A 41,143-nucleotide genomic window follows, 5' to 3' on the forward strand; every position below is an offset into this window, starting at 1 on the left:
GCGGATCGCCTGCCGCAGGATCGCGAGTCGGTGTTCTACTTCAACCTGCGCGAAATTCCGCCGAAAAGCACCAAAACCAACGTGATGCAGCTGGCGCTGCAAACGCAGATCAAACTGTTCTACCGGCCGAAGGCCATCGTCGCGCCCAAGGGCCAGGTGTGGCAGGAAAAGCTGGTGTTCCGTAAAAGCGGCGGCGCCATCACCGTCGACAACCCGACGCCGTTTTACATCACCCTGACCGGCATGACGCGGCAGACGCAAAAACAGGGCGGCGGCGCGATCGGCGGTTTTCAGCCGCTGATGCTGAAGCCGAAATCCAGCGAAAGCCTCAAGCTGCACGACACCGGCATGAACAGCTTCGTCATCACCTACATCAACGACTACGGCGGCCACCCCGAACTGCGCTTCGCCTGCAACGGCAACGTTTGCACCGCCGTGCCCGAGAAAAAATAAGGAGGTCCAGCATGGCTGAATTCACCGATCGACTGCGCCCGCTGCTGCTCGGCGCACTGCTGTGCGGCGGCAGCGCGCTGGCGGCAACGCCGCTGGGCGTGATCGAAGGCACCACCGGCACCGTCAGCTTTCACGGCGGCCTGCTCAGCTCCCCCTGCAGCCTGACGCCGGACAGCCGGGATCAGTCCGTCGATCTGGGCGACGTCAGCGCACGCGACTTCCGCAACGCCGGCGATCGCAGCGCGCCGGTGCGTTTTCGCCTCTCGTTCCGCAACTGCCTGCTGGGCGCGCGCGCGTTGGCGGATAACCCGGCCGGCCCGCGCAACGGCGACGCCGGCCGCCTCTATCTGCAGGGAGAGCAGGCCGCGACGCTGGTGTTTCTCGGCGAAAGCGACGTCGACAACCCGTCGCTGCTGAAGTTGAACGGCGGCGTGCAGGGCATCGGCCTGCGGCTGCAAGACCAGCAGGGCCAGGCGCTGGAGCTGAATCAGCGCAGCCGCCCCTACATTCTGCAACCCGGCAGCAACACCCTGTGGTTCAGCGCCAGCGTGGAGTCCACCCAGCGGGCGGTGATGGCGGCCGGGTTCGCCGCCGTGGCGCACATTCAGGTGATTTACCTGTGAGGCTCGAGAACGCGATGAAAACTCAACTGACCAAACTCTGCCTGCCGCTGGCGATCGCCCTGGCGGCCCCCGCCGCCTGGGCCAACGGCTACGTCACGCCGGACGGCGGGCCGAAACAGTTCTATATCGATCTGAATCAAAGCAACATCACCAACCAGGTGGGGTTTACCAAACAGTTTCCCTATTCCTTAGGCGGTACCTATACCGGCAAGGCCTACTGCGATACGCCGATCCCCCGAAGCCCGCACTTTTACAAGTCGGATTCGGCGCTGCCCCCCTCGGACTACGGCAACGGCTTCTTGCAGTTGAACGACTTCCTGGATTTAAAAGCCGAAGTGTGGATTGCAGGTAATAAGAAGGCCTATGTCACGGTGCCTTTTTACAACGAATCCAACGAGTATCCCAATCACAGTTGCTCACCGCCCTATGTGCAGGTCAACAACTATGAAAGCGGTTCAAAAGGCCGCATCACCTTCCGGGTACGCAAAAAGATCATCAACGGCGTCGAGATTAACGATCGGCAGATCATCGAGATGTTCGGCCGCCTCGGCTCAACCGACGGCGGTTTCGGCCCCAATCCGATGGCGCAGGTGTTTATCCAGTCCGCGATCCTCTACGTGCCGGATAAATGCGTGGTGAACGAAGGCCAGTTGATCAACGTGGAGTTCGGCGAGATCGGCGGCAGCGATCTCAACGGCTCGAACTACCCGCAAAGCATTCCGGTGCGCTTCCAGTGCGAGGGCGGCAGCTTCGAGGACGGTACGCTGAACATCAAGCTGGCAGTGTCGGGCACGGCGGCCGCCTTCAGCAACGAGGTGTTCAAAACCGACAAGAACGATCTCGGCATCCGGCTGACGCACAATGGCCAGCTGGTTATCCCGAATGAGTTTTACCCGGTGCCGAACATCGGCAACGGCGGCTCCTGGAACCTGGTGGCGGCACCGTTCGCCAACGGCGGCGCAGAGATCGGCGAAGGGGAATTCAACGCATCGGCCACCATCGTGGCGGCATTCCAGTAACCGAGGGAGGAACGAAAATGCGTCTACGCGCTTTAGCGCTGCTGAGCTGCGTGCCCTGGTGGTTTACCGCCATGCCGGCGACGGCGAACACCGAGCTTATCGGCGCACCGGTGCAGTTCCACGGCACCGTGGTGAGCCGCCCGTGCAATATCGAACCGCAGTCCGCCGACCAACTGGTGGAGATGGGCACGGTGATCGTCAAAACCCTGTACCGCTACGGCCACACCACGCCGGTGCCGTTCAGCATCAAGCTGACCGACTGCAAGACTACGGTGTTCAAATCCGTCAGCGTGACCTTCAGCGGCACCGAAGACGGAGAGCTGCCGGGCAAGCTGGCGATCAACAACGGCGCGAACGGCGCCGCCATCGCCCTGTTCGATCATCAGGGTGCAGATATCGATCTGAATAAGGCCACCAGCGCCGTCGCGCTGCAAAACGGCCCCAACAGCCTGAACTTCACCGCCTATGTACAGGGGCGGCCGAGTGCGATTCAGAACCAAAGCATTACCGAAGGCGAATTCACATCCGTCGCCAATTTTGTGCTGGCGTACCAATAAGCCCGCACCGCCCCAGGGAAATCAGGAAAACGACCGGCGCGCGAACGCCGGCGATTGGCCGTCACCGTTCGCTCCGGCGCGGTGACGCGGCCTTTTAAGGAGCCACCCATGCCAGATATTCGCTTCACGCTGTTCGACAGCGATAACTTCTACCAGCAGGGGCTGCGTCTGCTGCTGCAGGACTATCTGCACTCCCTGAACGAATGCCAACGCCGGTATCCGCAGTTCTCACCGCTGGCGCTGCAGGCGTTGGATAACATCGAAATCGTGTTCCGCACGCCGGAAGAGCGCTGGGGCTGCGCCTGCTGTTATCAGAGCCCCTACGGCATCCCGCGCCAGCGGCAGCTGACCCTGCTGATCCTCGACGACACGACCCAGCAACAGGTGAAAAACCTGCCGCCGCTGTTCAGCATCCATCGGCGCGATTCGGCCTACGCCATCCGCCTCAAGCTGCAAATGGCGTTGGAAAAATTCATCCAGCATCCGTGGATGGCGGTGCATGCCGCCGGCATGTGGAAATGCCAGGCCTGCCGCATCGCCGCGCTCAGCCACTGCGAGAAAAAGGTGCTGGGATTGATGAGCAGCGGCATGTCCGCCTGCAGCATCGCCGGCCTGCTGCAGCGCAGCCAGAAAACCATCAGCGCCCACAAGCGTTCGGCGATGCGCAAGCTGAACGTGCGCAAAAACAGCGAGTTGAATAAGGTGCTGCTGAATCAGCGGGGGCTTGGCTGAGCGACAACAGGCTCGCGAGTGACGCCAGAGTGGTTTACTCTGAATGCTCATTTTCACTCTATCAAGCGAGCCGGAATACATGCCCAGAACAGCCAAAGTCGTTGACGTCCCCGCCATCGGCGAGCTCGATCGCCTGGCGGGCCAGCTTAGCCACCAGCTGGCGCAGGCCCTGCGCCAGGCCATCCATCGGGGCGATCTGAAAGCGGGCGATCTGCTGCCCTCGACGCGCCGGCTATCAGCGGCGCTGAATCTGGCACGCGGCACGGTATTGGAAGCATTCGCTCAGTTAACGGCGGAAGGCTTTCTCGAACCGCAGCCCGGCTCCGGCACCCGGGTCGCTCACTATCAGGCGCCGCGCCGCACGCCGCACGCCAACGTGCAGGCGAGTTCGGCGGTAGCGGTGCCGCTTTCTTCACAGGCGCAGCATCTGGCGCGCTTCGCCGCCCAGGCACGGGCGCTGCCGCCGGTGCCGTTCACCGTCTCGGTGCCGATCGGCGATACCGCGCCCGACGATGTCTGGCGGCGGCTCGGCAACCGCATCCGGGCACGTGGCCCGGGCGCCCCGTCGGGCTACGGCGATCCGCTGGGCGCGTTGCCGCTGCGCGAAGCCATCTGCGACTATGTGCGCCGTTCCCGCTCGGTAAACTGCACGCCGCAGCAAATCCTCATCACCTCCGGCACACAACAAGGGCTCTATTTGGCCGCCCAGATCCTGCTGGACGCCGGCGACAGCGCCTGGGTCGAAGATCCCGCCTACGCCGGCATTACCGCCATTTTCGACAGCCTGTTTCGCGATCGGCACATGATTAGGGTGCCCGTCGCCGACGACGGCATCGACGTTGCCGCCGGCGTGCGTCTGGCCGCCGACGCCCGCGCCGCCTTTGTCACGCCGTCGCATCAATATCCGCTGGGCATGCCGATGAGCATGGCGAAAAGAAGCGCCCTGCTGGCCTGGGCCAAAGAGCGGCAGGCCTGGATCGTGGAAGACGACTACGACAGCGAGATGCGCTACGCCGGTCACCCGTTCCCTTCGCTGCAGGGACTGGCGCCCGAACGGACGCTCTATCTCGGCACCTTCAGCAAGGTGCTGTTCCCTTCGCTGCGGCTGGGTTACGCCGTCGTGCCGCCGCCGCTGGTCGACGCCTTTTGCGGCGCCAGGATCCTGATGGATCGCCATCCACCCAGCGCGGATCAACACGTGCTGGCCGCCTTTATCGCCGAAGGGTATCTCGACCGCCATATCCGCAAAATGCGCGGCGTCTACGCCGAGAAACGCCGGGTGCTGATCGAGGCGATCAACACGCATATCCCCGCGGAGCTGGCGGTCGTGCAGCCCTGCGATCAGGGCATGCACATGGTGCTGTGGCTGAGGAAAGATCTCGATGACGTGCGGGTCGCCCAATGCGCCAACGAAGCCGGATTGGCGCTGCGGGCGGTGTCGCCGATGTATGCGCCCGGCCACGGTGAGCCGGGTCTGGTGCTGGGATTGGGCGGTTACGCCGACCGCCAGGTGCAACAGGCGGTGGAACGGCTCGGACAGGTGATCCTGGCCTGCGCCGGCAGCGGCGCCTAGCGGGAAAAACGTTTGGCGCCGAACACGCAAACCACCACGCCGGCCATCACGGCGATCATCATCGGCTGGACGGTCTCATGCAGCAGCCAGCCCGCCAGCGCCAGGCCTAAGAACGGCTGCAGCAGCTGCAACTGTCCGACGGCGGCGATGCCGCCCTGCGCCAGGCCGCGATACCAGAAAATAAACCCAATCCACATGCTGAACACCGAGACGTAAACCAGCGACAGCCAGGCGGCGCCGCTGATCGCAGGCCAACCGGCCGGCGCCGCCAGCCAGGTGGCCGCCAGCGTCAACGGCAACGCCACCACCAGCGCCCAGGAGATCACCTGCCAGCCGCCGATCCGGCGCGACAGCACCGCCCCTTCGGCATAGCCCAGGCCGCACAGCAACACCGCCCCGACCATCAGCGCATCCCCTTGCCAGGCACCGCCGCTCCCCTGGCTCAACGCGAAAGCGCCCACCAACACGGCGCCGACGCCTGAAAAAGCCCAAAAAGCGGGCTTGGGCCGTTCTCCGCCGCGCAAAACGCCAAAACCGGCGGTCGCCAGCGGCAGCAGGCCGATGTACACCAGCGAATGCGCCGACGTGGTGTGCTGCAGCGCCAGCGCCGTCAGCAGCGGAAAACCGATGACCACGCCGAGCGCCACAAACAGCAGCGGCGGCAAATCGGCCCGCGTCGGCCGCGCCTGCCGGGTGATCAGCAACGCACACAGGGCCAGCAAGGCGGCGATCGCCGCCCTGACCGCCGTCAGAAACAGCGGATCGAGCTCCAGCACCGCCACTCGCGTGGCGGGCAGCGAGCCGCTGAAGATCATCATGCCGAGGAAGCCGTTCATCCAGCCCTGGGCCGAATGCCCGGCGGCGGGATGTGCAGGGGAAACAACGAGAGTTTTTTCAGACTGACTGTCCATCATGTGAACGCTCCGCACGCCTGAGGCATACCGAAATCGGCAACCCGCGAGGCGATGTCATAGTGAAAGAGAACATCGTTCCCCGGCGTCGCTTGCCGGGGCCAGGTTCTATTTTTCAGATAAAGCGGTTCACAGACAGGTCCAGATAGCGAAATTTTCACTGTGCCGGTTAGCAAAGCGCGCCGCTAACGCCAAAGAAGGGCGTTTTTCGGGCTGTCCTTGGCCGTTTGGCGGCTCTGCCTGCGGGGTATCATGGACTTTTATGCGTTTTTGCAGAACAGGACAAGGTGCGGTGCCGTGGTGAAACCCTTCTTACGCAGTGGCAGTTTGGATGATGTGCTGGCTTTAGGCGAAAACGGGCAACCGGTCTACGCCTGCGCGCAGCAGCTGCGGGAAACCCTGCGTCTTCGCCGGCAGCAGCAGGCCGCCGACTGTCTGGCGATCCCCCAGCCGAACGAAAGCGGCACCCGCATCGACTGGTATGCACCCTTCCCCGGCAAGGTCACCTCCTGGCTGGCGGCGAGCGACGCCCAGCGCGCACAGGCGGTGCGCCACCTGGAACACTGCCTGACGACCTTCCGCAGCCTGACGGAACAGGCCCAGGCGACCGATCACCCCAGCCATCGCCTGTTCGGCGCGCTGCTGGCCAAAGCGATGCACATGCCCGATCCCAACCACGTTTATCTGGTGGACGACCGGCCGGTGCTGACCTTCTGGGGCTTTATCAAGCCGCAGGCGCAGAGCCCGGACGATCCGTTGGCCTGCCTGCGCCCGATCGAAGCAGAGGTGAAAGTCGAAGTGGAAAAACCGGCGCCGATCGCCGCCGCACCGCGTAAACCGGCCGTTGTCGAACCGGTAAAACCGGCCCCGGCCGCCGAACCCGAACCGGTGCCTGCCCCGGCAGCGCCTATCGAACCCCCTGCCGCCGTTCGCCCGCACCGGCGCTATGCTCTCTGGCTCTTGCCCATACTGTTGCTAGGCAGTGCGGCGCTGGCCGCCTGGCTGCACCGCTCGCCGCCGCCGCAACCGGCGATGCCGGCGGAGGTCCAGCATCCGGCCCCGCAGGAAAAAGCCGCCGCGCCGTTGCCCAAGCTGCGCTTGCCGCTGGCGCACGCGACGCTGTTGCCGCCGCCACCGGCGCCGGTCATCCCTCAGCCGGCGGACAAAAATGCGCTGGTGCTGCCGCCCGAGGCGGTGAAGGCCGGCTCCACCCGTTTCCTTAACGGCAAATGGCGTGCCACGGTGGCGCTGAAAGACCCGATCACCGGCAAACGCCCCGGCCTGCAATACCGTCTGAACGGCGGCAAAGGCAACGCCATCATCGCCTACGGCGACGGCGTCAGCTGCCGGGTGGCGGTCGAAGCCGGGCTGATGCAGTCCGGCAATCTGGTGATCAACAGCCGCACCAAGGCGCGCTGCAGCGACGGCAGCCGCTACCAGATCCCGGAGATCGTTTGCCGCCAGGGCGAAACCGGCGCGGCGGAGTGCACCGGCCGCTACGATGCGGACACCACCTATCCCATGACGTTCAAGCGCGAGAGTAAATGATGCTGGCACCCCTTACGGACTACAAACACGGCATTACGCTGATTCAGGACAGCGGCATTCAGTTTCTGGACTTTGCCCTGACGCCGCTGCTGGACGCCGAGTTTCCCGGCAAATTCGTGCGCAAGACCGCCAGCGGCCCGCTGCTGCGCCTGCAATGGGAGGCCGAGAGCGGCAAATACCAGCTGCCGGCCGTGGGCGACCAGGCCGCCGAAGTGGTGCGGCCGGAGTTCAGCTATCCGCTGCAGCAGTCGCTGCGCCTGCTGGATAAGCTCTGGCTGCCGCTGCCCTTCTTGCGCCACACCCCGGCGGGCCTGTTTTTGTCGGGCCCGGACAACTGGGCGCGCCTGCAGGTGGTGCAGCTGGATGAACCGGATCAGGACGGCAACCTGCTGCGCGTGGTGCTGGCCTTCGACACCCGCGCCGCCGCGCCCGGCCAGGAGACGCTGGCGCCGGGCGAAAGCGATCTCGGCACCGGGCTGAACTTCGCGCTGGCGCACCGCAACCACGAGCTGGGCGAGTTTCTCGATCTGACCTGGGTAGACGGCTGGCTGCGCGAAGCGTTCAGCCAGCGCGCCGCCGAGCGGGAGCAGCGTGCCGAAGTGGAGATCAACGCCGGGCTGAAAACCTTCGAGTATCAGGCGCACTACCTCAATCTGCTGCACATGCTCGGCCATCAGCTGGCGGTACCGCAGATAAAGATGGTGGCGGCGACGTTGCAGCAACCGGCGATCGACGTCGATCTGGTGCTGGACGTCGGCAACTCGCACACCTGCGGCGTGCTGGTCGAAGACCACCCGGAAGAGAGCAACGGCCTGAAGCAAACCTACGAGCTGCAGCTGCGTTCGCTGTCCGAACCGCACCGCGTCTACAACGAACTGTTCGAGAGCCGGGTGGAGTTTTCTCAGGCCAGCTTCGGCAAGCCGCATCTGTCGTTCCAGAGCGGGCGCGACGACGCCTTCCAGTGGCCCTCCATCACCCGCGTCGGCCGCGAAGCCGCGCAGCTGGCGCAGCGGCGAACGGGCCATGAAGGCACTACCGGCATTTCCAGCCCGCGCCGCTACCTGTGGGACGAGGAGCGCTATGCGCCCGGCTGGCGCTTCAACGAGCGGCACGAGCCGATGGCCGCCGCCGCGCCGTTGACCACCCTCATCAACGACGAAGGCGTGCCGCTGTCCGCCCTGCCGACGGCGCAACGGCTGCCAGTGTTCGCCGCCCATTACAGCCGCAGCGCGGTGATGACGCTGATGCTGAGCGAGCTGCTGGCGCAGGCGCTGATGCAGATCAACAGCATCGCCCAGCGCAGCCGCATGCCGAACGCCGCCGCGCCGCGCCGTTTGCGCGCCATCATTCTGACGCTGCCTTCGGCCATGCCGAAGCCGGAGCGCGAGATCTTCCGCCGCCGCATGCAGGAAGCGATCGGGCTGGTGTGGAAGTCCCTCGGCTGGCACCCGCAGGATGCGCCGTTCGACGGCGCGCACGTCCGCTTCCCGGTGCCTCAGGTGCAGATGGAGTGGGACGAGGCCACCTGCGGCCAGATGGTCTATCTGTACAATGAAACCCAGGTGAACTTCGCCGGCCGCACCGACGCCTTTTTCGCCGCCATGGCCCGGCCCGACCGGCCGCTGGCGCCGGGTGAGCAGGCGGGAAAAACGCTGCGCATCGCCTCCATCGACATCGGCGGCGGCACCACGGATCTGGCGATCACGCACTATTCGCTCGATGACGGCGTGGGCAACAACATCAAAATCAACCCGCGCCTGCTGTTCCGCGAGGGCTTTAAAGTCGCCGGCGACGATATCCTGCTGGACGCCATCCAGCAGTTTATCCTGCCCGCCGTGCAGCAGGCGTTCGAAGCCGCCGGCGTGAGCGCCGCCCCGGCGTTGATGGACAGGCTGTTCGGCAACGAAGGGCGCATGGACGGGCTTTCTACCCTGCGTCAGCAGGCGGCGCTGCAGATTTTCATGCCCGCCGGACGCGCGCTGCTCGGCGCCTATGAAGAATACGATCCGCTGGACAGCCGGGCGGAAATCGCCGCCAGCCTGGGCGATCTGCTGCCGCAGCCGCCGACGCCGCAGGTGCTGGCGTTTATCAACGGCGAGGTGCAGCGCGAAGCCGACAGCGACGCCTTCGATATTCTGCACACCCCGCTGGTGATCCGCCTGGCCGATCTGCACGCCGCCTTCTTGTCCGATCGCATCGGCATCGGCCGCTGCCTGCGCCTGCTGGCCGAGGTGGTGGCACTGTATACCTGCGACGTGCTGCTGTTGACCGGCCGCCCGGCGCGTTTCCCCGGCGTGCAGGCGCTGCTGCGCCATCTGCAGCCGTTGCCCGCCAGCCGCATTCTGCCGCTCGAGGGCTACCACACCCGCAGCTGGTACCCGTTCAACAAACGCGGCCGCATCGACAACCCGAAATCCACCGCCGCGGTAGGTGCCATGCTGTGCCTGTTGGCGATCGACCTGCGCCTGGAGAGCTTTTACTTCAACGTCGGCGATTTCCAGCCCTACTCCACCATTCGCCATCTGGGCATGCTGGACGGCAACAACATGCTGGCGGACGATAACGTCTATTACCGCGACATCGATCTGGATCGCGCCGACTTCGTGCTCGACCCCGCCGGCAGCTTCCAGCTGCGCGGCCCGCTGCGCCTGGGCTTCCGCCAACTGGACAACGAACGCTGGCCGGCCTCGCCGCTCTATACGCTGACCATCAATGATGCCCAGCTGGCGCGCAAACTGGCCGGCGATGCGGTGATCACCCTGCGGCTGGCCATTACCGCCAGCGCCGAACAGGGCGCAGAAAGCGTCAAGATCGCGCAGGCGTTGCTGGCCGACGGCAGCCCCGTCCCGGCGCACCACCTGCAACTGAAACTCAATACCCTGGCTGCCAGCGCCTCCGGCGCGACCCACTACTGGATAGACAGCGGGAGCATTTACCCACGATGAAAGCTATCACTACCGCCCAATCGGCCCCGAACCACGCACTCAGCACCGGCATTCTGCAGGCGATCGCCTGGGTGGACGCCGCGCGCCGGCAGTCCACCCGTTTGGAACAGGAGGCGGATCGCCTGACGCTGCGCCTGCGCCGTTGCCATAACCGCGCGCTGCTATTGGCGAATGCGCAACCTGAGCAGGTCGCTATCGGCCTGTACGGCCACAACGCCGCCGCCAAGGCCCACCTGCTGGCGGCGCTGGCCCCCGGCGCAGAAAGGCTGCACGCAGACGCCGCGCTGGCGGTGCGTTACGGCGCCGCCGCGCCGTCGCCGTGCGCCGAGTATCCTCTCGCCCTCGCGCTGCTCGATGAAGCGCAATGGCTGGCCATCACGCTCGATGCCGCCGCGATGGGCGGCTTCCGGCTGGACTGGGACGCCCGCGCGATCGCCGGCCATCTGCAAGCGTTGGCGCGCCACCGCCAAACCGTCGCCCTCGACGGCCTCAGCGACAGCGATGTGCTGACGCTGTGGGATAGCCAACGCCGCCACGGCGACAAGGGGCAACAGACGCTGGACAGGCATTTCTGGCCGCAGGCCGTGGCGCTGGCGCCGCAGTTGAGCATCGACGATCGCGCGCGCCTGTTTGCACCGCTGTGGGGAGAGGAAGCAACGCTGACGGCGCGTTATCGCCAGCTGGCACACACGCTGCATGCCCTCGGTGGCAGCCGACAGGTTCATGCTCCGCACCGCGCCTTGCCGCTGCTGGCCGCGAGCGCCGCAGCGGAAAACGCGACGATCGTCGTGATGGCCGAACACGGCGGGGAACGGGAGATCGCGCTGAGCGATCTGACCTGGCTGACCGCCGAAGTCACCACCGTTCTGCCGCAAACGGCGCAGGCGGACCTGCCCGCCGACGTGGCGCTGATCGACCTGCCCGGCAGCCGCGCTTGCCCGCAGGCGGAACCGACGCAGCGGCTGCAACAGGCGAAACGCGCCCATTTGCTGACCCGCTGCGCAGACGGCCTGCACGCCAACCTGCTGCTGGTAGCCGATGCGGCCGCCACGCCACAGGACGCCGCCCGCATCGGCCAGGCGCTCGCCAACTGGGTCAACCAGACTCAAGGGGAAACCCCGGCGCTGCGCCAGCGCCGCAAACCCGGCCTGATCTGGGCGATCACACCGTTCGATCAACGCGGGGAAGGCAAAACGCGCCCCGACGACGCCGTACAGCGCCAAGTCGGCGAGCCCGGCGACAGCTGGGCCACGCTGCTGGCGCTGGATGAACAGGATTGCCGCCGCATGGTGAGCTACCTGACCGCTCAGGCGCGCCCGGCCCAGAAACAAGCGCGCCTGCTCGAGCAGCGCGAAGAGTTGCAGCGCGAGCTGACGGAAAGCCTGCTCGGCAACTGGCTCACCGCCGCCGATCCACACGCGGCGCAGCAACGCGGCCAGCAGCTGCTGCGAGCGCTGCAGGCACAGGCCGGCCGCCACGGCGAACTGCTGGAACGGCTGTTGCCGCAGCGCGATACGTTGCGCCAGCTTTATCAGCAACAGCAGCACGCCGCGCCGGCCCCGACAGCGACGCCAGCGCCGTTCGGGCTCGATATCGATCTGTTCGGCGCACCGGAAACCCCGGCGCCCGGCGAGCCCCCCGCGTCATCCTTTGCCGCGCGGGTATTCGCGGATTGGATCAACCATCTGCGTAGCCTGCCGGACAGCCGTCGGTTGCTGGAGCTGCTCGGCGTCGAAAAGCCGCACCTGGAACTGCTGGTTGATGCGCTGATCGGCGCCGCCTGCCGCCTGCGGCTCGATGATGAGCTGGAGAACGCGCTGTGCGCCGGGGGCCTGCCGGAACAGAGCGAAGATCGGCAAATCAGCCAGGCGCTGGCGATACTGGGCGACTTTGTCGCCTGGCTCGGTTTCCAGCGGCGCGATGCGGCAACGCGCCCCGAGAGCCGCGTCAATCCCGGCCAGCCGATCTTTACCCCACCGCCGCAGCCGGCGGTGGACTGGAGCCGCCAGCAGCGGTTAACCCGGCTGGCGCCGACGCCGACCAAAAACACCGCGTTTTATATCTATGACTGGCTGATCGGCCTGCAAACCCTGCTGGCGGAGAATGCGGCGACGGAGAGCGCACTCGGCGAGGCGCAGCGCGCGGCGTTGGAAGAGATCGTGGCGACTCTGCGCTAAGCGGCGGCTCTGGCTGCAATAGGGGGAGAAAACAGGATAAATCGGGCGTTGCCGATTATGCTGATGAGTAACGCCGCGATTCTGGGAGAAAATCATGCCCCCTTTCAGCCTGAAGACTATCGACCATGTGGTTCTGCGCGTGCGCGATATGCAGAAAAGCCTGCATTTTTATACCCAGATCGTCGGCTGTGATATCGCCAAACGGCGGCCGGATTTGGGGCTGATGCACCTGCGCGCCGGGGCGGCCATGATTGATCTGGTCGACGTTAACGGCCAGCTTGGAAAAAAAGGCGGCGATGCGCCCGATCCTCACCGGCAAAATGTCGATCACCTCTGCCTGCGCATCGATCCTTTCAACGAAGACGAACTGCTGGCCTATCTGCGATCGCAAGGGATCGCCGTCGATCCCGCTGAAACGCGCTACGGCGCGGAAGGCGACGGGCCGTCGATTTATTTCAGCGATCCGGACGGCAATCGCATCGAGCTTAAGGGGCCGGCGATCGGCTAGATCCTGGCGCTCCCGTGGATGTCGGCCAGCCGTTGGCTATCCACCACCCGTAGCGATTTGTTTTTAAACTGAATAATACCGTCCGCCGCGAGCTGCGCCAGCGCGCGGCTCAGCTGCCTGACGGAGATCCCCAATCTGCCCGCCAGCAACTCCCTGTTTTCGAGCTGAATCTGCACGCCTTCCTGCTTTATTTTAAATAACAAAAATTTGCGCAGCTTATATTCTGCCGTTAAGCCGCCGCTCGCATGCAGCAATGAAGCGTTAAGCAGCTTGTCGCTCAACTGCCGGCACATAAAGGCGAGGAAAACAGGATCGTGCATGGCCCGCTCTTTGATGGCCTCGATAGGCAGCGTGAAGAGCAGCGCGTCCGTCACCGCCTGAACGGTGCTGAACACCGCCCGCTGCGCCTGGGAGAACAGCTCCAGATCGCCTATCACGGAGAAATCCGTTTCGAAGGAAAAGACGATGTGCATGCCGTTCACATCGTAATTCTCAACCTGCAATTTTCCCTGCACGAGAAAAAACAGGTGGGTCAACCGATCGCTTTGCGTCACCAGGTATTCACCGGCCTCGACCCTGACCAGGCGCAGGGCGGCCAGCAGCGGGGGCGAAAGCGCCGTTCGCAGATCGTGAGCTTCGATAAACGCTTCTTTCAGCTTGCTGTCACCGACAGTTTTCACGGCGATTCACTCCCAGGGTTTATCCGTTAACGTCTTGCATCCTATCTTTTCGGCTGCGCCCAGAATAGCCGGCGCGCTTCAGAACGAAACAGGACATCTGACCTTTTTTGCCTCGGGCCGTCTGGGTATTTTCTCCGCAGACCCCACCCAAGGAGAGTGCCATGCGACATATTTTGATAGATACCGATACCGCCTCCGACGATGCCGTCGCCCTGCTGATGGCGTTGCGCGAACCTGGCGTGAAAGTGGAAGCGATCACCACGGTCGCAGGCAACTGCCCGCTTGAACAATGCGTCAAAAATGCGCTTATCTGCGTGGAAAAAGCGGGAACCTATGCCCCTCCGGTATACGCCGGCATGGCGAAACCGCTGTTCCGCACGCGCTATCACTCGCACCACATTCACGGCGAAGACGGCATGGGCGACATGGCCTTGCCCGATCCGCAGCTGACCGCCGACCCCATGCATGCCGTGGACGCCATCATCGACTGCGCCGCACGACGCCCTGGCGAGTTGGAGATCGTCACTCTCGGGCCGCTGACCAATCTCGCGATGGCGGTGCTAAAAGCGCCCGCGCTGGCCGAACAAGTGAAAAGGGTTTATGTCATGGGCGGTTCCGGGCTGACGCCGGGCAATATTACCCCGCTGGCCGAATTTAACTTCTACGCCGACGCCGAGGCCGCCCATCTGGTGCTGAATGCCGGGCTGCCCCTCACCCTCGTCGGTTGGGAGATCGGGATGGGGGAAGCGTTTATTGGCGAGGACGATATTGAACGATTGCATCATCTCGGCGAACTGGGGCGCTTTGCCGTGCGCTGTAATCGCACGCTGATGGCATTCAACGCCGGGCGCACAGAGCGTAAAGGCTTTGATTTGCCCGATCCGACCACCATGGCGGTGGCGCTCTACCCGGACATCGTCGAGACCAGTCTGGAGGCGTATTCCTGGGTTGAATATAAAAGTGAACGGTCTTACGGCCATTACGTCATTGATTCCACCCACCTGACCGGCAAACCGGCCAATGCGCGCGTGATTACCCGCATTAAACCCGGCCTGTTTAAAGAAAAACTGTTTTCGTTGTTATCTCAGTCGTTAATGAAATAAGTGGCCCGTATGAAATTCGATCCAAGAAAATTGAAGAAAGTGGAATTACACGTCCATTTGGATACCTGTTTAAGCTACCACTATGTCAAAAAGATCGACCCGCAAATAACCAGAGCGGCCTTTAATCGGCAATTTATCGCGCCGAAACGATGCGCCGATCTCGGAGACTTTTTAAACAAGATCGCACCGCAAATAGACCTCCTGCAGACGCGCCAGGCGATAGCGCTGGCCGTCGATGACTTGTTCGCGCAGCTGGCGGCGGATAACGTCATTTATGCGGAAGTGCGCTTTGCCCCGCTGCTGCATACCCGGATGGGGTTAAGCGGTGAAGCGGTGGTCGAGACGGTGCTCGCCGCGATGCGTGACGCCGCGCAAACTTACGGCGTCGCCGCCGGGCTGATCCTGTGCACGCTACGGCATTTCGATGCGGCCGCCAGCCTGCAAACCGCCGGGCTCGTGGTTAACTTTCTGGGCCGCGGCGTGGTCGCGCTGGATTTGGCCGCCGACGAAGCGCGTTACCCGCTGGCCAATCACGTAGCGGCCTTTCGGGCGGTGCGCGAAGCCGGCGGCAACGTCATCGCCCACGCCGGTGAGGCGAAGGGCGCCGACAGCGTACGGGAAACGCTGGATAGGCTGCAGGTGTCGCGCATCGGCCACGGCGTCAGGAGCATCGAGGATGCTGCGCTTATCGAGCGCCTGGTAGCCACCGGTGTCCTGCTCGAGATCTGCCCCAGCTGCAATCTCGTCTGCAATCTGTTCGACAGCATCGACAGTCACCCGATAGACCGGCTGAAAAGGATGGGAGTGCGGCTGAACGTGAATACCGATGCGCGCACCGTCGCCGATACCACGCTGAACAAAGAGTACCAGCTGTTGCATGACGCCTTCGGCTGGCAGGATGACGATTTTAACCGCAGCAACCGACAGGCGTTGGAAGCGAGTTTTCTCGACGGCGATACTAAAATTAAATTAATGAATCAGCTCAAGGCCGGGCCAATGTGACCCGGTACGTTTCAAGGCTGAGCGGGTTTTAACGCTCCTGCGCCGCCAACGCCTGGGCGCACGCCCAGGCAGAGCTCCAGGCCCACTGGAAGTTGTAGCCGCCCAACCACCCGGTCACGTCCACCACTTCGCCGATAAAATAGAGCCCCGGCGCCTTGTGGGCTTCCATCGTCTTGGAGGAAAGTTCGTTGGTGTCGACGCCGCCGAGCGTCACTTCCGCCGTGCGATAGCCTTCGGTGCCGTTCGGCTGCACGCGCCAGTTCTGCAACAGATCCACCAGCGCCGCCTGCTGCGGCGCATTCAGCTGCTTCAGCGTGGCCTCCGGCAGTTGTCCCAACGTTTGCAAGCATTCCACCAGCCGCTTCGGCAAGTGCAACGCCAGGGTGTTTTTCAGGCTTTGGTTCGGGTGCTGGCGGCGCTGGTCATCCAGGAAGGCCGCCAGATCCAGCTCAGGAAGTAAGTTAACGCTCACATACTCACCCGGTTGCCAGTAGCTGGACAGCTGCAGCACCGCCGGGCCGGACAGGCCGCGATGGGTGAACAGGATGCTTTCACGGAAGCTGACGCCGTTCTCGGCGGTGATCACTGCCGGCACCGAGACGCCGGACAGCGTCTGCACATGCTCCAGCAGCGGCTTATGCAGGGTAAAAGGCACCAGCCCGGCGCGCGTCGGCAGCACCTTGAGGCCGAACTGCTCCGCCAGCTTGTAACCGAACGGCGAAGCGCCCAGCCCCGGCATGGACAAACCGCCGCTGGCCACCACAAGTGAGCGAGCACTTACTTTTTCACCATTCAGCGCCAGCGTGTAGCCATGTTCGGTTTTCTCCACGCCCAGCACTTCGCTGCGCAGGCGCATCGTCACCTGGCCCAGCTCGCACTCTTTGACCAACAGATCCACCACCTGCTGCGCCGAGTCGTCGCAGAACAGCTGCCCCAGCGTTTTTTCATGGTAGGCGATGCCGTAGCGGTTGATCAGATCGATGAAGTCCCACTGGGTGTAGCGCGCCAACGCCGACTTGCAGAAGTGCGGGTTGTTCGACAGATAGGCCGCCGGCTCGGCGTACATATTGGTGAAGTTGCAGCGCCCGCCGCCGGACATCAGGATCTTGCGGCCCGGTTTTTTGCCGTTGTCGAGCAGCAACACGCGGCAACCGAGTTGCCCCGCCTGCGCGGCGCAAAACATGCCGGCGGCGCCCGCCCCAATCACTACGACATCAAACTGTTCCACCTGAGCCTCACTTATCAAAACCACAATCGCGACAAAAGAGCGCCATATTACGCCGTTTCGCCGCCGGTCACCGCCAAATTCACGGCGGCAGATTGTAAAGCCCCGGCGCCGCCAACGCCATAGTAAGAAAATATTACAGAGGTCAGAGGAGAATAACGCGTTGATATTCCATATTTTTGTTATAGACACGCCCTCATTTCGTCATGTCCAAATCAAAAAAACGTCATATTTTCCTTTTCCCCGGCCCCGGTTGTCACTGATAATGCGCGGCGTTCATGTCCACAAACTGGCGTAACGCTTATGCTGCATTTGTTCGCTGGCCTGGATTTCCATACCGGCCTGATGTTAATTCTCGCATTGTTGTTCGTGTTGTTTTATGAAGCCATCAACGGTTTTCATGATACGGCCAATGCGGTCGCTACAGTTATTTATACCCGCGCCATGCGCTCGCAACTTGCGGTCGTGATGGCAGGTTTGTTCAACTTTCTTGGCGTAATGCTCGGCGGTTTGAGTGTTGCTTACGCCATCGTCCATTTGCTGCCTACCGATCTGTTGTTGAACGTCAGTTCAGCACACGGATTAGCCATGGTCTTCTCCATGCTGTTGGCGGCAATCATCTGGAACCTCGGCACCTGGTATTTCGGTCTGCCGGCCTCCAGTTCCCATACGCTGATAGGCGCAATCATCGGTGTCGGTTTAACCAACGCCCTGATGACCCACACTTCGGTGGTGGATGCGCTTAACGTCCCGAAAATGATTGGTATTTTCCTTTCTCTGCTGTTCTCGCCGCTGGTCGGCATGATGGTGGCGGGAGTGATGGTGTTCGCCTTGCGCCGCTATTGGAGTGGCACCAAGAAACGCCAGCGTATCCACATGACCCCTGCGGAACGTGAAAAGGTCGACGGCAAACGCAAGCCGCCGTTCTGGACCCGTATCGCGCTGATCCTGTCGGCGATTGGCGTCAGCTTCTCGCACGGCGCCAACGACGGCCAGAAAGGCATCGGCCTTATCATGCTGGTGCTGATCGGCGTTGCGCCGGCCGGCTTCGTGGTCAATATGAATGCAACCGGCTATGACATCACCCGTACGCGTGATGCCGTGACCCACCTGCAGCAATATTACCAGCAGCACGGCGACGCGCTGTCGCATGCGGTGTCGCTGACGCCGCTGGTGCCAAGCCCGGATGATGAAGCTGCGCCGAACAAGCCGGCCGAGTTCCACTGCGACAGTTCGCGCGCCATGCCGGCGATCGAGCTGGCTCAGGGCATGCTGACCAACCTGCAAAGCTACGATCAGCTGACGGTTGAGCAGCGCAGCCACCTGCGCCGCCTGCTGATGTGCGTGACCGACACGGCGGATAAAGTCGCCAAGCTGCCGGAAACCTCATCCGCCGACCAGCGCTTCCTGAAGAACCTGCGTCAGGATCTGCTGCAGACCGTCGAGTACGCGCCGATGTGGATCATCGTCGCCGTCGCGCTGGCACTGTCGCTCGGCACCATGGTGGGCTGGAAACGCGTGGCCACCACCATCGGCGAGAAGATCGGCAAGAAAGGCATGACCTACGCCCAGGGCGTGTCGGCCCAGATGACCGCAGCGCTGTCGATCGGCGTGGCGAGTTATACCGGCATGCCGGTCTCCACCACCCACGTCCTCTCTTCGGCGGTTGCCGGGACGATGATCGTGGACGGCGGCGGCGTGCAGAGCAAAACCGTGAAGAACATCCTGTTGGCCTGGGTACTGACCCTGCCAATCTCGATTCTGCTTTCCGGTGCGCTGTATTGGGTCGCGTTGAAGCTGATCTAAGCGATAAGCATCATGAGAAAGGCGGCCGAAAGGCCGCCTTTTTTTGCCTGCATCAAGGGAAACAGGAAGGCATTAATACCAAATCATCAGCGCTATCAGGCTGATGATCACCAGACCGCACAGGGCCGAGGTCAGCATAAACTGCCCGCGCACCCGCTCGCAGCGGCGAATAAACTCCGGATCGTGGTGCTCGACATAGCGTTGCGCAAAGATATAGCGCACCAGCCTCAGCTGCTTGCTGGGTTGCCCGTGGGCGGTGAAGAAACCGCCGCCGTCAACGTATTGGTACAGCAGCGGGTCACAGCCGCGCAATACCACCAGCAGCGCGCGCAGAGAAGAGTAATACCGCACCATGTTTACCACACACACCACACATAAGGCCCAAAACAGCGCGACGGTACTGATCATGATTGCCCCCTCAAGGCGTTGTTATCCGCGGCCATCCGCCGGGTCCAACCGCCCTACCTCATTACCCGATACTCTGCTGGAGCTTACCGCTCTCATCCCCTTTTTTGCCTGCACGGGCCACGCCCATAACCCACCGCCTCCGGAGACGTTACCGCACCGCACAGAGAGATTTGCACAGCGTGGTTCCACTCAGAGGGGAAATGATGAGGCCCATATCCATCATTGTAGGTTAATGAAACGCAAACTGGCCTGATCAGTGGATAAAATTTACCGCCCCGCGCCGAAACGCCCTTCGCCGGGGCGGGCTAACGGCTGTGATTGGTCGGTTTTTCTGGATAGTCTATCCCGCCCCACGCCGCTGATCTTTCCCCCCACGCTGGCTAGACTCAGGTTTCCGTTACGTTCATCCAAGGAAACTGTTATGGCAAACCATTCAATCAAGGGAAAAACCGTCCTCATCGCCGGCGGCGCCAAAAACCTCGGCGGGCTGATCGCACGCGATTTGGCTGAACAAGGCGCCAAAGCGGTGGTGATCCACTACAACAGCGCCGCTTCCCAAGCCGAAGCGGAAAAAACCGTCGCCGCCATTCAGGCCGCCGGGGCGCAAGGCGTCGCGCTGCAGGCCGATCTCACCACCGCGAGCGCGGTCGAAAAGCTGTTCGCCGATGCGGTCGCCGCCGTCGGCAAGCCGGATATCGCCATCAATACCGTCGGCAAAGTGCTGAAAAAGCCGATGGTCGACATCAGCGAAGCCGAGTACGACGAGATGACGGCGGTCAACGCCAAAACCGCGTTCTTCTTCCTGAAAGAGGCGGGCAAACACCTCAACGATAACGGTAAAATCTGCACGCTGGTCACCTCGCTGCTCGGCGCCTTCACGCCGTTTTACGCCGCTTACGCCGGCACCAAAGCGCCGGTGGAACACTTCACCCGCGCCGCCGCCAAGGAGTTTGGCGAACGCGGTATCTCCGTGACGGCGGTCGGCCCCGGCCCGATGGACACCCCGTTCTTCTACCCGGCGGAGGGTGCGGACGCCGTGGCCTACCACAAGACGGCGGCGGCGCTGTCGCCGTTCAGCAAAACCGGCCTGACCGATATCGAAGACGTGGTGCCGTTCATCCGCCACCTGGTCAGCGACGGCTGGTGGGTAACCGGCCAAACCATCCTGATCAACGGCGGCTACACCACCAAATAAGTTCGACGGGGGCACAGATGCCCCCGCACCTGCTCGCGCGCAACCGCGCCATGCGGCTACACTCTCTGTCAGAAACGGCGCCAAGGAACAGCAGGTCAACGAGATGGACAGATTCAATCAATACCGCGTATTCGTACAGGTGGCGGAAATGGGCAGCTTTATCCGGGCGGCCCATGCGCTGGAGGTGCCGCGCGCCTCGGTGTCCGCCGCCGTGCAACAGCTGGAAACGCAGCTGGGCGTGCGCCTGCTGCACCGCACCACGCGGCAGGTGCGGCTGACCGCCGACGGCGAACAGCTGCTCGAGCGGCTGCGCCCGCTGCTGGCCGAGGTGGAAGACATCGATCAGTCGTTTCAGGCCAGCCAGCGCCAGGCCTCCGGCCGGCTCAGCGTCGACGTGCCGAGCCGCATCGCCCGCCGGCTGATCGCGCCAGCGCTGCCCGGCCTGCTGCGGCGCCACCCTCATCTGCAGCTGGTGCTCGGCTCCGCCGATCGCGCCATCGATCTGGTGCAGGAAGGGGTCGACTGCGCGGTGCGCGTCGGCGATCTGCACGACAGCAGCCTGGTGATGCGCCCGCTCGGCCATATCGCGCTGATCAACTGCGCCAGCCCCGCTTACCTGGGCGAATTCGGCCATCCGCGCCAGCCCGGCGATCTCGTCGAGGGACACTGGAGCATCGGCTACGCCTCGCCCAAAACCGGCCGCGAATCCCCCTGGGAATACCAGGCCGACGACGGCCATACGCAACGGCTCGAACTGCCCAGCCGGGTGGTGGTCAACAACGCCGAAAGCTATATCGCCTGCTGCCGCGCCGGGCTGGGGCTGATGCAGATCCCGCGCTACGACGTGCAACACCTGCTCGACGCCGGTGAACTGGTTGAAGTCCTGCCCGGTTACCGCGCCGCCTCCATGCCGATCGCCCTGATCTACCCCCACCGCCGCCAGCGATCGCGCCGCCTGGCGGTGTTTCATGAGTGGTTTGAAAGCCTACTGCAGCCACATCTGGAGCGCTGATTGCACATTTAGCGCTATACTTTGTTTAATAACGCTTATAATTCAAGCGGTCAGACCGTCAGCATCCGCATAATTCATAGGCTTTTACGCCGCGCGGGTGTACAACGAAAGGTATCGGGCGGAGAGATTTTCGATGCGGCGCAGTGTGATCGCCCCAACATATCATTGCGTTATCCGAATGATACTATGGAACCAAAAGCGCCAGGCGGGTAAACGGAACGCCTGCTAACCCTTTTTAATCGGCATGTTTATGGAAGGAGTATTCTTATGGCTTACAAACACATACTGATCGCGGTGGACCTATCCCCGGAAAGCAAAATCCTGGTAGAAAAAGCCGTCTCGATGGCGCGGCCGTACAACGCTAAAGTTTCTCTGATCCACGTCGATGTCAACTATTCCGACCTCTATACCGGCCTTATCGACGTCAATCTCGGCGACATGCAAAAACGCATCTCCGAGGAAACCCATCAGGCGCTGACCGAGCTGTCGCAGAACGCCGGCTACCCGATCACCGAGACCCTGAGCGGCAGCGGCGATCTGGCGCAGGTATTGGTCGATGCCATCAAGAAATACGACATGGACCTGGTGTTGTGCGGCCACCACCAGGACTTCTGGAGCAAGCTGATGTCTTCCGCACGCCAGCTGATCAATACCGTGCACATCGATATGCTGATCGTGCCGCTGCGCGATGAAGAAGACGAATAAAGTAAGCACTTGCTAACTTAACTGCCCAACGCCCGCGCCCTGCGGGCGTTTTTCATGCCGCCACGCCGATTAATCGCTTGATAATCAACCGCCCTCCGATGATATAGTCGCTAAAGACACAACATCCTCCCCCGGGCATCGCCTATACCCATATCTATAAGAAATAGCGGGGGAAATTTAATGCGAAAAGGAGTTATCCATGGAATATGCCGTATCGGTAGAGTCTTTCCTGTCCTCGTTACAACGCCATAACCCCCACCAGCCGGAATATTTGCAGGCGGTGCGCGAAGTATTCACCTCGCTGTGGCCGTTTATCGAACGTAATCCGCGCTATCGCGAACAGGCGCTGTTGGAGCGCCTGGTGGAGCCCGAGCGCGTCATTCAGTTCCGCGTCAGCTGGGTGGACGATCGCGGCCAGGTGCAGGTCAACCGCGCCTTCCGCGTACAGTTCAACTCGGCTATCGGTCCCTACAAGGGTGGCATGCGCTTCCACCCGTCGGTGAACCTGTCGATCCTGAAGTTCCTCGGTTTTGAGCAGACCTTCAAGAACGCGTTGACCACCCTGCCGATGGGCGGCGGCAAAGGCGGCTCCGATTTCGATCCGAAGGGCAAAAGCCAGGGCGAGATCATGCGCTTCTGCCAGGCGTTGATGACCGAGCTATATCGCCATCTGGGCCCGGACACCGACGTGCCGGCCGGCGATATCGGCGTCGGCGGCCGCGAAGTCGGCTTTATGGCCGGCATGATGAAAAAACTGTCCAACAATACCGCCTGCGTATTTACCGGCAAGGGCCTCTCCTTCGGCGGCAGCCTGATCCGCCCCGAGGCGACCGGCTATGGCCTGGTGTACTTCACCGACGCCATGCTGCAGCGCCACGGCCTGGGCTTTGAGGGCATGCGGGTGGCGGTATCCGGCTCCGGCAACGTGGCGCAGTACACCATCGAGAAAGCGCTGGAACTGGATGCGCGCGTGATCACCGTGTCGGATTCCGGCGGCACCCTGGTGGACGAAGACGGCTTCACCACCGAGAAGCTGGCGCACCTGGCGGAGATCAAAAACCAGCGTTATGGCCGGGTGGCGGACTATGCCCGCGAACGCGGCCTGACCTATCTGGCCGGCCAGCAGCCGTGGAACGTGCCGGTGGATATCGCCCTGCCGTGCGCCACCCAGAACGAACTGGATCTCGAGGCGGCGCAAACGCTGATCCGCAACGGAGTGAAGGCGGTCGCGGAAGGTGCCAACATGCCGACCACCATCCAGGCCACCGACGCCTTCCTCGACGCCGGCGTGCTGTTCGCGCCTGGCAAGGCGGCCAACGCCGGCGGCGTCGCCACCTCGGGACTGGAGATGGCGCAAAACGCCGCGCGCATCGGCTGGCGGGCAGAGAAAGTGGATGTACGTTTACAACATATCATGGCCGATATTCACCACGCCTGCGTGGAATACGGCGGCGAAGGCAAGCAAACCCACTACGTGCACGGCGCGAATATCGCCGGTTTCGTCAAGGTCGCGGACGCCATGCTGGCGCAGGGCGTGCTGTAATCCGCCTTAAAGGTGATCTTGTTCACACATCGATTAAATGCTTCAATGCCGGCCTCTGCGCCGGCATTTTTTTATGCTTTCACGCCATCCAGATGATATCAATACGTTAAATAAAAGTTAATAAAAGGTTATTTATTGCTTCATGATCGGTAGTAAATTTACCACCGCCAAATAATTAAACATTTATTTAACATTAAATACGCCATTATTTTACTTAAATGTGCGCAGATCACATTTCATTAACTTCAGCTACGCCCCCTCTTCCATTCCTTTGTAATCTGCAGCGGTGGAAAAACCGCCACCCCTACAGATAAAAAAAGGTACAGCTAATGAAATTTAACCTCGCATTATTAAATGCATGTGTGGTTTCTGCGTGCATGTTATCAACAACACCTGTGTTCGCCGCTGATAAGTATGAGATTGCCGTGGTCGCTAAAGTGACCGGCATTCCGTGGTTCAACCGCATGGAAGTGGGCGTCAACGAAGCGGCGAAAAAACTCGACGTCAACGCCTACCAGACCGGCCCTTCTACGCCGGATCCGGCTGCGCAGGTCAAGGTGATTGAGGATCTGATCGCCAAGAACGTCAACGCCATCATCGTGGTGCCGAACGACGCCAAGGTGCTGGAGCCGGTGCTGAAAAAAGCGCGCGACAAAGGCATCGTGGTGCTGACCCATGAATCCCCGGACCAGCAGATCGGCCAGTGGGACATCGAGACCATCGACAGCGAGAAATACGCGCAGGCCAACGTCGATGAGCTGGCGAAAGACATGGGCGGCAAAGGCGGCTATGCGATCTACGTCGGCTCGCTGACCGTGCCGCTGCACAACGCCTGGGCCGACTCCGCCATCAAATACCAGAAAGAAAAATACCCGGACATGTTTGAAGTCACCTCGCGCCTGCCGGTGGCGGAAAGCATCGACAAATCCTACGCCACCACGCTGGATCTGATGAAAACCTATCCGCAGATGAAGGGCATCATCGGCTTCGGCTCGCTCGGCCCGATCGGCGCCGGCCAGGCGGTGGCCAAGAAACGCGCCAAGGACAAAATCGCGGTGGTGGGCATCGCCATGCCGGCGCAGGCCGCCCCTTACCTGATGCGCGGCGACATCAAGAAAGCGCTGCTGTGGGATCCGAAAGACGCCGGTTATGCGCTGGTGACGGTGGCCGACCAGCTGCTGCAGGGCAAGGAAGTGAATAAGGACCTGTCGATCGAGGGCCTTGGCAAGGCTGACGTCGATATGGAACACAAAGTGATTCGGTTTAATAAGATTTTGGAAGTGACCAAAGACAACGCCCAATCGCTTGGATTCTGATTTTTCGCGTAATTTCGCCACACCGGGAAAGTAGTTAAACCCTCGTAGGGGCGCAGCATTGCTGCGCCCAGGGCTTCGGCCGCTACGCAAGCACAGGTTAACGTTATGACAGCCTCCCCCGCATTTATCACCCTGGAGAATATCAGCAAGCGATTCCCAGGCGTGCTGGCATTAGACCAGATCAACCTGACGCTGAATAAAGGCGAAGTGCACTGCCTGGCCGGGCAAAACGGCTGCGGCAAAAGCACCATCATTAAAATCATCTCCGGCGTTTATCAGCCGGAAAAAGGCGCCAACATTTCGCTGGAAGGCAAACTCTTCCACGCCCTGACGCCGCAGCTGTCCGGTTATTACGGCATACAGGTGATCTACCAGGACCTGTCGCTGTTCCCCAACCTGACGGTGGCGGAGAACATCGCCATTCACCGTTACCTGCCCGGCGGCCGCTTCTGGGTGCGCAAGCGGGTGATGCGCCAGACGGCGCTCGACGCCATGGCGCGGGTCGGCATACGCATCGACCCCGATAAAAAGGTGGAAAAACTGTCGATCGCCGATCGGCAACTGGTGGCGATTTGCCGCGCCATCGCCGCCGAGGCGCGGTTGGTTATCATGGACGAACCAACCGCCTCGCTGACCCGCCAGGAGGTCGACGGCCTGCTGCGGGTGGTCAACGAGCTGAAGGCGGCCGGCATCTGCGTGGTATTCGTCAGCCACAGATTGGATGAAGTAATGGAAGTCGCCGATCGTATCAGCGTGATGCGCGACGGCAAGCTGGTGGGCACCTGGCCGGCCAGCGAACTGGACAGCCATGAACTGGCGTTCCTGATGACCGGCCAACGCTTCCACTACAGCCCGCTGCCGCCGCTGCCGCCGGCCGAACAGGCACCGCTGCTCGAGGTGCGCAACCTCAGCCGCGGCGAGAAATACCGCAACGTCAATCTGGCGCTACGCGGCGGCGAGATCGTCTCGATCGTCGGCCTGCTCGGCGCCGGCCGCACCGAACTGTGCCTCAGCCTGTTCGGCATGACGCGGCCGGACAGCGGCGAGATCCGCATCGAGGGCCAGGCGGTGCAGCTGCACAACAACCGCGAAGCGGTGCGCCACGGCATCGGCTATGTGTCGGAGGATCGCCTGACGCAGGGGTTGATCATGGAACAATCCATCTACGACAACACCATCGTCACCGTCTTCGATCGGCTGCATACCTCGCTCGGGCTGTTGGATCACGCCAAGGCGACCGAGCTGGTCAACCGGCTGATCCGCGATCTGAACATCAAGGTGTCCGACAGCGCGTTGCCGGTGAAAACCCTGTCCGGCGGCAACGCCCAGCGCATCGCCATCGCCAAATGGGTGGCGACCCAGCCGAAGATCCTGATCCTCGACTCGCCCACCGTCGGCGTGGACATCGCCAACAAAGAGGGGATCTACCAGATCGCCCGCGATCTGGCGCAGCTGGGCATGGCGGTGCTGATGATCTGCGACGAGATCCCGGAAGCCTATTACAACAGCCATCGGGTGATGGTGATGCGCAAGGGCGAACTGATCGCCGAATTCGCGCCGCACCAGAGTACCGAGCAACAGATCGCCGAGGTGGTGAATGGATAAGTCATTATTGGCCCGCCTGGCCGGGCGGCACGAGTTTTATCTCGGCCTGTTGGTGCTGCTGCTGGCGATCGGCCTGAGCGCCGGCACCGACGAATTCCTGACGCTCGGCAACCTGACCGACGTCGCCACCAGCTACGCCATTCTCGGCATCCTGGCCTGCGGGCTGTTCGTGGTGCTGATCGCCGGCGGCATCGACATTTCGTTCCCGGCGGTCACCGCCATCGCCCAGTATGTGATGGCCAGCTGGGTGATCCAGCACGGCGGCAGCTTTCCGCTGGCGTTCGCCCTGGCGATTGGCGTCGGCCTGCTGCTCGGGCTGGTGAACGGTTTCCTGGTGTACTGGCTGAAAGTGCCGGCGATCATCATCACCATCGCCACCCTTAACCTGTTCTACGGCCTGCTGGTGTACGCCACTAACGGCACCTGGCTGTACGGCTTCCCGGACTGGTTCATGAACGGCATCAACTGGTTCTCGTTCCAGGGCGCCGACGGCTACGACTACGGCCTGACGCTGCCGCTGCTGTGCCTGCTGGCGACCATCGTCGTCACCGGCGTGCTGATGAACCGCACCCGGCTGGGGCGCCAGATCTACGCCATGGGCGGCAACCGCGACGCGGCGTCGCGCCTGGGGTTGAACCTGCTACGGCTGCATTTTTGCGTCTACGGCTACATGGGCATTCTGGCCGGCGTCGCGGCGGTAGTGCAGGCGCAGATCACCCAGTCGGTGGCCCCCAACTCGCTGCTCGGCTTCGAGCTGACGGTATTGGCGGCGGTGGTGCTGGGCGGCACCAGCATGAGCGGCGGCCGCGGCTCGTTGACCGGCACCCTGCTCGGCGTGGTGCTGCTGGCCTTCCTGCAAAACGGGCTGACGCTGCTCAGCGTCTCGGCCTATTGGCACCAGGTGTTCAGCGGCGCGATCATTTTGATCAGCATCAGCACCACCGCCTGGAACGAAAAACGCAAGCTGCTCAAGGAGATCTGACATGACGCAGTTAACTCGGTTGATCCCAAGCGATCGGATCATTCGCCTGCAGGGCGCGATCATCATCGCGGTGGCGCTGCTCTTCGCCGGGCTGCTCGGATCGCGCTTCTTCAGCCTCGGTAACTTCCAGTCGATCGCCTCGCAGCTGCCGATCCTCGGCCTGCTGGCGCTCGGCATGGGCATCACCATGCTGACCGGCGGCATCAACCTGTCGATCATCGCCGGCGCCAACGCCTGTTCGCTGGTGATGGCGGCGATCATCGTCAGCCATCCCGACCAGCCGCTGTTCCTGGCGCTGGCGCTGTTGGCCGGCCTGCTGGTGGCGGTGGCGATCGGCGCGCTGAACGGCGCGCTGGTGGCCTGGATCGGCGTCTCGCCAATCCTCGCCTCGCTCGGCACCATGACGCTGATCACCGGCCTGAATATCCTGCTGTCCAACGGCGCGGTGATCTCCGGCTTCCCGGCAGCGATTCAATTTCTCGGCAACGGCGCCGTGCTCGGCGTGCCGGTGGCGCTGATCCTGTTCCTGCTGGTGGCGGCCGGGCTGTGGCTGCTGCTGGAGCACACCACGCTGGGCCGCAGCCTGTACCTGATCGGCTCTAACGAACAGGCCACCCGCTTCAGCGGCGTGAACACCGCACGGGTGCAGATCGCGGTGTATATCCTGTCGGCGCTGCTCGGCTGGGGCGCCGCCCTGCTGATGATGGCCAAGTTCAACTCGGCCAAGGCCGGCTACGGCGAATCTTATCTGCTGGTGACCATTCTGGCCTCGGTGCTGGGCGGCATTAACCCGGACGGCGGTTTCGGCCGTATTCTGGGGCTGGTGCTGGCGCTGATCGTGCTGCAAATGTTGGAAAGCGGCCTCAATCTGCTGGGGGTCAGCAGCTACCTGACCATGGCCCTGTGGGGCGGCGTGCTGATCCTGTTTATCGCGTTACAGAATCGAAAAGCCTGAGGAGAAAATAATGGCGAGCTATTTTATTGGCGTAGATGTGGGCACCGGAAGCGCGCGCGCGGGCGTATTCGATCTCAATGGCCACATGGTCGGTCAGGCCAGCCGGGCCATCGATCTGTACCGGCCGAAGGCGGATTTCGTCGAGCAGTCGTCGGATAACATCTGGCAGGCGGTGTGCAATGCGGTGCGCGACGCGGTCAACCAGGCCGACATCAACCCGATCCAGGTCAAGGGGCTGGGCTTCGACGCCACCTGTTCGCTGGTGGTGCTGGATAAAGAGGGCAAGCCGCTGACCGTCAGCCCCTCCGGCCGCACCGAACAGAACATCATCGTGTGGATGGATCACCGGGCGATCGCCCAGGCCGAGCGCATCAACGCCACCAAACACCGGGTGCTGGACTTCGTCGGCGGCATCATTTCGCCGGAGATGCAGACGCCGAAACTGCTGTGGCTGAAACAGCACATGCCCACCACCTGGGCCAACGCCGGTTACCTGTTCGATCTGCCGGACTTCCTCACCTGGCGCGCCACCCAGGACGCCACCCGTTCGCTGTGCTCGACGGTGTGCAAGTGGACCTATCTCGGCCACGAACAGCGCTGGGACAAGAGCTACTTCCAGCAGATCGGGCTGGAAGACGTGCTGGAACATGACGCGGCCAAGATCGGCAGCGACGTCAAAATGATGGGCGAGCCGCTGGGCCACGGCCTGACCCAGCGCGCCGCCAGCGAGATGGGGCTGATCGCCGGTACGGCGGTGAGCGTGTCGATCATCGACGCCCACGCCGGCACCCTCGGCACGCTGGGCGCCACCGGCGTCTCCGGCGAGGTGGCCGACTTCAACCGCCGCGTCGCGCTGATCGGCGGCACCTCCACCGGCCACATGGCGATGTCGCGCACCGCTCGCTTTATCGGCGGCGTCTGGGGGCCGTATTACTCGGCGATCCTGCCGGAATACTGGCTGAACGAGGGCGGCCAGTCCGCCACCGGCGCGCTGATCGACCACGTCATCCAGTCGCACCCGTGCTACCCGGAGCTGCTGGCGCAGGCGAAAACCCAGGGACAGACCATCTATGAAGTGCTGAACGCCATTCTGCGCCGCATGGCCGGCGAGCCGGAGAATATCGCCTTCCTGACGCAGGACATCCATATGCTGCCGTACTTCCACGGCAACCGCTCGCCGCGCGCCAACCCGACGCTGACCGGCATCCTGACCGGGCTGAAGCTGTCGCGCACGCCGGAGGACATGGCGCTGCACTACCTGGCCACCATTCAGGCCATCGCGCTCGGCACCCGCCACATCATCGAAACCATGAACCACAGCGGCTACAGCATCGACACCATCATGGCCAGCGGCGGCGGCACCAAGAACCCGATCTTCGTGCAGGAGCACGCCAACGCCACCGGCTGCGCCATGCTGCTGCCGGAGGAGAGCGAAGCGATGCTGCTGGGCGGCGCCATGATGGGCACCGTGGCGGCGGGCGTGTTCGACACCCTGCCGGAGGCGATGAGCGCCATGAGCCGCATCGGCAAGACGGTCACGCCGCAGACCAACCAGATAAAAAGCTACTACGACCGCAAATACCGGGTATTCCACGAGCTGTACAACGACCACATGAAATACCGCCGGTTGATGCAGGAGGAGGCGTGATGCAGCAGGAATGGCGGCAGGCCGTGCAGGGTTGGCAAACCTACAGCCAGGAGCTGGCGCAGCTGGGCGAGCGCCTCGACGCGCGCACCTGGCAACGGCTGCTGGCGCTGCTGGCCGACTGCCGCGGTAAAATCGCCGTCACCGGCGTCGGCACCTCGGGGATTGCGGCGCGCAAGATAGCCCACATGCTGGCCTGCGTGGAACGGCCGGCGGTCTACCTCGACGCCACCGGCGCGGCGCACGGCGATCTGGGTTTTCTGCGCGCCGACGATCTGCTGATCCTGATCTCGCGCGGCGGCAATTCCGACGAGCTGACCCGCCTGCTGCCAACGCTGCAGGCCAAGGGCGTGACGCTGATCGCGGTGACGGAAAACCCGCATTCCGCCATCGCGCTGGCGGCGCAGCTGACGATCGCCACCGGGGTGCAAAAGGAGATAGATCCGCTGAACATGCTGGCCACCACCTCAATTGTGCTGGTGCTGGCGATCTTCGACGCCGCCTGCGCCTGCCTGATGGCGCGCAGCGGTTACGACAAGGAGGCCTTGCTGGCGGTGCATCCGGGCGGCGGCGTGGGGAAAAGTTTGCGGGAGGAAAACTGAGGGCCCGACACCGCGGGCCCGGCAGACATTACAGCGGCATGTAGATATCGAAACGGTGGCTTTTGGTCAGCGTGGCGGCGTGCGCCGGCACGTCGGCCAGCGGCGGCGCGTAGTCCGGACGTTTCACCACCACGCGCTTGGTCGCCAGGCGGCGCGCCGGCTCCAGCAGGCCGTCGGCGTCATCGTCGCTGCCCACCAGCGATTGAAACACCCGCATCTCTTTTTTCACCAGCGCGCTTTTTTGCTTGTGCGGGAACATCGGATCGAGATACACCACCTCGGGGCGCGGGCTGAGATCCGCCAGCGCCGTCAGGCTGGAGGCGTGCAGCAGCGTCAGACGCTCGCGCAGCCACGGGCCGATTTCCGCATCCTGATAGCCACGCTGCAGACCGTCGTCCAGCAACGCCGCCACCACCGGATTGCGCTCCAGCATCCGTACCCGGCAGCCCAGCGCCGCCAGCACGAAGGCGTCGCGCCCCAGCCCGGCGGTAGCGTCCACCACGTCCGGCAGATAGCTGCCCTTGATGCCGACCGCTTTGGCCACCGCCTCGCCGCGGCCGCCGCCGAAGCGGCGCCGGTGCGCCATGGCGCCGGAGACGAAATCGACGTAGATCCCGCCGAGCTTCGGCTCGTCGCGCTTGCGCAGCTCCAGCCGCTGCGGGGTCAGTACCAGCGCCATCGGCGCGTCGTCGTCGGACGTCAGCTGCCAGCGCTGCGCCAAAACAGACAAGGCGCCGGGATCGGCGCCTGCTTCACACAATAAACACACGCTCACGTGTCGGGTTATCCTTTAATGCCGTAATGGCGCAGCATAGCATCCAGCTGCGGCTCGCGGCCACGGAAGCGTTTGAACAGCGCCATCGGCTCTTCCGACCCGCCGCGCGACAGGATGTTGTCGAGGAAGGATTTGCCGGTTTCGGCGTTGAAAATCCCCTCTTCTTCGAAGCGCGAGTAGGCGTCGGCCGACAGCACTTCCGCCCACAGGTAGCTGTAGTAACCCGCCGCGTAGCCGCCGGCGAAGATGTGGCTGAAGGCGTGCGGGAAGCGGCCCCAGCTTGGCGAAGGCACCACCGCCACCATTTTCTTCACTTCCGCCAGCGTCGGCAGGATCTGCGCCCCTTTTTCCGGGCTGTATTCGAAGTGCATGCGGAAATCGAACAGGCCGAACTCCAGCTGGCGCAGGATGAACAGCGCCGCCTGGTAATTCTTGGCCGCCAGCAGCTTGTCGAGCATGGCCTTCGGCAGCGGCTCGCCGCTCTGGTAGTGGCCCGAGATAAACGCCAGCGCTTCCGGCTCCCAGCACCAGTTTTCCATAAACTGGCTCGGCAGTTCGACCGCATCCCACGGTACCCCGTTGATGCCGGAGACGCCGGCGGTATCGATCTGCGTCAGCATGTGGTGCAGACCGTGGCCGAACTCGTGGAACAGCGTGGTCACTTCGTTATGGGTGAACAGCGCCGGCTGGTCGCCCAGCGGGCGGTTGAAGTTGCAGGTCAGGTAAGCGACCGGTTTTTGCAGCGTGCCGTCGGCCTTGCGCAGGCTGCCGACGCAGTCGTCCATCCAGGCGCCGCCGCGTTTGTTTTCGCGGGCGTACAGATCGAGGTAGAAGCTGCCGCGCAGCTCGCCGTCGGCGTCGAACAGATCGAAGAAACGCACGTCCGGATGCCAGGTCTCCACGTCTTTACGCTCTTTGGCGGTGATGCCGTAAATGCGTTTCACCACTTCGAACAGCCCTTCCACCACCCGCTGCTCCGGGAAGTACGGGCGCAGCTGCTCGTCGCTGATGGAGAACAGGTGCTGCTTCTGTTTTTCGCCGTAATAGGTGATGTCCCAGGCTTCGAGCTCGTCCACGCCATAGTGCTGTTTGGCGAAGGCGCGCAGCTGCGCCAGCTCCTGCTCGGCCTGCGGGCGGGCGCGCTTGGCCAGATCGCTCAGGAAACCGATCACCTGCTCCGGGCTCTCCGCCATTTTGGTCGCCAGCGACTTGTCGGCGTAGGTATCGAAGCCCAGCAGCTGAGCCAGCTCGTGGCGCAGCGCCAGCGTTTCCGCCATCACTTCGCTGTTGTCCCATTTGCCGGCGTTCGGCCCCTGATCGGAGGCGCGGGTGGCGAAGGCGCGGTACATCTCTTCGCGCAGCGCGCGGTTGTCGGCGTAGGTCAACACCGGCAGGTAGCTCGGCATGTCCAGCGTCAGCAGCCAGCCGTCCTGCTCTTTGGCCTGCGCCATCGCCTGTGCCTGCGCCAGAGCGCTCTCCGGCAGGCCGCTCAGCTCGGCTTCGTCGGTAATCAGTTTGCTCCAGCCCATGGTGGCGTCGAGCACGTTGTTGCTGTAGGTGGAACCCAGTTCGGACAGGCGCGCGACGATCTCGCCGTAGCGCTGCTGTTTATCCGCCGACAGGCCGATGCCCGACAGTTCGAAATCGCGCAGCGCGTTGTCCACCGCCTTGCGCTGCGGCACGCTCAGCGCCTCGAACGCCGCGCCTTCTTTCAGGCTGCGGTAGGCCTGGTACAGCCCTTCGTGCTGGCCAACCCAGGTGCCGTATTCAGACAGCAGCGGCAGCGCCTGCTCATAGGCGGCGCGCAGCTCCGGGCTGTTTTTCACCGAGTTCAGGTGCCCGATCGGCGACCAGATGCGCGACAGGCGATCGTCCGACTCCGCCAGCGGCTGACACAGATTATCCCAGGTGAACGGCCCCGGCTGCGCGACCACGCGCTCTACCGCGGCGCGGCAGTCCGCCAGCGCGGATTGCACCGCAGGCACGATATCTTCAGGGCGGATCGCCGAGAACGGCGGCAGGGAAAACGGGGTCAGCAACGGATTTGTCATAGGGCAGTCCTGATTAGCGTTGGGGCCCGCCGCGGGGGCGAGCCTTAAAATGCGTATGAATCTCTAACATGGAGCCAGACAACAGGAAAATCAATGCCCGGCGTTGATCGTTCGTGCCTTAAACGGCGCTTTGGCGGATGCGGGCGGCCAGCGCCGCCAGCCGATCGTCGTCGGCGCGCGCGGCGTCGTGGGAGGAGATATAGCCCTCGTAACGTTCGAAAAACTTCGGCGAGGTCGATTCGATCGGCCGCCATTGATCCAGCGACGCGGTGCCGTGCAGCGGGATCAGTTTGGCATGCACATGGTCGACGCCGTAGCCCTCGAACACCATGCCGCAGCGGCCGACGTCGTCGAACGCGCGGTCCAGCTGCTTCGCCACCCGCTTGGTCGCCAGCATCAGCGCGCTCAACACCTCGTCCGGCAGGTCAAAGGCGTAGCTCGGGTGGTGCACCTTGGGGATCACCACGCTGAAACCGTCGGTGTTGGGAAAGATGGACAGGAAGGCCAGATGGTCGTCGTCTTCCCAGATTTTATGGCACGGCGCCTTGCCCGCCACGATGTCGCAAAAAATGCAGCTCATCCTTTCTCCTTGTGATTCACAGTGTTTCAACCCGTTCGAACTCTTCGAACACCAGCCACATGTCCGGCGCAAAAGTGCCCTCGCGGGTAAAGAACGCCTGATGCCCCTCGCGCCAAAACGCCAGGCTTTTGTCGCCTTCGCCCTCTTTGGCCGCCATCTCGGCGGTCACCTGGTCGTAGCGCACCAGGCGCAGCGCCAGGGTTTTGATCACGCAGGCCGGTTCGCCGCGGCCGTCGAGAATAATGCTATCGTCGCCGATCATCGGCGTTTGCTCCCGGCGATAGCTCGCATAGGAACTGCAGGTGGCGGTTTTATCCCCGCTCAGCACCAATTCCAGCAGTTCGTCGGCTAACGCGGGGCCGTCGCCGAACGCCCAGCGCGCCGCGTCGGGGTAATTCGCCAAAATCGCCTGTTTGCTCATCGTCCTGTCCCTTTCTGTTAACGTCTGCGGCAACGGAGTCCGGTTTTTCCCGGCCAGACAGTTTATACTGTGCAGATTATAAGCCTTATTGCATTGAATGCTCCGTCTGCGGAGCACAAGGAATCGCCACCCGTCATGTTAAGTTATCGCCACAGTTTCCACGCCGGCAACCACGCCGACGTGCTCAAGCACACCGTTCAGAGCCTGATCATCGAGTCGCTGAAGGAAAAAGAGAAGCCGTTCCTGTATCTGGATACCCACTCGGGCGCGGGCCGTTATCAGCTCAGCGGCGAACACGCCGAGCGCACCGGCGAATACCTGGAAGGCATCGGCTTGCTGTGGCAGCGCGACGATCTGCCGGAAGAGCTGGCGGCCTACATGAGCGTGGTGCACAACTTCAACCGTTCCGGCACGCTGCGCTACTACCCCGGTTCGCCGCTGATCGCCCGCCAGCTGCTGCGCCCGCAGGACAAAATTCACCTGACCGAGCTGCACCCGAGCGACTACCCGCTGCTGCGCAGCGAGTTCCAGAAAGACGAACGCGCCAAAGTGCAGCGCGCCGACGGCTATCAGCAGCTGAAATCCCAGCTGCCGCCCCTGTCGCGCCGCGGCCTGATCCTGATGGACCCGCCGTATGAAATGAAGACCGATTACCAGGACGTGGTCAAAGGCATTCAGGAAGGCTACAAGCGTTTCGCCACCGGCACTTACGCGCTGTGGTACCCGGTGGTGATGCGCCAGCAGATCAAACGCATGCTGCGCGATCTGGAAGCCACCGGCATTCGCCGCATTCTGCAGATCGAACTGGCGGTGAAACCCGACAGCGATCAGCGCGGCATGACCGCCTCCGGCATGATCGTCATCAACCCGCCGTGGAAGCTGGAACAGCAGATGAAAAACGTGCTGCCGTGGCTGCACAAGGTGCTGGTGCCGTCGGGCATCGGCCACCATCTGGTGAACTGGGTGGTACCGGAATAATCCCCGGCAGGGCGCGGTTCGCCGCGCCCTGCGTCCACCTATCGCAGCCATCGACGCAATCTTTGCGACAAACCCCGGTCAGGCGTTAAACTCTTACCCTCTTCAAATTCACAACTCATGGAAATCCCAGATGACGAAACATTACGATTATCTAGCAATTGGCGGCGGCAGCGGCGGTATCGCATCGATCAACCGGGCAGCCATGTACGGCCAAAAGTGTGCGCTGATTGAAGCCAAAGAGCTGGGCGGCACCTGTGTAAACGTGGGTTGTGTACCGAAAAAAGTCATGTGGCACGCGGCGCAGATCGCCGAGGCCATCCATCAGTACGGCCCGGACTACGGCTTCGACACCACCGTCAACGCCTTCGACTGGAAGAAGCTGGTCGCCAACCGCACCGCCTATATCGACCGCATCCACAACTCCTACGACAACGTGCTGGGCAAGAACAAGGTCGACGTGATCAAAGGCTTCGCGCGCTTCGTGGATGCGCACACCGTGGAAGTGAACGGCGAGACCATCACCGCCGACCACATCCTGATCGCCACCGGCGGCCGCCCGAGCCACCCGGCTATTCCGGGTGCGGAATACGGCATCGACTCCGACGGATTCTTTGAGCTGGACGCCATGCCGAAGCGCGTCGCCGTAGTCGGCGCCGGCTATATCGCCGTGGAGATCGCCGGCGTGCTGAACGCGCTGGGCGCGGAAACGCACCTGTTCGTGCGCAAGCACGCGCCGCTGCGCAGCTTCGATCCGATGATCGTCGAAACCCTGGTGGAAGTGATGAACACCGAAGGGCCGAGCCTGCACACCGAATCGGTGCCGAAAGCGATCGTCAAGAACGCCGACGGCAGCCTGACGCTGCAGCTGGAAAACGGCAAGGCATTCACCGTCGACTGCCTGATCTGGGCCATCGGCCGCGAACCGGCGACCGACAACCTGAACCTCGGCGTTACCGGGGTGAAGACCAACGAGCAAGGCTACATTGACGTCGATAAGTTCCAGAATACCAACGTCAAAGGCATCTACGCGGTGGGCGACAACACCGGCGCGGTAGAGCTGACCCCGGTCGCCGTGGCCGCCGGCCGCCGCCTGTCCGAGCGCCTGTTCAACAACAAGCCGGACGAGCACCTGGATTACAGCAACATCGCCACCGTGGTGTTCAGCCACCCGCCGATCGGCACCATCGGCCTGACCGAGCCGGAAGCCATCGAGAAGTTCGGGGCGGACAACGTGAAGGTGTACAAATCCTCCTTCACCGCCATGTACAGCGCCGTGACGCAGCACCGTCAGCCGTGCCGCATGAAGCTGGTGTGCGCGGGTAAGGAAGAGAAGATCGTCGGCCTGCACGGCATCGGCTTCGGCATGGACGAAATCCTGCAGGGCTTCGCGGTGGCGGTGAAGATGGGCGCCACCAAGAAGGACTTCGACAACACCGTGGCTATCCACCCGACCGCGGCGGAAGAGTTCGTCACCATGCGCTAACCCCTGCGGTTAGCCCACTCACAGGCCGGGTAAATACCGGCCTGTTCTTTTTGTGCGGTTTACTATTCCCTTCGCACCCGCCTGCTTTTTCTGCCATTATTCTGCCTGATAAATTAGCGGGACTGATACAACCTCCCCGCGCCTCTGGAGAACACCGATGCTGTTCAAACTATGCAAAACCCTTGCGATGGCCTGCGTGGCCCTGATTATCGCCCAGAGCAGCGCGCTCAGCTTTACCCTGGAAGTGGCGGGCAAGATCGACAACGTGACCGACCCGGTCAAAAAAAGCTATCTGTTCACCGACAAGCAACTGTTGGCGATGCCGCTGCACAGCATCACCACCTCCACGTCCTGGACGCCGCAGAGAAAGTTTGAAGGGATTTCAGTGGCTGACATCCTGGAGCGCGTCGGCGCCAAGGGCGAAACGCTGACCTTCTACGCGCTGAACGATTATTACATCGACGTGCCGCTGTCCGACGTCAAGAAGTACAACATGATCCTGGCCTACAAGATGGACGGGGAGATGTTGAAGCTTAGAAACTTCGGCCCGCTGTTCCTGGTGTACCCGCGAGACGCCGCCGGGCCTGAGCTGAACTCGCCGTTATACAACTCGCGCTTTATCTGGCAAGTCGACAGGATCGTGATCAAATGAAGCTGACGACCTTTAAGCACGGCAGCAGACTGGCGATCCCGGCCATCTTCGCCGCGCTGTTTTTGGTGGCGTCGACCGTCACGCTCTATTACTACAGCGCCACCCTGTCGAAGAAAGGGCTGTATGCCATCGCCGGCACGCAGGAGAACTACTCGTGGTCGATCGCCAAGTTCTCCATCAAGCTGGCGGAATTCGACACCTTCGTCGAGCAGCAGAGCCACGCTCCGCAGGTGGACAACGACAATCTGCGGCTGCGGTTCGAAATCCTCTATTCGCGCTTTTACGTGCTGGAAACCGTCTCCGAATCGACCCAGCCGCTGTACGCCGAGCCGGGTTACCCGGAAGTGGTCAAACAGATGCGTCTGCAGATGGATCGCATCGATAAGCTGCTGGACAGCCCGAAAATCGACTTCGACCAGGTTTTCGCCGCCATGAAGGCCATCAAGCCTTATTCCATCGAAATGGCCAACCTGACCGACCACGCCGAGGTGAAGCAGCGTACCGCCGCCTATGAGGACTACATCGAGAAACGGCACATCATTTTCTATGGGTTGGTGATCGTCATGTTCTCGGTGATTGCGTTGATCGCCATCACCCTGATCGTGTTCCGCCAGCAGCGGCTGACCATTCGCCAACAGGCCAAGGCGATTGAGGCGGAGAAAGCGACCCGCACCAAAAATGCTTTCCTCGGCGCGATCGGCCACGAGCTGCGCACCTCATTGCAGAGCGTGATGTCAGCCATCGACGTGCTGGTGAATACCCGAGTGTCGGCGGAGCATGCGGATACCTTCCAACGGCTGGAGACCGCCGCGCAGCAAATCGAAAGCCAGATGAAAGATCTGACCGACTACGCGCACCTCGACAGCGGCATGATGGAATTGCGCATCGTGCCATTCGACGCGCAGAAGCTGATTGCGGAGACCGCCAACGAAATCGCCACCCTGACCCGCAAAGAGCAGGTCAAACTGAGCTGCGAAGTGGAGTGCAGCCACCTGCTGGTGCACTCCGATCCGCTGCGCATCCGGCAGATTATCGTCAACCTGTTGACCAACGCCTACAAATACACCGAAAGCGGCAGCATCACGCTGCACAGCTGCCTGCGCCGCCAACCCGGCGGCAGTTCGTTGATCATCGAAGTGACCGACACCGGCATCGGTATCGAAAAAGACCAGCTCGATCAGATCTTCAAACCCTTTACCCAGCTGGATCAGTCGCATACCAAGCAGTATGCGGGCGTGGGAATGGGGCTGGCGATCGTGCACGGCCTGGTGACATTGCTCGACGGCACCATCACGGTGTACAGCGAAATCAAGAAGGGCAGCACCTTTATCGTCAGTATTCCGGTGCAGATCAGTGAAGACGAACGTGCCGACGAACCCGCCGCCGCCAATGCCTCTTTGCAGCAGAAGCCGCAGCAGGTCCTGGTGGTGGATGACAACAAGTCGGTGGGTGACGCCTTTGCGGCGCTATTGGACAAGTTGGGCTATCAGCACGAACTGTGCGACTCGCCGGAACGCGCGTTGCAGAAGCTGCTTAGACGCCCTTACGACGCGCTGTTGCTGGATCTGCAAATGCCGGGCATCGACGGTGCCGCCCTGGCCAGGCAGCTGCGCAACCGTCGCGGCCCCAACCGCCATGTGCCGATCATCGGCATCAGCGCCTACACGCCGGAGCAGCTGACGGCGGACCAGCGCGCCCTGTTCGACAACTACCTGATGAAGCCGGTCCGGCTGGATGCGCTGTCGAGTGCGCTGGCCGAGGTGTTCCCCGCTAAAGATTAAAACAGCGTTGCAGTGCGGCTTCGATCACATGGAGCCGCACCGGCTTTTCATAAGGGCCGAGCACGTCATACTCACGCATCGCCTGAGCGATCTCCGACTCGCGTCGGTCGGTCCCCAGCTCCCCGGTCAGCACCAGTACCGGCGCATCCGGGTTGTCGGAGGCGCGGATAGTGGCAATACAGCGATCCGCCGTTTCCTCACCGATCAGCCAGTCCACCACGTAGCCGTCGAACAGGCTTTGCTGCAACGCCAGGCAGAAGCTGTCGACGTCATAAAACGCCACCGCGTTGAAACCGCAGCCGCCGAGGTACTTGGCCAGCTCATCGGCCGCCTGATGCGAATCGTCCAATACCGCAATGCTCAGCCGCTCGTCGTCGCCGTAGCCGGGCCGGATTTCGATCAAATCGACGCCGTAACGCGGGCCTGCCGGTGCCTCATCGGCGCGATAGATATGCCACTGTCCTTCCACGCGCAGCGCCACAAATTCCGCCGGCCGCCCGGCAGGAAGCTCATCGCCGATGTGCCCGACGCAAGGTATCGCCACCCCCGCCACGACAAAGATGGCATCGCGCGCCATGTTGGGTTCGGGCGTCTCGTGTTCGGCGCTCAAATCGGCGATCGCCGCCGGCGTTTCTCCCAGCGCGGCCGCGACGCTGTTGATCTGTTCCAGCGTCCAGGGGCTTTGCCCTTTCAGTTTGCGGTGCGCATGTGAAAAACTCAGATCCAAGATGCGGCTGAGCTCTCGGGCATGCTGACGTTTTCCAATCCCGTAATGTAAAAACAGCTCTCTGACCCGATTGGCAATCGACTGTGAATCGAATTTTTGGTGATTGTTATCCATTTGTTCCTTCGATTTTTTTACTGATTTATCAGTCGTTTTGATTATTTCCGCTGAAAAAGCCACATCTAAAACTAGCATCTGATGCAATTATGCGTTAAAAACGTTGCTTGACATACCATGTTGCATCGTCAAACATGGTATCAAAAGAGACATACAGCAATACACTATAAAAAATAACACCAGCACGTTTTTAATAATAACCATAGTAACACCAGGGAAAATTTGTTCCGTTGCCGCTACTGAGACGATGATCACATCGCTCGGACTGCACAAGCAAAACGGGGCTTGAGCCTTTAGCGCTAATCTGTTTTACCCACTTTTGAGCCGGGATCCGTCAGGGTCCCGGTTTTTTATTGCCCTGGCGCCGCGCCATCATACGGACTCACCTCGCAGCCGCAAATAAAAACGGAGCCGGCATGCCGGCTCCGTTGTCATTGTGATGACCGTTGAAGGTCAGAAGCGCCAGGTGAAACCGGCGTTGACGCTGTTGTCCTGATGGTTCTGCGACAGCAGCCCGCCGTAGCCCAGCGACAGCGTGGCGTTTTCGTTCACCGCCACTTCCGCCCCCGCCTTCAGCACCATCCCGTCGCGCGATACCGGCACGCTGTCCACCACGAACGGCGCATTGCCGCCGTTGAACCGCAGCCCGGTGCCTCGCTCCAGACCGCCGTACTGGTGTTGCCACCCCAGCTCGCTGCGCAGCGCCACCGTCGTGCCCGCGCTCACCTGCCATTCGGTGTCCGCACGCAGA

General features: G+C 62.3%; 37 protein-coding genes (1 of these 37 cut by a window edge). 27 read left to right on the top strand and 10 right to left on the bottom strand.

What is annotated here, in order from left to right; translation table 11 throughout:
• The 6 genes from WCL58_RS18630 to pdxR all read left to right on the top strand — a co-directional run.
• A protein-coding gene (locus WCL58_RS18630; RefSeq protein WP_070913855.1) for a fimbrial biogenesis chaperone crosses the window boundary here: on the top strand, nt 1-453 show its 3' portion. Its footprint begins 294 nt before the window's first position; only the last 453 of its 747 coding nucleotides appear in the window; its start codon lies off the left edge, out of view; it ends in the stop codon at nt 451-453.
• An 11-nt stretch (nt 454-464) separates the two neighbouring features.
• Complete coding sequence (locus WCL58_RS18635) at nt 465-1,076, top strand: fimbrial protein (protein WP_047729654.1); 612 nt, start codon at nt 465-467, stop codon at nt 1,074-1,076.
• Between the two features lie 14 nt (nt 1,077-1,090).
• On the top strand, nt 1,091-2,095 hold the full coding sequence (locus tag WCL58_RS18640) for a fimbrial protein (protein WP_033651772.1): 1,005 nt from the start codon (nt 1,091-1,093) through the stop codon (nt 2,093-2,095).
• Nucleotides 2,096-2,112: 17 nt separating this feature from the next.
• Nucleotides 2,113-2,652 (top strand): fimbrial protein, encoded by a 540-nt coding sequence (locus WCL58_RS18645; protein ID WP_038871490.1) that lies wholly within the window; start codon nt 2,113-2,115, stop codon nt 2,650-2,652.
• 108 nt (nt 2,653-2,760) lie between these two features.
• Complete coding sequence (locus WCL58_RS18650) at nt 2,761-3,384, top strand: helix-turn-helix transcriptional regulator (protein ID WP_060424452.1); 624 nt, start codon at nt 2,761-2,763, stop codon at nt 3,382-3,384.
• A gap of 79 nt (nt 3,385-3,463) precedes the next feature.
• A complete protein-coding gene (gene pdxR / locus WCL58_RS18655; RefSeq protein ID WP_336851471.1) occupies nt 3,464-4,957 on the top strand; it encodes a MocR-like pyridoxine biosynthesis transcription factor PdxR in 1,494 nt (497 codons plus the stop codon).
• On the opposite strand, the gene WCL58_RS18660 is transcribed toward pdxR, so the two are convergent.
• Nucleotides 4,954-5,868 (bottom strand): DMT family transporter, encoded by a 915-nt coding sequence (locus WCL58_RS18660; RefSeq protein WP_336851482.1) that lies wholly within the window; start codon nt 5,866-5,868, stop codon nt 4,954-4,956. The two genes, pdxR and WCL58_RS18660, sit on opposite strands and share 4 nt — an antisense overlap.
• A 297-nt stretch (nt 5,869-6,165) precedes the next feature.
• On the opposite strand from WCL58_RS18660, the gene WCL58_RS18665 reads away from it, so the two are divergent.
• The 4 genes from WCL58_RS18665 (at nt 6,166) to WCL58_RS18680 (ending at nt 13,046) form a co-directional block, all read left to right on the top strand.
• Nucleotides 6,166-7,416 (top strand): SrfA family protein, encoded by a 1,251-nt coding sequence (locus tag WCL58_RS18665; protein WP_336851472.1) that lies wholly within the window; start codon nt 6,166-6,168, stop codon nt 7,414-7,416.
• The gene (locus tag WCL58_RS18670) at nt 7,416-10,361 is read left to right on the top strand and encodes a virulence factor SrfB (RefSeq protein WP_060424595.1); all 2,946 of its coding nucleotides are present in this window, start codon (nt 7,416-7,418) and stop codon (nt 10,359-10,361) included. Before WCL58_RS18665 ends, WCL58_RS18670 begins: the two co-directional genes overlap by 1 nt.
• A complete protein-coding gene (locus WCL58_RS18675; protein WP_336851473.1) occupies nt 10,358-12,538 on the top strand; it encodes a virulence factor SrfC family protein in 2,181 nt (726 codons plus the stop codon). Before WCL58_RS18670 ends, WCL58_RS18675 begins: the two co-directional genes overlap by 4 nt.
• A 94-nt stretch (nt 12,539-12,632) precedes the next feature.
• A complete protein-coding gene (locus WCL58_RS18680; protein WP_060424441.1) occupies nt 12,633-13,046 on the top strand; it encodes a VOC family protein in 414 nt (137 codons plus the stop codon).
• Here the strand turns inward: WCL58_RS18680 and WCL58_RS18685 are convergent.
• Nucleotides 13,043-13,726, bottom strand: a complete 684-nt coding sequence (locus WCL58_RS18685) for a Crp/Fnr family transcriptional regulator (protein ID WP_336851474.1) — start codon at nt 13,724-13,726, stop codon at nt 13,043-13,045. The genes WCL58_RS18680 and WCL58_RS18685 overlap by 4 nt on opposite strands.
• Before the next feature lie 161 nt (nt 13,727-13,887).
• On the opposite strand from WCL58_RS18685, the gene WCL58_RS18690 reads away from it, so the two are divergent.
• Nucleotides 13,888-14,829: a nucleoside hydrolase gene (locus WCL58_RS18690; RefSeq protein ID WP_336851475.1), complete on the top strand. Its 942-nt coding sequence runs from the start codon at nt 13,888-13,890 to the stop codon at nt 14,827-14,829.
• 9 nt (nt 14,830-14,838) lie between these two features.
• Nucleotides 14,839-15,831, top strand: a complete 993-nt coding sequence (gene add, locus WCL58_RS18695; protein ID WP_336851476.1) for an adenosine deaminase — start codon at nt 14,839-14,841, stop codon at nt 15,829-15,831.
• 28 nt (nt 15,832-15,859) lie between these two features.
• Here add and WCL58_RS18700 read toward each other — a convergent pair whose 3' ends face one another.
• Complete coding sequence (locus tag WCL58_RS18700) at nt 15,860-17,059, bottom strand: NAD(P)/FAD-dependent oxidoreductase (RefSeq protein WP_159318759.1); 1,200 nt, start codon at nt 17,057-17,059, stop codon at nt 15,860-15,862.
• A gap of 300 nt (nt 17,060-17,359) precedes the next feature.
• On the opposite strand from WCL58_RS18700, the gene pitA reads away from it, so the two are divergent.
• Nucleotides 17,360-18,862, top strand: coding sequence for an inorganic phosphate transporter PitA (pitA, locus tag WCL58_RS18705; RefSeq protein WP_033636373.1), 1,503 nt, complete (start codon nt 17,360-17,362; stop codon nt 18,860-18,862).
• A gap of 72 nt (nt 18,863-18,934) precedes the next feature.
• On the opposite strand, the gene uspB is transcribed toward pitA, so the two are convergent.
• Nucleotides 18,935-19,270 (bottom strand): universal stress protein UspB, encoded by a 336-nt coding sequence (uspB, locus tag WCL58_RS18710; protein WP_336851477.1) that lies wholly within the window; start codon nt 19,268-19,270, stop codon nt 18,935-18,937.
• Between the two features lie 421 nt (nt 19,271-19,691).
• Between uspB and WCL58_RS18715 the strand changes: the two genes are divergently transcribed.
• From WCL58_RS18715 to WCL58_RS18760, 10 genes are all read left to right on the top strand, one after another.
• Complete coding sequence (locus WCL58_RS18715) at nt 19,692-20,465, top strand: SDR family oxidoreductase (protein ID WP_084827073.1); 774 nt, start codon at nt 19,692-19,694, stop codon at nt 20,463-20,465.
• A 103-nt stretch (nt 20,466-20,568) separates the two neighbouring features.
• The gene (locus WCL58_RS18720) at nt 20,569-21,477 is read left to right on the top strand and encodes a LysR family transcriptional regulator (protein ID WP_084827072.1); all 909 of its coding nucleotides are present in this window, start codon (nt 20,569-20,571) and stop codon (nt 21,475-21,477) included.
• Between the two features lie 267 nt (nt 21,478-21,744).
• Nucleotides 21,745-22,182: a universal stress protein UspA gene (uspA, locus tag WCL58_RS18725; RefSeq protein ID WP_004930988.1), complete on the top strand. Its 438-nt coding sequence runs from the start codon at nt 21,745-21,747 to the stop codon at nt 22,180-22,182.
• Nucleotides 22,183-22,381: 199 nt separating this feature from the next.
• Nucleotides 22,382-23,725: an NADP-specific glutamate dehydrogenase gene (gdhA, locus tag WCL58_RS18730; protein WP_033649380.1), complete on the top strand. Its 1,344-nt coding sequence runs from the start codon at nt 22,382-22,384 to the stop codon at nt 23,723-23,725.
• A gap of 329 nt (nt 23,726-24,054) precedes the next feature.
• Nucleotides 24,055-25,041 (top strand): autoinducer 2 ABC transporter substrate-binding protein, encoded by a 987-nt coding sequence (locus WCL58_RS18735; protein ID WP_033636379.1) that lies wholly within the window; start codon nt 24,055-24,057, stop codon nt 25,039-25,041.
• Between the two features lie 105 nt (nt 25,042-25,146).
• The gene (locus WCL58_RS18740) at nt 25,147-26,646 is read left to right on the top strand and encodes a sugar ABC transporter ATP-binding protein (RefSeq protein ID WP_060441425.1); all 1,500 of its coding nucleotides are present in this window, start codon (nt 25,147-25,149) and stop codon (nt 26,644-26,646) included.
• Nucleotides 26,639-27,628, top strand: a complete 990-nt coding sequence (locus tag WCL58_RS18745; RefSeq protein ID WP_015379367.1) for an ABC transporter permease — start codon at nt 26,639-26,641, stop codon at nt 27,626-27,628. The genes WCL58_RS18740 and WCL58_RS18745 overlap by 8 nt, the downstream gene beginning before the upstream one ends.
• Before the next feature lies 1 nt (nt 27,629).
• Nucleotides 27,630-28,583: an ABC transporter permease gene (locus WCL58_RS18750; RefSeq protein WP_060424425.1), complete on the top strand. Its 954-nt coding sequence runs from the start codon at nt 27,630-27,632 to the stop codon at nt 28,581-28,583.
• Between the two features lie 10 nt (nt 28,584-28,593).
• Nucleotides 28,594-30,231, top strand: a complete 1,638-nt coding sequence (locus WCL58_RS18755; protein WP_087762443.1) for an FGGY-family carbohydrate kinase — start codon at nt 28,594-28,596, stop codon at nt 30,229-30,231.
• Nucleotides 30,231-30,830 (top strand): SIS domain-containing protein, encoded by a 600-nt coding sequence (locus tag WCL58_RS18760; protein WP_336851478.1) that lies wholly within the window; start codon nt 30,231-30,233, stop codon nt 30,828-30,830. The genes WCL58_RS18755 and WCL58_RS18760 overlap by 1 nt, the downstream gene beginning before the upstream one ends.
• Before the next feature lie 28 nt (nt 30,831-30,858).
• On the opposite strand, the gene rsmJ is transcribed toward WCL58_RS18760, so the two are convergent.
• The 4 genes from rsmJ to WCL58_RS18780 form a co-directional block, all read right to left on the bottom strand.
• Nucleotides 30,859-31,605: a 16S rRNA (guanine(1516)-N(2))-methyltransferase RsmJ gene (gene rsmJ / locus WCL58_RS18765; RefSeq protein ID WP_033649385.1), complete on the bottom strand. Its 747-nt coding sequence runs from the start codon at nt 31,603-31,605 to the stop codon at nt 30,859-30,861.
• An 8-nt stretch (nt 31,606-31,613) separates the two neighbouring features.
• The gene (gene prlC, locus WCL58_RS18770; protein WP_149571556.1) at nt 31,614-33,656 is read right to left on the bottom strand and encodes an oligopeptidase A; all 2,043 of its coding nucleotides are present in this window, start codon (nt 33,654-33,656) and stop codon (nt 31,614-31,616) included.
• A gap of 118 nt (nt 33,657-33,774) precedes the next feature.
• Nucleotides 33,775-34,236, bottom strand: coding sequence for an HIT family protein (locus tag WCL58_RS18775; protein ID WP_336851479.1), 462 nt, complete (start codon nt 34,234-34,236; stop codon nt 33,775-33,777).
• Nucleotides 34,237-34,252: 16 nt separating this feature from the next.
• Nucleotides 34,253-34,657, bottom strand: a complete 405-nt coding sequence (locus WCL58_RS18780) for an ASCH domain-containing protein (RefSeq protein ID WP_336851480.1) — start codon at nt 34,655-34,657, stop codon at nt 34,253-34,255.
• Between the two features lie 135 nt (nt 34,658-34,792).
• Here WCL58_RS18780 and WCL58_RS18785 point away from each other — a divergent pair, with 135 nt between their 5' ends.
• The 4 genes from WCL58_RS18785 to WCL58_RS18800 all read left to right on the top strand — a co-directional run bounded on the left by WCL58_RS18785 (nt 34,793) and on the right by WCL58_RS18800 (nt 39,551).
• On the top strand, nt 34,793-35,635 hold the full coding sequence (locus WCL58_RS18785; RefSeq protein WP_004931012.1) for a 23S rRNA (adenine(2030)-N(6))-methyltransferase RlmJ: 843 nt from the start codon (nt 34,793-34,795) through the stop codon (nt 35,633-35,635).
• Between the two features lie 130 nt (nt 35,636-35,765).
• The gene (gene gorA / locus WCL58_RS18790) at nt 35,766-37,118 is read left to right on the top strand and encodes a glutathione-disulfide reductase (protein WP_197824447.1); all 1,353 of its coding nucleotides are present in this window, start codon (nt 35,766-35,768) and stop codon (nt 37,116-37,118) included.
• A 157-nt stretch (nt 37,119-37,275) separates the two neighbouring features.
• Nucleotides 37,276-37,770: a molybdopterin-dependent oxidoreductase gene (locus tag WCL58_RS18795; protein ID WP_141972010.1), complete on the top strand. Its 495-nt coding sequence runs from the start codon at nt 37,276-37,278 to the stop codon at nt 37,768-37,770.
• Nucleotides 37,767-39,551: an ATP-binding response regulator gene (locus WCL58_RS18800; RefSeq protein ID WP_336851481.1), complete on the top strand. Its 1,785-nt coding sequence runs from the start codon at nt 37,767-37,769 to the stop codon at nt 39,549-39,551. The genes WCL58_RS18795 and WCL58_RS18800 overlap by 4 nt, the downstream gene beginning before the upstream one ends.
• On the opposite strand, the gene WCL58_RS18805 is transcribed toward WCL58_RS18800, so the two are convergent.
• Nucleotides 39,541-40,392 carry a helix-turn-helix domain-containing protein gene (locus tag WCL58_RS18805; protein ID WP_141972005.1) on the bottom strand — a complete coding sequence of 284 codons (852 nt, stop codon included), beginning with the start codon at nt 40,390-40,392 and terminating at the stop codon, nt 39,541-39,543. The genes WCL58_RS18800 and WCL58_RS18805 overlap by 11 nt on opposite strands.
• A gap of 453 nt (nt 40,393-40,845) precedes the next feature.
• Nucleotides 40,846-41,143: autotransporter outer membrane beta-barrel domain-containing protein (locus tag WCL58_RS18810; RefSeq protein WP_162057017.1), on the bottom strand; the 298-nt coding region annotated here is incomplete at its 5' end.

The organism is Serratia sp. TMDUHS_CL (assembly GCF_037137105.1).
Taxonomy (GTDB): Bacteria; Pseudomonadota; Gammaproteobacteria; order Enterobacterales; family Enterobacteriaceae; genus Serratia; species Serratia nevei.

What these genes read in the sequence shown, in the direction of transcription:
- WCL58_RS18635 (WP_047729654.1), top strand. Translation starts at nt 465, where the DNA reads ATGGCTGAATTCACCGATCGACTGCGCCCGCTGCTGCTCGGCGCACTG.
- WCL58_RS18640 (WP_033651772.1), top strand. Translation starts at nt 1,091, where the DNA reads ATGAAAACTCAACTGACCAAACTCTGCCTGCCGCTGGCGATCGCCCTG.
- WCL58_RS18645 (WP_038871490.1), top strand. Translation starts at nt 2,113, where the DNA reads ATGCGTCTACGCGCTTTAGCGCTGCTGAGCTGCGTGCCCTGGTGGTTT.
- WCL58_RS18650 (WP_060424452.1), top strand. Translation starts at nt 2,761, where the DNA reads ATGCCAGATATTCGCTTCACGCTGTTCGACAGCGATAACTTCTACCAG.
- pdxR (WP_336851471.1), top strand. Translation starts at nt 3,464, where the DNA reads ATGCCCAGAACAGCCAAAGTCGTTGACGTCCCCGCCATCGGCGAGCTC.
- WCL58_RS18660 (WP_336851482.1), bottom strand. Translation starts at nt 5,868, where the DNA reads ATGGACAGTCAGTCTGAAAAAACTCTCGTTGTTTCCCCTGCACATCCC.
- WCL58_RS18670 (WP_060424595.1), top strand. Translation starts at nt 7,416, where the DNA reads ATGCTGGCACCCCTTACGGACTACAAACACGGCATTACGCTGATTCAG.
- WCL58_RS18675 (WP_336851473.1), top strand. Translation starts at nt 10,358, where the DNA reads ATGAAAGCTATCACTACCGCCCAATCGGCCCCGAACCACGCACTCAGC.
- WCL58_RS18680 (WP_060424441.1), top strand. Translation starts at nt 12,633, where the DNA reads ATGCCCCCTTTCAGCCTGAAGACTATCGACCATGTGGTTCTGCGCGTG.
- WCL58_RS18690 (WP_336851475.1), top strand. Translation starts at nt 13,888, where the DNA reads ATGCGACATATTTTGATAGATACCGATACCGCCTCCGACGATGCCGTC.
- add (WP_336851476.1), top strand. Translation starts at nt 14,839, where the DNA reads ATGAAATTCGATCCAAGAAAATTGAAGAAAGTGGAATTACACGTCCAT.
- pitA (WP_033636373.1), top strand. Translation starts at nt 17,360, where the DNA reads ATGCTGCATTTGTTCGCTGGCCTGGATTTCCATACCGGCCTGATGTTA.
- uspB (WP_336851477.1), bottom strand. Translation starts at nt 19,270, where the DNA reads ATGATCAGTACCGTCGCGCTGTTTTGGGCCTTATGTGTGGTGTGTGTG.
- WCL58_RS18715 (WP_084827073.1), top strand. Translation starts at nt 19,692, where the DNA reads ATGGCAAACCATTCAATCAAGGGAAAAACCGTCCTCATCGCCGGCGGC.
- WCL58_RS18720 (WP_084827072.1), top strand. Translation starts at nt 20,569, where the DNA reads ATGGACAGATTCAATCAATACCGCGTATTCGTACAGGTGGCGGAAATG.
- uspA (WP_004930988.1), top strand. Translation starts at nt 21,745, where the DNA reads ATGGCTTACAAACACATACTGATCGCGGTGGACCTATCCCCGGAAAGC.
- gdhA (WP_033649380.1), top strand. Translation starts at nt 22,382, where the DNA reads ATGGAATATGCCGTATCGGTAGAGTCTTTCCTGTCCTCGTTACAACGC.
- WCL58_RS18735 (WP_033636379.1), top strand. Translation starts at nt 24,055, where the DNA reads ATGAAATTTAACCTCGCATTATTAAATGCATGTGTGGTTTCTGCGTGC.
- WCL58_RS18740 (WP_060441425.1), top strand. Translation starts at nt 25,147, where the DNA reads ATGACAGCCTCCCCCGCATTTATCACCCTGGAGAATATCAGCAAGCGA.
- WCL58_RS18745 (WP_015379367.1), top strand. Translation starts at nt 26,639, where the DNA reads ATGGATAAGTCATTATTGGCCCGCCTGGCCGGGCGGCACGAGTTTTAT.
- WCL58_RS18750 (WP_060424425.1), top strand. Translation starts at nt 27,630, where the DNA reads ATGACGCAGTTAACTCGGTTGATCCCAAGCGATCGGATCATTCGCCTG.
- WCL58_RS18755 (WP_087762443.1), top strand. Translation starts at nt 28,594, where the DNA reads ATGGCGAGCTATTTTATTGGCGTAGATGTGGGCACCGGAAGCGCGCGC.
- WCL58_RS18760 (WP_336851478.1), top strand. Translation starts at nt 30,231, where the DNA reads ATGCAGCAGGAATGGCGGCAGGCCGTGCAGGGTTGGCAAACCTACAGC.
- prlC (WP_149571556.1), bottom strand. Translation starts at nt 33,656, where the DNA reads ATGACAAATCCGTTGCTGACCCCGTTTTCCCTGCCGCCGTTCTCGGCG.
- WCL58_RS18775 (WP_336851479.1), bottom strand. Translation starts at nt 34,236, where the DNA reads ATGAGCTGCATTTTTTGCGACATCGTGGCGGGCAAGGCGCCGTGCCAT.
- WCL58_RS18780 (WP_336851480.1), bottom strand. Translation starts at nt 34,657, where the DNA reads ATGAGCAAACAGGCGATTTTGGCGAATTACCCCGACGCGGCGCGCTGG.
- WCL58_RS18785 (WP_004931012.1), top strand. Translation starts at nt 34,793, where the DNA reads ATGTTAAGTTATCGCCACAGTTTCCACGCCGGCAACCACGCCGACGTG.
- gorA (WP_197824447.1), top strand. Translation starts at nt 35,766, where the DNA reads ATGACGAAACATTACGATTATCTAGCAATTGGCGGCGGCAGCGGCGGT.
- WCL58_RS18795 (WP_141972010.1), top strand. Translation starts at nt 37,276, where the DNA reads ATGCTGTTCAAACTATGCAAAACCCTTGCGATGGCCTGCGTGGCCCTG.
- WCL58_RS18800 (WP_336851481.1), top strand. Translation starts at nt 37,767, where the DNA reads ATGAAGCTGACGACCTTTAAGCACGGCAGCAGACTGGCGATCCCGGCC.
- WCL58_RS18805 (WP_141972005.1), bottom strand. Translation starts at nt 40,392, where the DNA reads ATGGATAACAATCACCAAAAATTCGATTCACAGTCGATTGCCAATCGG.